Below are 57,671 nucleotides of genomic sequence, written 5' to 3'. Positions count from 1 at the left end.
TAAAACGAAGGAAGATCTGTGCCTCCGCCACCAAGCGTAATTCGATAAGGGGTACGCGTAATAATCATTTCAGGTATTCCTTTTCCACTGTAACAGTATTGAGCTTAAAGAGAAAAACCACTCTTGAGGGCATCGGTGTAGAACATCTTAACCGTACTAAGAGAAACCTCTGTCAGATCGCGCCCAAACAGTTTGGCTTTGGCCAGAACATCCGGCGTAACCGTGATAATGTGGCAGCCCATCATCTCCGCCTGTACAATATTGAGCGCCTCGCGGGGACTGGCCCAAAGCAACTCGGCCTTAGGTAACGGCCGAATCACCTCGAGGCATTCCTGCATCAGCGGGACGGGATCCATTCCGGTGTCGGCAATGCGTCCCGCAAATACCGACACAAAGCAGGAAGACGAAGGCGAAAGCACTTCGGCCACCTGTTTGACCTGCTGCACTGTCGTGATCGCGGTAACATTCAATTGAAGACCACGCCGTGACAATTCCCCGATCAGGGGAGCCGCCGAAACGCCACTGGTATTGGTGATGGGAATTTTCACATGAACATTGGGTGCCAAAGCCGCTAATTTCAGGGCCTGCACCTGCATCTCGGCAAAATCGTCGGAGAAAACCTCAAACGAAACCGGCAGATCACGGACAATCTTAAGCACTTCTTCAGCAAAGGCCAGATAATTGGTTATACCTGCTCGTGACATTAATGTTGGATTCGTCGTAAATCCTTTGACCAACCCTTCCTCATAAGCGGCGCTGATGGAATCAAGATCGGCCCCATCAGCAAATATTTTAATTTTCATTTCGCGTAGAGACACAGGATGACCTTTCGATAGAGGGTTAATTTTTATTTGACACCGACTCCCACTTTGTTCCGGACGCTTTCAATGAGGGATGCGACACAATCATATGCCCCACAAGGGAATGCATAGATTCGGTATGCGGAGTGATTCGGTCAGGGGAAACAACAGGAATGAGAACCACCGCATCGGCATTCTTTGCGGTATACCCCCCATCGCGACCGACGATGCCAACCACTTTTGCCCTTACTTCTTTGGCATAATCAATCGCCCTCACCAGGTTCGGGCTAATATTCCTAATGGCATCCCCTCCCCCAACGGAAAGCACAAAAATGACGTCATGATTACTCAAATGACTAACTCTCAGCCATCCCGAAAACACACTTTCCCAGCCTTCGTCGTTGGTACGAGCCGTCAACTCCGAAACATTATCTGTGGGGCAATACGCCTCCATCCCTGTCAGTTTCCGCAAATCGTTGACTAAGTGAGAACCGGAAGCCGCACTTCCCCCCACGCCGAGGACAAAGACCCGCCCCCCATCCCGCCGCGCCTCCGCCATAACAGTGACTATCTTCTCAACAGCATCAACTGATAATGAATGAAGAATTTCGACACTTTCCCTTAAGTACGTTTCAGCAAAATCATTCACATTCATTTCCTCCTTTGCTAGCCCTTGTGTAAATTTAGTTATTTTATCAGGCCTTCTCTGCCTTGACAAGAAGCTGGTTCAGACAGTCGCCATAAGCCGCCACCATCTGGTTCGCGATCTCAGTCCAACCTGGCCGGGATGCCATCATCTGCTTAGCGGCGGTGGACATAGCGCGCCTCAAGTCAGGCTCGACCAACACATGTTCGACGGCCTCAGCGATCGCCGACTCGTCCAGCGGCACTACCAAACCCACACCAGCCTTCTTCATCTCCGGGAAACAACATCCTTCCGTGATAACAACGGGACAACCACACGCAAGGGCTTCGAGCAGAGCCATGCTTGATCCCTCGTGGAGACTAGGCTGACAGTAACACTCGGCACCACACATTGCGGCCATTTTCTCAGTTCCATACAAAGGGCCCGGGATATAAACCCGGTCAGCCAGACCCGCCGTGGCAATGATACTGGCGAAACGAACTTTTTCCCCGCCATCCGGGCCAGCCACCACGAGATCGACATCGGGAATATGCCGGGCAATCCTAGTGAACGCCCTCCCTAGGTACACCAACCCTTTTTGCGAATGGAGCCGTCCCAGGAATAAAATGTACCGCCGGTTACCGACCTTCGGGTGCTTTCGACGAAATTCAGAGGGATCGGTCGGCCCCGAAATAGTCTCAGGAAACGTATTAAGAATCAATCGGATGCGGAATGTGCTATCCATGTTATGAAGAAATATTACCTCTTCTTCGTTGATGGCATGCACGAACCCTGCCTCCCGGAGCATTCGCCGCAATCCACAAATCATGAGAATTTTTTTACACCACGCATAGCGATTCATCTGGGAGGGATATAACATGGAATGTGGGCTGATAACATAGGTGGCCCCGCAACGCCTAGCCAGCCATGATGCCAGAAACAGTAGCGGATCCCATACGCCATGCAAGTGAACGACTGCGCCCGAGGTGATTAGTCTCGAAACACTCGCCCACCCGCTTCTCGGGAAAAGATGCTCGCCCAAATGAGTGGTGCCCGCATTAACAAGCGTGAGTTGCTGAAATCCCGGCATTCGGGAATAAAACTTCAAAACCTCAGATTCTCGATCTGAGTTATAATTACCGCACACATACACTTCATGCCCAGCCTGCGCCTGCTCAGAAGCAAGGCGAACAGACATGATCGAAGGCCCGCCATAGCGAGGGTCCAAACCATGTATAACATGTACAATTTTCATAAGGTTAAACGCGCCACTATTCAGCGCTATGTCTGTTTTTCACGACAACATCGACATTGATCTGGCTGTCCCGATTGCTGGTCCCACATCTCCGAGCCCGGCGCACGAATACAACCAGCGTGGCAAGAAGCAACCCAAGAGTTACTCCAGATATCGTCAAGCCGAGCCAAAGAGTTCGCGGGGAGAACTTGACCGTAATGACGCCGCTTCCGGCTTCCCGGATCACGATCCCTTTGAATGGGCCAAAGGCGTGAATAACCGGGTAACGGCCCCCATCAGCCTGCCAACCAGGGTAGTAACTTTCAGAAACGAATATTACGCCGGGAGCGGTCGTTTGATACGAAATCCGGTACTCATCGGAACTCACCGGAGTGAAATGGATTTGGGCACTGGCCTGAAGAGGCGGCGTGGATGTTGAGATCCTGTACTTCGCGCACTCGTCCTCAAGTATGCCCAGCGTGGAACGATAATCCAGTCGCCCCGAATCAAGGTCCGTACACAGCGCCTTGGCATCACTATAGGCACGGATATCATGATAGAATTTAGCACGTGGCAACGAGTTGGTGTACTGGGACAGACTTACCTGCCGTGTCCGGGAATCGGAATTGGCTATCACCCCAACGTTTTGAATATCCAAAAGCGCCCGCTGGTTGGTTATGGTGTGAAAAACGGTAAACCCCTTAAGATTGAACAGGATATAGCCCTCCAATGCTTCATAGCCGGGATGCATGTAGCCCATATTTCTCGGAAACACTACTTCTTCATTAATTTTCCCATCTCTTAACTGGGCAAACCTGAATGGCCCCTGTTGCTGACGGAGCTTTTGCATCTGGGAGATCAGTCCGTTTTTATCGGCGTAATAATCAGCTGGATCAGTTTTTCCGCTCTGCACTCGATGAAACGCCAGATACAGATCAGAAAACGCCAATAATGCCACGCCCGCTGATAGTAACAACACTTTCCAGTTGGATGACGAAAACCATGTATTTAAATCTGTTTGCTTCCTGATTTTCGTCCTTGTGCGCAGCCACATTAGCAGCAAAGCGGCTCCTAAAAAGAACGCAAAACACTGGCTCGTCTGCCCCAATGCATGCTTCATCAACCGCTCATCTTTCAGTTCAGGAAAAACCGTTGATCCTAAAATTAAAACCCAAAGAAATAATGCACAATACCCCGCGCCTAACATAAAACAGGGTCTCTTCAGGTTTAACTCTTCTTTTCCCTTGAGCAGCATGTCCATCAGCCCCGCAGCAAGGACCGCAGCACATAACTCGAACAGACACCCTACCCTCGGCGGAGATCGGAACATCGAGAATCCGGGAGCTATATAATAAAATAAATCATAAAGTTTTCCGTATCGCCCTGTCATCAACAGTAAAACAACAGGGATTGCTGTCATAAAAAACAAGAATTCACGTTTTTCACGGAAGAACTTGCGGAAATTAAACAGTGCCACCGCCATCGCTATGAGCGCGATCTGACCGGCATAAAACCCAAAATCCCAATACATCCAGTACCCGGCGTTCCATTTCCCAAACTCTATCGTATCCCGATTGAAACCCCAGAACGGAACCCCGGAACCATCGCCATTGCTCGCTCCGAAGAAGTCAGGGACCACCCCAAGTATCAGGCGACTCCACGGCATGGACATATCGGCGATGACATCGAAGCCAAGCTCCTGCCTGTAACTTAATGACCAATTCTCTGCGACGGGGACAAACTGGGCAGCCCCCAGCATCGCCGCGAGGAGAAAGAGAAGCGCCGCCAACAAAAATTGCCTGATGATACCAGGAGATAACCGCCCCATGCGCCATCCCGGTACAGCTATCTCTTTCTGGATATAGATAAATACCCAGTACGCCAGAACAAAGTAACTGTCATACATTATCACTTGCGGAAAGCCTGCGAAGAATGAAATTAAAGTAGCTACGATAAAACCTGCGTAATTCCCCCAACGGCACGGGCAGTCCACAATGCGTTTCGCAAACAAACATTGCAAGGGCAACCAGAGGAATGCGGTAATCACATTGGCATGGATGACATGAAGGGAAAAGAACCCTGAAAACACAAACACCACCATCCCTGTGAGGGACGCAACCGGATGAATGCGATGTTCCCTCAGTAACAGCCAGATGAAGATACCCGCCACCACATAATGGATTACCAGGTAAAACTGATATTGAAGGACTGTGACCTGCCCGCCCGGCGAAACTATCGCCAGCACCCACAACGGAGGATAAAATGCCGTTAAATTGAGATTCGTGTAAAACGGCACACCATTCTGCATGCCAGAAATCCACAAAGGGAAACGCCACTCATGAAAGGCAGCCGCAAGATAGTTGGCACTCGGATAGGAGTAAAATAGCAAATCTTCCCAGAGAAAACCGCTTCCTGTCAGAAGTGGAGCGTAAAAGATACCAACTAACGAAATAAAAACTGCACAGACAATAAGCGAACTTTTCAATTTTCCGGACTTATACATATTGATCTTTCCCCGTGCAGAATAATGCAGAATTCACAACCAATCATGAATTACGGAATATGCGTCAACGCCTGTTCTTTTTCCTGCTTGAACGATTCGTCTCAGGAATCTCGGCTGACTGGATGGCCACACTCCGCACCACACTCGAGTCAAATACACCTTGCGGGCGCACAACGGCCCACATCACAATTAACATGAAAGCTATAATTGACGGGCATTTGTTAACGAAAAGCAACGAGTGGAACAGCCCCCCGCTAGTCATTATCGGCAGCAACAGGCTCATCGTCAGAATCGCCCCAGCAACCGCACCCCAACGGGCAAACAGAACGAAGTTGCACAAGAAGCCCCCCAGAATGACAGCTATCGGCCCAGCAAGCATAACCAGCTTATAATCATTACTTGAACTCGGAAAAACCATCATAACTGGAACCGAAACACAATATACCAAGAGTACATTCACTCCAGTTAATCCACGCCGCCACAGCACGATAAATGCCGTTGCCCATAAAACCAGGGCACCCCATGATATTACAGTCTTGGATAGTGACAATGAATACCCCAAGGGGCGCAATACTGTGTCCGCGAACGAATACGAGGAATGATCCCCCCACCACCCGCCGGGGTTAGCATTGAACTGCAATATTCCCCGTATAAATATTTCCGCATTTCCCAATCCCATTATCATTAAAAAGAAAACATTTGTAAGGCACAGCTGCACTATGCATTTCCACCCATATCGCCACAGCAAAATGCTACAAAACAGAACTGGCGTCACCTTTAGATGTATGGCCATCGATAAGAGGATTACCTGCGTCCATATCCAGTCAGGTTTATTGATCAATACATACAAAAACAGAGTCACCAAACAGATGGCGATCGCATCAGAATTCCCTCTTTCCACGCTAAAAAGATACCCATAGCTGGCAACATTCACAAGGGATACCAGGCCAAATACAGCAACCATCAAAAACTCGACCATCCCATTCCCCGCCATCCCTGTCACACCCTCACCACCCAAATGGCGCAGGATGCCGCGCGCAAACATTCTGCACGCAAGCCACACGGCCAGAAGATTCGCCAGAAATAGTACCCCAGCATGAATACTGTACGCTGACGGGTAGGGTAACAATGTGTATGGAGCATAGAGTGCAAAGACAAATGGAGGGTAAGCCGTCACACCCCTTGGACCGATGAAATAATTCTTTAGCGTTTGTGATACATTTTCAGGCAGTCGATTGGCATTGTACCCTTGAGTCAGAATCCTGGAATAGCTATAGGTAATCCAAAAATCATGCCCCGCAACAATCCCCATCGGAAATGTTGGTCCGAGATAGAATTTAGGAGCATCCTTGTCGGGGATCACTCGAGCATTGATATTACTCCACACCACAACGGCACACATGCCGACACAAAGAATAACCAGCCCCAGCATAGCCCTATTATAAATTGTCGACATCGGCCCCCTAATCTTACCTAACATATCTCCCGCAGGTTTCATGATCACCTTCCGAAAAGCCTTCTGAATAGCAGTTTTATCAAGGTTATGTAAAACGATAAGATAAATAATGGAACATTTCTCTTCGTCTGCCCAAACATCCGCTTTTTGAACAGAAAAGGCACCTCTTTGATGCGAAGGCGACCCGCGTGAACGCGAGCCATCACCATTAATTCCTCAACGATATCAAAATGCCGACACCGCAGCGTCAATGGTTTAATCAATTCTCCGCGATATAGTTTGAAACTGTTTGATACATCGCGACAATCAAGCCCGAGGGTTATGGCGTAAACCATGTTTAATATTCGGCTCATTAGAATGAGAGACCAGGGATTTTCCGTATCCCCACCACCAACATAACGGCTAGCCACCACGACATCATTATCTTTAGCATATACCCACAAATTGGGGATAAACTCCGGGGCATGCGACCCGTCCGCATCCATAAACAGGATATATTCGCCAGTGGACTGGGCTATACCCGTGCGAATCGCATCGCCGTAGTGCTCCCCACCCACTCGCGAGATGAGCCGTACTGGCCACGCCTTGCACACATCTGGCGTCTCATCTTTGGATGGGTCTGTATCTACTATCAAAATCTCATAGCGGATGCTCATCCCGTTCAAGACGCTCGTAAGCCTTGGTAACAGCAATCGCAAATTCTCCGCTTCTCGATATGCCGGAAGAATAACACTTAGTTCAACCTGATTTGTCATGATCCTCCAGCCAAGTTACCATCCGCCTAATCCCCGTCTTCCAATCAACTTCAGGACGCCAATCCAAACATGATGTTACTTTGCGAAGATCCGCAATAAACATTCTTTGATCACTTTCCCGTACAGGAATATGCTGAAGATTCAGCGCAATTTTCAGCTCATCGTTCAGAAAACTCAGAAGCTCCAGGATCGATAGACTGTTTGCAGCACCCCCACCAATATTAAAGGCCTGCCCTTTGCATTGACCAATCCGTTCCGCCGCCTTGAGATACAAATTAACCATATCATCGGCATGCAGGACATCCCGTACCTGCTTGCCGTTCCCCGAAACTGTAAAGGGTTGAAGGTCCCCCTTTTTCTGTTTCAACGCCTGGGAACAAAACCAGCCAATCCAGCCCTGGTCAAATGTAGAGAATTGCCGGCCCCCATACATAGAGGAGTGCCTGAATACAACCGTATTCAAATTAAACATCCGGTGATAGTCCAACATGTACTGGTCAGCAGCCCCCTTCGAACAACCGTACGGTGAATGAAAATCCAATGGCATGGATTCAGGAATCCCTTCGGGAAAAGCATCCAGATTATACCTGACATCTGTTTCAGAACAGGCTAAAGACTCCAAGTCACCATAGACCTTATTGGTTGAGGAATAGATCACGGTGGTGCTTGGCACATGACGCCGAACCGCCTCAAGTACATTCAGCGTGCCCCCTGCATTAATCTCAAAATCCAAGCGGGGATTCTGGAGCGAGGTTGTCATCGCAACTTGTCCCGCCAAGTGAAAGACAACATCCGGCTTCTGAGCCAAAACGACACCTTCAACATCATTTGCGGAACGTATATCGCCATGCACAAAGTCAAACGTTCCCAATGAGCGCAACCAGTCCAAGTTCTGAGCGGAGCCATGCCTATAGAGATTATCGAAAATAACCACTTTGCCACCAGACCTGATCAACCGAGCCGCAATGTTAGACCCCAAAAAACCACACCCTCCGGTTATCAAGTACGCTGTCATATCAACTTCCGATCTTCGTCAATTGTTCGCTGAAGAGCATCAGGCAAGGCCACCTTTGGCGACCACCCCAAGGCACTCACCTTTGAAATATCGGCTTTCACAGACATAACCTCATTAGGGCGGTAAGGTAACGCCCCAAAGTCTAATTTCGTCTTGTTATTTCCCGAGATATCACGCATCAGTAGTAAGAAATCTTTTACCGATACTGACACACCGCGCCCCACCTCAAAGGCTTCATACCCCTTGGCCAACGGGTCCCGGTTATTAACATAGTTCACTACATGTTCAAAAGCTGACACCACATCATCAATAAACACAAAATCACGACACTGTTCGCCAGGCGTGAGTGGAATGCGATCGACTCCCTTAATCAACTCACGGACCACACAGGACACAAACTTGGACGGATCATCGCCGGGGCCAAAAAAATGTTCCAATGCCACATTTACAGCTAACAGCTCAGTCCCATAAACTTGCAGCCAGTCATTAAACTGTTTTTTTGACAGTGAATAATCTGAAATCCCTTTATCCAGCATGGTGTCCGTGTTAATAAAAGCTTTTACGCCATGCTCAACAGACGCCTCGAGTAGTGTCAACGGGAGAACCAGATTGGCATCAACAATACTCGATCTCGATTCATGGTGCCGTCCATAATTGGTGGCGCAGTGGATTACCAAATTCACATGATCATTTTCAAAAGCCGTTCTTGGCGGGACGCGATCCACATCGTAACAGGTGATGCGATCCACAATATCAGCTATAGGATGGATATCCGAAAAACTTCGTTTTAGCGCCGATAACTTGATCGTCGGATCCATCACGAAGCGGCGGGCAAGCCTACTCCCCAGATAGCCCGTAAGGCCTGTCATCAATATGTGTTTCATACACCAACCCTACAATCATTCGAAATTACCAGTATTTCCTCAATGAGGAGGCCCTTATTAAGCGCATGACAAACCCCTGCATAAGTTTCCGCCATAGGCCTTATCTTATTTTTTCATGACGATTCGAAACGCCTTTCGACAGATTCATGGAGCGCATGTTGCCAGCGCGATCATCAAGGGGACAACAAGAGCTTTGATATCCACCGGTTCCTTTCTCCAGAACAATCGCAGACAGGTCAGGTAGAGCAGATGGCGGAGCCCATTAAAGATTTCGAATGGTGGAATTTTTGAAGCTCCCGCTCTGCGATCTGAAAAATTGATCGGAACTTCACTCATCCGGGCCCCCATACGGGAAAGACGGAAGACAATTTCCATAAAAAAACTGTATCCATTAGACTTGATTGCCCCGTAATCTACGCAGCGCAGAAAATCCACCCGGAACACCCTGAATGATGTCGTCATCTCATGCAGGGGAATGCCCAACAGACGCCTAGCCCACCAATTTGCACAGATACTCACTACACGCCGATATCCGGAGTAATTACAAGTTCCGCCATCCATGTACCTCGACCCAGTCACAAAATCAACATTTTCAATGGCTTGTAATAAACGAGGAATGTCTTCCGGATTATGAGAAAAATCCGCATCCATCGTGACAAGCGCTTCATAGTCCAACTGCACAGCATACTTCATAGCATACTCATGAGCACTCCCTAGTCCCATTTTCCCGGATCTATGAATGACTTTAAGGCGGGGATTTTTGGCAACTAATTCATCCAGCAAGCGTCCTGTACCATCAGGTGAATTATCATCCACCACCAGCATGTCATACCCTGGATCCAAACCAAGGATATATGTGCACAACGGGACGATATTTTCACTTTCGTTATAGGTCGCTGTAAAAATAAGCGTTTTATTCACCATCCATGCTCCATTTTTTCCACGCCACTTGCTCAAGAACTACCCCAATGGAAGGCACTTTCGCGCCCATCACTCTTCTATACATGAATATTTACGAATCTGCATGTCCATCATGGCGCGTGCGGCAATTTCACCTTTTTTATGAATTGTCATATACCATAAAACAGTTGCATCAATTGTCTGTTTAAAATTCCAGCGACTCTCCCATTGCAACAGATGGAACGCCTTATCCGCCGACAGATTGAGCATGCCCGCTTCATGGAGAGCCCCCGGCTCCGACCGATCCTCCCACCGGCCCGGCCAGAGTTTCACCACTTCCCCTACCAGTTCACCAACGGACCGGTTTGAGGCAAGTGAGGGACCGAAGTTGAAGGCGGAAGAGTAAGACGTGAGTTGTGAGATGTGAGACGTGAGGGGTGAGCCGGAAGGAGGAAGAAATGCGACGTGAGATGTGAGATGTAAAATACAAGAGGTGAGGGCGTCGTGGAGCTTCATGCCCAGTAACAAATACCCGCTTAGGGGTTCAAGGACGTGCTGCCAAGGGCGGGTGGCATGGGGGTTTCGCACGGAAATGACTTCGCCTTTTGCCAAAGCCCGCATGCAGTCGGGCACGATGCGATCCAGCGCCCAGTCCCCGCCTCCAATGACATTTCCGGCTCGAGCCGACGCAACTGCCACTAACCCCTTCGCGCTCTTTGCGAGCTTCTGTTCAAATATCTCCTGAATTTTTGAAGGGTTGAAAAAAGATTGCCGATATGACTGGATCACCAGTTCAGCGCAGGCCTTACTTGAACTGTAGGGATCATACCCACCAAGCGGATCGCTCTCGCGATACGCATGGAGCCACTCCTTGTTCTCATATACCTTGTCAGTCGTAATCATGACTGCCGCACAGGGCCAATCGGCATCCCGCAACGCATCCAACACATGCGCCGTCCCCATCACATTGGTTTCATAAGTCTCGACCGGTTGCGCATAAGAGAGTCGCACCAATGGTTGGGCCGCCAGGTGGAATATTAAATCAGGCCGCACCTCATGAATGACCTTGCGGACCAATGCGCGGTCTCTAATGTCCCCAATCCGGTGATCGCAGCGACCGGCCAATCCCAATTGGTCAAATAACGCAGGCTCGGTAGACGGAGGCAGCGCAAACCCAGTCACCTTGGCCCCCATCATGAGAAGCCATTCAGTCAGCCAAGAGCCTTTGAAGCCGGTATGGCCTGTTATGAGCACTCTCTTATCTTTGTAGAAGCCGTTTAGATTCATGTGAGATGTGAGGTGTAAGATGTTAAGTGTAAGATTTAAAGACGGGACCGCAGGTTTCGCATTAGACCAGCTAATTTGGCTGCTACTGATTCCATAATGAGTTCCATTTTATCCCTCTCCATGTTGGTAATGTAGCCTAATTTCATGGCAATCTCAAGCTGGGTATCCAGCTCAGACAGGGATCCATTGGCAATCTTGAGGAACTGAATGAATTCTTTCGTGGCACCCCGCCCGGCGCCTTCCGCAATATTCGATGGCACTGAAACAGCCGCGCGACGCATCTGACTCGTCAATCCATAGTCTTCTGTCTTCGGGAAACATGCGGTGAGGCGGTAAATACAGACAGACAACTCTACCGACTCTTTCCAAACATCTAACGATTTATGCCCTCTCTGCATCTCGTCAATCCCTGCATCTTACGTTTCACGCCTCACATCTCACCCTTTACGTCTCACCAAAAGGGTAGAGAGTCCTGCTGTTTTTCAAGGCTTCAGAGCGAAACATGTCAGAAGTCCGCCCGAGATCAACCCAATCAATTCGGTATAATGTTCGAATCGACTCTAACTTATCCGCAATGGCATAAAAGGCGGAAAGCCCAAGCGGAGTATCGCCGTCGACCCCAATGTCAAAATCAGAGCGATCTTTTGCAGTCCCGGCGGCACGTGAGCCAAACAACACCACGCGATGACCGCGCAACAGATCGGCGGAGCTTACCAACACCCCACGTATGTCATTTAACACTTCTGAAGCCCGATCACTCATGTCGATAGGTTACCTTCATGCTATGGCGCCGTCAATAAGACGGTCAGGCAAAATTCGATTCAAATCAAGGTGGCGTTCGACGTCCCCGGCGAACGCATTCGTTTTCCTGCTGTCCAGCGTCGCATTCGCAGCCGCCAGGGACGGCGGCTGCCACCTTTTCCTGTCGCGGCGCATATCGCCCCTTACATCTCACACCTCACGTCTCACGCCTTACGTCTTACCTCTCACGCCACCGGCAGGGGGCCGGACGCAACCAGCCTTTTCTTTGAGGAATCAACCATGAAATTCAAGCCTTCAAGGGTTCGGGCACCGAGAAGTATCAGGTCTCCAGGTTCCGCAAAAACTACTTCGTCAATTGTGAACGCAGCGCCAACGCGCAAAACGGCAAAACCCACATTTCGAGTGATGAGTTGGCCGTTGGCCATGACAAATTGGATATCTTTTTTCTCTCGCACCACGCCAATTTTCTCTAATTTAACAGAGGGTATCCATGTGTATTCACTGCCTGTATCCACTAACATCTTCGGCACAATCACTGATTGATCTCGATGAACGTGGTTCTCAATTTTGCACCTTATATGAAATGTTCCCATAATCATCTCCCCCTTGATCCCTGCATTGTCATTCATTGATGATCCGTAATCCGATACCCGAGATCCGAGGTCCGTAGTCCGAGATCAATAATCCGTCAATTCGATCTTTCAGACAACGGATTACGGACCTCGGATCTCGGGTATCGGACTACGGGCTACTCGTCTCTCAGTTTAAACTTCTCTTTCGCCTGCATCACTCTGCCTAACATCTGACCAACCCTTGTACATTTCTCAACAAGCGATTTGTGATCTGCAAGCGATAGATAACCGCTGTCCTTGGCAAAATCAAGCCAAGTGTCAGTTTCGCTGTTTTCGGCATCGCAATCTGTCAGCTTACTGACAAAATTAGCCTCATACCGCCGTTTTGCCCATGCCTCCCGCAGGCAAGCACACACCGAACGGGAAGATCGACGAATCTGGTCTGTCAGCGAATACTTCTCTTCCGCAGGAAAGGTCTTGCTCACCCTGAAAATATCCATCGCCAATTCATAACTAACTTTATAAACATCCAAATCCTTGGCTGATCGTATTTCCATTCCAGCACCTTTCTTTATGTATCCAAAGCCCGTAGTCCGAGAGCCGTAGTCCGAGGTCGGAGGTCCGTAGTCCGGAATCCGAGGTCCGAGAAACAAGACCTTCGGACCTCGGATTCCGGACTACGGACCTCGGATCTCGGACCGCGGACTTCGGAACTCGGACTACGGATCTCGGGCCTCGCCTTACTCGCTACCAGCTCTTCCAGGGCGCATTCCCCTCCTGCCACAAAGACTCAAGCAGACGTACATCCCTCAGAGTATCCATGCATTGCCAGAAGCCGTCATGGCGATAGGCATTCAACTGCCCTTCACTGGCCAATCGCTCCATGGGGTCACGCTCCCACAAGGTGGCATCGCCCTCGATATAGTCCAGGACCTTGGGCTCCAACACAAAAAACCCGCCATTGATCCACCCTTCCCCCACCTGCGGCTTCTCCTCAAAGCGGGTGACTAAATCCCCATCAAAAACCATGCTGCCGAATCGGGCAGGCGGGCGTACTGCGGTCAACGTAGCCAATTTCCCACTCTTGCGGTGCATCTCAATGACTTTCCCGATATCCAGGTTCGTCACCCCATCCCCATAGGTCGCCAGAAAGGGCTCATTCCCAATGAATTTTGCCGCCTGCTTAAGACGGCCACCGGTTTGAGTCTGAAGCCCCGTATCCAACAGGTGAACAGTCCAATCATCATCAGTATCCCCCTGGTGCACCTCTATATGACCGCGGTGCATTTCCACCGTCAGGCTGCGGGAGTGATAGCGATAATTGACGAAGAAATCCTTGATCACTTCGCCTTTATACCCCAGGGCCAGCACAAATTCCTTGATGCCGTGTGCGGCATAAATTTTCATGATGTGCCACAATACCGGGATTCCACCAATTTCAATCATTGGCTTCGGCTTCAGCGTCGTCTCCTCCGACAACCGCGTCCCCAACCCTCCGCAAAGAATTACTGCTTTCATGTCCTTCTCCCTTGCACGTCTTTCATCTTCCTCACTCCCACGCGTCAATCCTGATATTATCTACCGACACCCCGCGTTGCACCAATTCCTCACGTAATGCGGCGATCATCACCGGCGGACCAGCCAAGTAATATACTGTCGAGACATCGAAACAGCAACCGTCGATCACCCCCGGCGCCGACAGAGCGGCGCCCTCCATTTTGAAATTCGATGGAGGGCGCCGCTCTGTCGGCGCCGCGTCAATACAATGGTTCACCACGTCCAATCTCACCCTTCCAAGCAAAATCTCAGGCCCAGTCCCTTCGGTCGCCGTCTCGGAGAAATAATTAGCCTGTAAGGATACCGTCTCCCGCCGCTTTTGCTCAATGAGCTCCAGAGCCAAAAGTAATTCGCGCCGTCGGGCCCCGTACAATAAACGCACTCGTTGTGAATGATCCGGCTTGAGCCCATTAATAAACGCCTGAAACGCGGTAATCCCAGTCCCCCCGGCAATCAGCACCACATCCCGCGTCCCATCCACCACAAAATCACCGTAGGGCATTTTAACCCAGACCTGTTTCCCTGGCACACACTCACGCTCCATGCGGATCGTATAGGCCCCCTTGACCGAATAGCACACCACAAGCCGATCACGTTCTTGGGGAGATGAAGCTATAGAGAAAACCCTGGATTCGGGCCAGAACCCGGAGGGGTCGTAGTCGTCCAAAGCCAGATGCAGAAATTGTCCGGGACGGAAGGTCGGCACAGGGCGTTCAGGCTTGAGCACAAGCGTATAGACACGATCCCCGTGATCAGTAACCCGGTCCACCAAACATCGGATTTTGCGGGCCATACTCATAATTCAGAGGACAGATGATGGATGACTGATGACAGTAGGGAGGGGAATGCAGAGGACAGAGGACGGAGGACGGACGACAGCAGGGAGAAGAAAAGAGAGGGCAGATGGCGGAGGGCTGCGAGGCTTAATAAATAACAGGCCTTGTTCATGATGTTAATATCGCTTACAGAAAGTTTCGGGGATTGCCATTATTTTTCCAAGCATTGCGCCGATTGATAAACATTGAGCGATTAGCTCTGCATGTTTTTCAGAGCTAATGTAGCCGCACACCAAAGCCGTTTGGAGCCAATGTTCTGTCTCCGCTAATTCTCCGTCGGCATCAGTCAATTTACTTACAAAATGAGCTTGATAGCGCCTTTTTTGCCAGGATTCAGCTATGTTGGCCCCGATTGAACGCGACGAACGACGAACCTGATCTGTCAGGGAATAGCGCTCTTCGGCCGGAAAACCTCTTGAGATAGAAAAAACGGCTTGCTGCATGGCAAAAGACTGCTGATAAACCTTTAGATCTCTAAAACTGCTTATTTTTTCGCTCATGTTCTGCCCTCCGTCATCTGCCTTCTGTTTTCTGTCCTCCGTCCTCCGTCATCTGCCTTCTGTCCTCATCGGCTGCCCATAAACTCTTCAAACATCGCCGCCATATAGGTCAAGTGCACGTCAGTCAGCCCCGGATAGATGCCAACAAAAAAGGTATTGGTTGTGATCAAGTCGGTATTCTTCAAGTCGCCCACGATCCGACAGGGGATGCCGTCAAACGCCGGATGCCGCAGCAAATTCCCGCTAAACAGGTTACGCGTTTCGATCTTCTTGCTTTCAAGATGTTGCGTCAACTCATTGCGAGTGAATCCCGCCTCAGGCCGCACGGTAATTGGGAAAGCAAACCAGGAGGGATCCGAGTTCGGAGTTGCCTTGGGAAGCAGTAACCGATCTTCATATCGTTTCAGCAAGGTCGACAACGTGACAAAGTTGGCCTTCCGGCGGGCCACAAAATCATCCAGCTTCCCGAGCTGGGCACAGCCAATGGCCGCCTGCATATCAGTGACCTTCAAATTGTACCCGATATGACTGTACACATATTTGTGATCATATCCGGATGGCAATGAGCCGAATTGCTGACTGAACCGCTTTCCGCAGGTGTTGTTCTCGCCCCCTGAACAGTAGCAGTCGCGGCCCCAGTCCCGGAACGAACAGGCGATGCGCGCCAGCTCATCATCATTCGTCACCACACAGCCGCCTTCGCCCATCGTGATGTGATGCGCCGGATAAAAGGAGTGGGAGGCGATATGACCAAATGAACCCGTCCACTGTCCCCGGTAGAGGGAGCCCAGCGCATCACAGTTATCCTCGATCACCCAGAGGTCATGTTTTTTCGCCAGTGCCAGCACGACATCGAGATCAAAGGGGATTCCCAAGGTATGGGCCATCATGATGGCGCGGGTCTTGGGCCCGATCGCCTGCTCAATCCGCTCCGGGATCGCCGTATAATCACCCAGATTAACGTCAATAAAGACCGGAATAAGTTGATTCTGAAGGATCGGCGCCAGCGTCGTGGGAAACCCGGCCGCGACCGTAATCACCTCATCGCCCGGTTTGAGCCGCCGATCCCCCAGCTTGGGAGAGGTCAGGGTAGTCAGGGCAATTAAATTGGCCGAGGACCCCGAGTTGACCAGCAAGGCATTGGATACACCGAGTTTCTCTGCGAAATTTGCCTCGAACTCTTCAGAATACCGGCCGGCCGTAAGAAAGAAATCGAGACTGGAGTCAACCAGGCGGCACATCTCGTCACTATCAAACACACGTCCGGCATAGTGAACCAGATCCTGCCCCGGCGTGAAGGCCGCTTTTTTTTGAAACTTCTCGGCATGATAGGATTCTACTAATTTAAGGATCTCTGCCCGTAATTCGTTTGCGTTTGCCATGGTCATTCTTTCCACAAATTTAGACTTTCGCATAACCCCCTCTCCCTTTAGGGGAGAGGGTTGGGGTGAGGGTATTCATATCCCGGACAATACCCCTCACCCTTGCCCTCTCCCCCAAGGGGCGAGGGAAAAAACAATACACAACCTCTTTATTTTTCCGCCTTGCGTCCCCCCGCAAACAACAGACACCCCAACAGCGCGCTCACTCCGGCCACCCCGAGCACCGCCACCACCTGCAAAGGCGTTTCATGCCACCGCATCACCCCCAGGAGATAGCCTACCGCACATATAAACAGTGGAATCATGAGTCTAAACCGCCGTTGGGCCAGTTCGAAGCTCAGCAACACCATGACCAGGGTCAACGGGGTTAGCGCCAGCACCATCCCCCTAAGAATTTCGATCTGTCCGGGTTGCGCCTCTTTCACCAACACCTTGAGTATCACTCCCGGGAAAACCATGAAAACCAATCCCATGGATGCTGCAATCAGGCCCGTCACCACCATGGCCTTGTAGAGGGTGCGTCGGGTCGCTCCAGATGATTCCCCGGCTGAAGTCACCTTGGGGAACATCGCAGAGCAAACCGGACCCGGCAGGAAAAAGACCATTCTCGCCACCATAGCCGCTTTCGAAAAAATACCCGCCTCTTCCGGCGAAAAATAATACTTAACCAGAAGCAAGTCAGCGCCGGACAAGACCCCATAGGCTGCAAATGCCGCCATGTAGCCGCCTATGTAAGCATAAATCCCCGCCGGCCGCTCCAGAGAGACTCTGCCCCGTCCCAGTAAAACGCCACATATCACGAGGGAAAGTAGCACAGACACCACAATCCCCAACGCATGGGCGGTCAATCCTCCCACTGCCCCCAACCCAAGAAGCGCCAGGGAAAACCCCGCGATCAACCTCAACACGGCCGCCCCATTGCCTATCAGGGCACCCCACTTAAAGGCCTGCATCCCCATCAATACACCACCGGGAATGGCCCCCAATAGCCCCACCACAGCGGCACCAATCGCCAGATAGATCGGTACGGGAGAATCAATCTTAAAGGCCGCCATCAACTCCTGCCTCGCCAATAGGGCGACCATGACCAGGAGCATCAGAGGAATCAACAAATCCCGCGCCAAGGCCGCCATCATGGACTTGATTTTCTCCCGCTCATCCCGGGAAATAAATATCGCCGTAAAATGGGTGACCCCGGCGCCCAGGGCGCCAAGGGGCACTCCGAACATCATGAGCGCGCCGAGAATGGCGGACAACACGCCATATTCCGCGTTCCCCAACATCCGTGCCATGACCACCTGAAAGGAAAGGTTGCAGATATTCCCGAACTGGGCGCCAACAAAAATAACCAGGCTATGCGTGAGCAAATGGTCGCGAACGACACCCACCGGATGAATCCACGGACCCAACACCTGATCGTAGAAATCGACCACCCATCTGAAGGGCGAATAGATCAAGCGCAGGCGGACCAGCGCCAGCATCATCTCCTGCGAGGCACTCCCTACCTGAACCTTGGACCCTTCCACATCATGCCAGGTGGTGGGAATCTCCTTGATCTTGAAGCCACCCCGCCGGAGCTGGAATAGCAAATCGACATCAAAAGCCCATTGCGTAATGCCCAGATGGGGCAAGATCGCATGAATGGCCTCGCGCCGCATCAATTTAGCCCCGCATTGGGTATCGGTCAGCCGCAGGCCGAAGAGTGTGCGGGTCATCATATTGAAAATGCGCGAGGCCACACGCCGGTCCAGGGGTTGTCGGGGACTGACCTGCGACCCTTTAGCCCAGCGGGAGGCAATGATGCCGCCGGCCCCGCCAATATTATCCATCAGGGCCTGAAAGGCCTCCGGTGGCGTGGCGCCATCCGCATCAACAAACCCGATAAAATCACCCTGCGCCTGGCGGAATCCCAGCATCACGGCCCCGCCCTTGCCAATCCGTCCCGGCTCAACCATCACCCGGACGCATGGAAACCGGACCGCATACCCCGCGACCACTTCATCGGTCTTGTCCGTGGAGCCATTCACAACGACCAGAAATTCCACATCCTGATGATAGCGGGAGGTAAAGAAGGGCAAATAGGCCTCCAGCATGGATCCTATCCGACGCTCCTCATTATGGGCGGGAATAACTATCGAAAGCCGCATGGGCGGTATGATGACAGAATAGAGGCAGGGTAAACAACCCGAAAAAGAGAAGATTTACCACGGAGACTCGGAGGGTTAAGGGAGAGAATAACCGGCAAAAAGAAAATGTTGCGGCATTTTATGCGCCGGGAGTACCCGCCCCATAAAATGCCGCAACGGTTTCCTGGAGAAAACGGAAGGAAGAAGGTTTTAAACCCAACCGGAGTGGCTCCGTCTTCCTCCCAGAGAAGCGTTACGCGATTTTACAAAATGGTGTACCCGCCATTTTATAAAATCGCGTAACATTTTCTTCCTCTCTCTCCTCCCCCTCCGCGCCTCCGTGGTAATCTTCTCTGGGGGTTCTTCATTGACTTATCACTCCCTGCTTTAGTATCTAAAAAACATGCGTTTTCCATTATCTCTCCAGAAAGCAGGTTGATTTATGTCTCGGCCATTCTCCTATACCCTCGTGGATAAACTCCTCTTCTACTTCTCCTATTTCTTCTATAAACTGATCCTTCCCCTTGAAATGCGGAATTCCCGGTTGAGCTTCTGGTTTTATGAAATGCGTTATACGGCGGCCAAATTCGTCCGATACGAATCGAGCGAACCCTGGCACGGTCCGAATGACCTCCTGAAAACACGCTTTGGCACCTTCCGCGTACGACTCCATACCTCCGATGCCGCCCACCTTTCGCCCGCCTTTGAACGCCGCGACCAGAACCATCTAATGGCCCTCATTCAAACCCTCAGCCAGGATCATAAAAAAGTGCTCTTTCTCGATGTAGGTGGGGATATTGGCGTCTATTCCGTCGTGGTAGGAAACCGTTTCACCCGGGATCAGGTCGCTATCCACTGCTTTGAGCCGCTGGAAGCCAGTTGCAAATTCATCAAGGACAATCTTGCTTTGAATGCCCTTTCCGACCGCGTGGTGGTTCATCAGGTGGCCCTCGGTGACAGCGATAATGACCATGTAGTCATCCGCCTGAACGCCAAAGCGCCGGGCTCCAGCTCACTCGTGGATCCCCAGTGTGCGGAATCTTTTGAAATGCAGGCCGTGCAAAAACAGCTCGATCATATTTTCATCAACGACCTCATTCAGCCATTCGGCGCCGTGATCATGAAAATCGACGTGGAGGGCATGGAAGAAGCTGTGTTAAAAGGGGCTCAGGCCTTCTTAAAAGCAGGCATCCCGGTCTATGCCATGATCGAAGACTTCATCCAACCCGAAATTACAACGTATCTGGAATCCACCGGCTGGTCCTTTTTAGCCAAGAAGACCTCGTATAACAGCTGGTGGAAATACGGCTGACAGAGTGTAGGAAGATTCAGGTATCCAGAATTCAGGAGCCAGAATCCAGAATATTTGAATACTCAAAGCAGTCGCATCCGCTCAAGGTGGCGTTCGACGTCCTCGGCGAACGATTTCCCGTGAAAGGCTTCTTGTGAACCTCCAGCCATAGGAAATTCAGGGATTTTACCACGGAGACTCGGAGGGTTGAGGGAGAGTAAGACTGGGAGGGGGTAAGAAAATGTTGCGGGGATTCCAGTTTCGGAGTACCGAATCAGGAATTCCCGCAACACCTTCCCTGGAGAAAACGGGAAGAAATAAGGGTTTAAACTGTGCGAAGCGCAACGGGGGCATGGGTCTCCGTCTTCCTCCCGGAGAAGCGTTACGCGATTTTACAAAATGGTGTACCCGCCATTTTATAAAATCGCGTAACATTTTCTTCCTCTCCACGGATTTCTCTCGCTCCTACCCCTCCGCGTCTCCGTGGTAAATCTTCTCTTCTCCCCAGCCTCAGCCCAGGCGCTGCTTCAGGCCTGCCAGCTCCTGCTTCAGGGCCGCAGGAAGATGGGTGCCGAATTTGTCGTAATTCGTATTGATGTCGGCAATCTCGTTCTTCCAGCCCTCGGGGTCCACGGCCAGCAACTGTTTGATCTCTTCAGGCGTGATCTTCAGCCCGGAGACATCAAGTCCATCTTCCGTCGGCAGATACCCGATCGGGGTCTTGACCGCCTTGCCCGTCCCGTCAATACGCTCGCAGATCCACTTGAGCACGCGGCTGTTGTCACCATAACCCGGCCACAACCACTTGCCTTCAGGACTCTTACGGAACCAGTTGACAAAGAACACCTTGGGCAGTTTCTCGCGCTGGGTCTTCTTGGCCATGTCCAGCCAGTGGGCGAAATAGTCACCCATATTATAACCGCAGAAGGGCAGCATGGCGAACGGGTCACGCCGCAACACACCCGCCTTGCCGAGCGCCGCCGCCGTGGTCTCCGAGCCCGTGGAGGAACCCATGAACACGCCGTGCTCCCAGGTGAAAGCCTCATTGACCAGAGGAATGGTCGAGGGACGACGTCCACCGAACAGGAACGCCGAGATCGGCACACCGGCCGGATTCTGCCAGTCGGCATCCACCACCGGGCACTGCTCCGCAGGCGCGGTGAAACGGGCATTCGGATGCGCCGCCTTGCGACCGCACTCCGGGGTCCACTCCTTGCCTTCCCAGTCAATCGCCTTGGCGGGCGCCGGGATGCCCATATCTTCCCACCAGATGTCACCCTCCGGGGTCAACGCCACATTGGTGAAAATCGTGTTCTTCTGGATCGTCTTCATCGCATTGGGATTCGACTGATTCGAGGTGCCCGGCGCCACGCCGAAGAAACCGGATTCCGGGTTCATGGCAAACAGGCGGCCATCCTCACCCACGCGAATCCAGGCGATATCGTCACCCAGACACTTGACCGACCAGCCCGGCAGGCTCGGCTGCATCATGGCCAGATTGGTCTTGCCACAGGCGCTCGGGAAGGCCGCGCTGATGTAATACTTCTTACCGGCAGGCGAAGTGAGTGCCAGAATCACCATATGCTCGGCCATCCAGCCCTCTTTGCGGGCAATCGAGGAGGCAATACGGAGCGCCAGACACTTCTTCCCCAACAAGGCATTGCCACCGTAGCCCGACCCATAGGACATGATCGACTGCTCTTCAGGGAAGTGCACAATGTATTTCTTGGCGGGATCCGGCTCACAAGGCCAGAAATCATCCTTTTGACCGGGTTTCAACGGTGCGCCAACCGAGTGCATGCACTCAATGAAACTACCCGTCGCACCCAACTTATCCAACACGGCCGACCCCATCCGGGTCATGATGCGCATATTGACCACGACATAGGGGGAATCCGAGAGCTCGATCCCGATTTTGGCAATCGGCGAATCCAGAGGGCCCATAGAGAACGGGATCACATAGAGGGTTCGCCCCTGCATGCAGCCGGCATACAACCCCGTCATCAGTTTCTTCATCTCCGCGGGATCCGCCCAGTTATTCGTCGGACCGGCGTCCTCCTTGGACTTGGAGCAGATATAGGTACGGTCTTCCACGCGGGCCACATCGCTGGCATGGGAACGGGCCAGGAAACAGCCAGGCCGCAATTTCGGATTGAGCGGGGTAAAGGTCCCGGCCTTCACCATTTCCTGGCAAAGCCGGTCATACTCAGCCTGCGAGCCGTCGCACCAATAGATATTGGCGGCCTTGGTCAGCGAGGCCATTTCGTTCACCCAGTTAATCAGCTTTTGGTTCGCAGTCGGTATCTTAGACATATCGGCTCCTTGGTTTTCTGTTTCACGCCTCTCTCTCCATGAAAGAGGATCAGGGTGAAGGCGCTTTCTAGTATCCCCTCACCGCCCCTGAATTTGGGCGCGCAGTCTAGTGACCTTGCCATGGAAAGACAAGTCAAATTAGCCGAGCAGACGCATCTAAAACATAGGGGCCCAAAAGAGGATTTACCACGGAGACTCGGAGGGTTGAGGGAGAGAGAAATCCGTGGAGAGGAAGAAAATGTTACGCGATTTTATAAAATGGTGGGGTACACCATTTTATAAAATCGCGTAACGCTTCTCCGGGAGGAATACGGAACCACTCCGGTTGAGCTTCGCACGGTTTAAAACCATATTTCTCCCCGTTTTCTCTAGGGAATGCGTTGCGGGAATTCCTGATTCGGTCCCCCGAAACAGGAATTCCCGCAACATTTTATTACCCATCCCAGTCTTACTCTCCCTCAACCCTCCGCGCCTCCGTGGTAAAGAATTAGCGGAATGCTATCAGCAATTCCCTGATGCAGAATCAGGAATCCCCCGATTGTTTTAATTCAAAGAAAAGGGGATTGTAGCAACCATGAAGACCAAGAAAATTTTAGGCGCGTCTGTTGCAACCCTGCTACTTCTCGCCATCCGGACCTTGGAGGCGGCGCCAACCTTCGGCGGCACTCAGTCCATTAGCATTGTTGACTCTTTCCGGGGCGCCCACCCAGTATTGATGGGTCTCTTCAACATCGGGGGCATCATTCTCCTGGTCGGAATCTGCGCTTCAGCCTGTTGCATGCTCAAAAGAGATTCATCGGGCCAATAGGCGGAAACCAAGGAGGCCAGAATGCCTCCCGGATCCCTTCCTGGCCCCCGAACCCACCCTGCCCGTACCCCGTTTATTCAACCTGAATATCCAACTCGCCCTTCTTGACGCCTAACTTGATCGCCTGTCCCCCCTTGATGCGATCCCCTACCACCAACCGGGCAATGGGTGTCTCCACAAGCGTCTGGATCAACCGCTTCAACGGACGCGCCCCATAAACCGGGCTATACCCCTCTCGCGCCAGTAACTCCCTCGCGCCATCGGCCACCTTGAGCTCCATCCGCTGTTCCCCAAGCCGGGCCCGCAATTCACCCATCTGGAGATCCACAATCCGACTGATCTCCTCCAACGTTAACGGCTTGAATAGCACGACATCATCCAGCCGGTTGAGGAATTCAGGGCGGAAACTCTGCCGCAACTCCTCCATTACCTCGCGCCGGGCCGACTCCTTGATCTGGCCGTCCGCCCCGATCCCTTCCAGCAAAATAGGCGACCCGATATTGCTGGTCATGATGATAATCGTGTTTTTAAAGTTCACCGTCCGCCCATGGGAGTCCGTCAGGCGGCCATCATCCAGAATCTGCAGCAATATATTAAAGACGTCGTGATGCGCCTTCTCAATTTCATCCAGCAGAATCACCGAATAGGGCTTGCGCCTCACGGCCTCGGTCAGCTGTCCGCCTTCCTCATACCCCACATAGCCAGGAGGAGCCCCCATCAGCCGTGAGACGGTATGCTTCTCCATGTATTCCGTCATGTCGATCCGGATCAGATGGTCCTCCGAGTCAAACAGGGCCGTAGCCAGCACTTTGGCCAGTTCGGTTTTCCCCACGCCGGTAGGACCTAGGAAAAGGAACGCCCCCACCGGACGCTTGGGATTCTTGATCCCCGCCCTCGCCCTTAGCACCGCATCGGCCACCACCTGAACCGCCTCATCCTGCCCGATGACATTCTCATGCAACACGTCGCCCAGCTTCAGCAACTTTTCCCGGTCGCCCTGCAACAGTTTCGTCAGGGGCACGCCTGACCACCGCGATACTACCTCGGCAATCTCCTCCTCGGTGACTTCTTCCCGTAACATGGACCGGTTCCCCTCGATCCCGGCCGCGGTCTTCTGAAGCGCCGCCAGTTTCTTTTCAAGGGCGGGAATCACGCCATGCCGCAATTTGGCCAGCCGGTCGAGGTCATATTTGCGTTCCGCCTCTTCGCTCTCACGCCGCGCCTTTTCCAGCTCTTCACGGACGGACTGAACCCCGGCAATCGCGCTTTTCTCATTCGTCCACTGCGCCCGCATGGTGTCGGACGCGGCCTTGAGATCAGCCAGTTCCTTGCGCAGCCCTTTCAGGCGCTCCTTGCTGCCCTCATCTTTTTCCTTCCTGAGCGCGGTTTCCTCGATTTCCAGCCGCATCACCTTGCGGGTGATCTCATCCAACTCCGCCGGCATGGAATCAATCTCCGTGCGGATGGAAGCGCAGGCCTCATCCATCAGGTCAATCGCCTTGTCTGGCAAAAAACGGTCGCTGATGTAGCGATCCGAAAGGACGGCGGAGGCCACGAGCGCCGCATCCTTGATCTGGACCCCGTGATGCACCTCAAACCGTTCTTTCAAGCCCCGCAGAATGGAAAGGGTATCCTCCACCGAGGGCGCCTCCACCAGTACCGGCTGAAAGCGGCGCTCCAGCGCGGCATCTTTCTCGATGTATTTCCGGTATTCATCCAGCGTGGTGGCGCCGATGCAATGTAACTCCCCGCGCGCCAGCATGGGCTTGAGCATGTTCCCGGCATCCGACGATCCTTCTGTTTTCCCTGCCCCCACAATGGTGTGCACCTCATCAATGAACAGGATGATCCGGCCTTCCGCGGCCTTGATCTCCGTCAGCACGGCCTTGAGCCGCTCCTCGAACTCGCCCCGATATTTTGCCCCCGCCATCAGCGCCGTCATATCCAGGGCAAAGATCGTGCGATTCTTAAGGCCCTCGGGCACATCACCCCTCAAAATCCGGTGGGCCAACCCCTCCACAATGGCGGTTTTACCGACACCGGGTTCGCCGATCAGGACCGGATTATTTTTGGTCTTCCGCGAAAGAATCCGGATGACACTGCGGATTTCCATGTCCCGCCCGATGACGGGATCCAACTTACCCTGCCGCGCCATCTCCACCAGGTCAACCCCGTATTTCTGCAAGGCTTCATAAGCCCCTTCCGGCGTGGTACTGGTCACCCGCTGATTGCCACGTACGGCGGTCAGCGCCTCCAGGAAGCGGGCGCGGTCCACCCCCAGCTCCGCCAGGATTTTGCCGGAGGGCGTCCTGTTGCCCTCCTCCAAAAAGGCCAGCAACAGATGCTCCACCGAAATGAACTCATCTTTCAACCGCTTCGCCTCATCACCCGCCTTGACCAGCAATTGATTCAGCCGCTGGGTCACATAGACCTTGCCGGCCTCCGTCGCCGCCCCCTTGACCTTAGGCAACCGGTCCAACGCCTCTTCCAGCCGGGCCCGCAATTCGGCAGGGCGCACCCCCAGTCGTTCCATTAACTTCGGCGCCAGACCGTCCTCCTGCTCCAGGAGACTTAACAGCAGATGCTCTCCATCCAACTCCTGGTGGCTGTACCGCACGGCCTTTTCCTGCGCCGCCTGCATCGCTTCCTGCGCCTTTTGCGTCAATTTGCTCAAATCAAACATAGGTCATGTCCTCTCGCTAGGGTTATCGACCTATATAAGTAGCACTAGCTGTACCAGACTATTTAAAAAAACATCATTTCACACAACATGTTTATCAATAATAAGATACGCGCTTTATACAGTAACGAATAAATTGCAAATAGAGACATAATGACGCACTTACCTGATAAGCAGCGCCATTATGTCTAGCACCCCTCACCTCAATCCTCTCCCTCAAGGGGAGAGGAAGCAGAAGAAGAGTTGATCTGTGATCGATTCCCTCGCCCCTTGAGGGAGAGGGTTAGGGTGAGGGGATTATGGCCCGCTATCAGGCGTCCAGCGACTTGTCGGATTTTGATGAGGTAATCGTTTTGAGAAGAGCCTTGAAGGCCTTTTCATCGCGGATATTCCGCAGGTCACGATCCCGACTCATCCAGTCATGATCCTGATACCCGAGTTCCACCGCCCGCCGCAAGGTCGAAAGCGATTCCTCGCGCTGGTTCAGCAAGGCCAGACTACAACCCAGATTGTACCAGATGGAGGCCTCTTCAGGCTGAAGGGTGACCAGGATCCGATCGATCCTCAACCCATCTTCATAGCGGCCGGCCCGGGTATAGATATCACCCAGCGCCAGAAGCACATCTTCATCTTCGGGCAAACGAGCGGCCACCTTCTCGAGGAAGTACATTTCCACGAGATCAGCCTCTTCAATTTCCTTCATCTCGTCTTTCATGTCTAAATCCTATCAAATCAACTGAGTTCGGTCCCGAAATTTTGACAGAATTCACAAAATGTTCAAAATGGGAGATGTGCTCTAACTTGTTTAAAATAATTTTGTTTATTTTGTTTATTCTGTCGCAGATTCTTCATGTGGTCTTGGCACCCAGTGCTTTTCTGATGTAGTCGGAGGTGCTGAACCCTTCGACCAGCTCCGTACAGACCAGGCGCCCGCCCCAGCTCTCGACCAGCTCACGTTCGGCCCGCACCCGCTCGGGTTCATAGGAGCCGCCTTTCACATGAATCTGCGGCCGCAACCGCCGGATCTCATCAAGCGGATTGTCACCCGCGAAAATGACAATCGCATCCACACAGGCCATCGCCTGAAGGGCGGCTGCCCGGAATCGTTGAGGGAAAATAGGGCGAGTGGCCCCTTTATAACGGGCCACCGACACATCGCTGTTGATTAACACCGTCAATGAGTCCCCCAACGCACGAGCCTGCTCCAGAAACCGCACATGCCCGATGTGCAGGATGTCAAAACACCCGTTTACGGTAACGGACACAGGTGCCACCGGTGATCCCGCCGCCGGGACGTCCCACCCTGCCGGAAGTGTGACCGGCGTCCGGTTTTCCGCAATTGCCGCAATGATCTCCTCTGTAAAACACCCTTCCTGGGCCGCCACCTCGACCACGCGTTCCGCCGAGGAGACAAGCGCCTCCGCATAGGCCTCAGAGGCCTTCTGCCGGTCGGCGGTCACCCAGATAAACGGCTTCAATCCGTCAAAGAATGATTTGGATTCCTGCACGGTCACGCTGGTAACCGCCGTCACCTGACGCAGGCAGGACACCATCTCCACACGGGTCTCAAGGATATTTTGCGGCCGGCCCGGCGAGCTATGTGCCGCGACCACCTCATCGGGTTCCACCACCACAATGACTCGCGCCGCCAGCAAACCGGCCTGCCGCAGGACATGCAGGTTCCCCGGCTGAAAGATATCAAAGGTCCCCGTTACGACCGCCACCGTTTCCATTGACTGCCCCCGCCAGGCTATCAATGCATCTGGGGATTTAACTTTGCCAGTATTAGCTTTCAGGGGGCTGCAATCCATGATGATCATTGTTTTCCCGCAAACCAATTCATTTAACATCGATTCACAGGATATACAGGATAAGATTAGGATGCCAAAGGGGTTTTAGGATTTTCTGATTCTTGAATTATCCTGTTCATCCTGTATATCGATGTTCATTTTCTTCTGTGAACAACTCAGCATCGTGACAACCCAACAACTACTTCTTCGCAGGCGGCACAGACCGCCCCAGCCGCTTCAGCACCTCTTGCAAATCCGACCATGCTTCCTTTTTCATCACGGGATTTCGCAGCAGATACGAGGGATGATAGGTCGGCATTAAATCAATCCCCTCAAAACTCAGCCATTTCCCGCGCAGCTGGCTGATCCCCGTCAGATTAAGCAGGCCGAGTACAGCCGTCGCCCCGAGCGCCACAATCACCTTCGGCTGAACCTCCGCAATCTGCCGCTTCAGGAAGGGAAGGCAGATGGCCATCTCTTCAGGTGTCGGCGGCCGGTTATCGGGGGGCCGGCACTTCAGGATATTGGCAATGAATACCTCTTCCCGCCGGAAGCCCATCGCCGTAATCATTTTGGTCACCAGCTGTCCGGCGCGCCCCACAAAGGCCAACCCCTGCTCATCTTCATCGGCCCCAGGGGCTTCTCCAATGAACATGAGTTCCGGCCGTTTGGCGTTGCCCTGTCCCGGCACGGTCTGGATCCGGGTTTGATGCAACGCACATTTCTTACAGCCGGCGATCTCCAAGGCAATTCGAGCCATTTCGTTTTCCATTCTGGCCGGAGCCGGTATCACGGGTTTAACCAATATGCCCGCAGGCGGCGGGGCAGGAGTTTTGGTAGGGCGAGGCGTCTCGCCGAGCCGTCCCAGACTCACCGACGCCAAACTGACCTCAATCTGAGTGATGCCATCCGCCTTCAGGCCATTCAGGTAAGCTGACGTCTGACTGAGAATTTCCGCCAGTTCCTGTCGGGGGTCAGGGCACACAGGGGGTTATCCCTTCCGGGGCAAATCAGACGGCTGCCCCTCTTTATCCAAAACCGGACGAGGCGAAACCTGCCGCATATAGAGCGGGCCGAAGGTAATATAGCCCAACACCATCAAAATCATGAATACCGCCGCCGGCACCGCAATTTTCTGGGGGCCAAACAGCACACACACCATGATCACCATGGGAATGAACAACACGGGATGCTTGGTCGGTTTGGGATACCGTACATTGGAGACCTGCAGACTGATGAAAATCAGCACCCCCACCAGGAAGAGACCCGCCACCCAGCCGGAGTTCAGGGAATACTTCTCAAACGGCTCGCTCTGGCTGATAAACACGATCATCGCCACCCACCCGGCACAGGCCGTAATCGGCAGCCCGGTATAGCCCCCCTGACCCCGGTCAGGATCATGGGCCTTGAAGCGGGCCAACCGCACCACGCCGGAGAGCACCACCACGGCCGTCATGGCCACCCGCCAGAAAATCCGCGCCGAATCCTGGGGAACCGACCCCGTCAGCATCACCACATAAATCAACACCGCCGGAGCGATGCCAAAGGCGGTCATATCCACATAGGTGTCGAGTTCCGCCCCGATTTCCGTACACCCCTTGAGCTTGCGAGCCACATTGCCATCAATCCCGTCCAGGATCATGGCCAGCATGATTAGCAGCGCCGACCACCGGTGCATCGCGCCCGCCCTCTCCATCGTTTCGTTCATGCTCTCGACGGTGACCAGAATACTGAAAAACCCACAGAGCATCGCCATCAATGTGATGGTAATCGGTATCAATTGACGCCAGGTAATCACTTGCTTCATAAGGATCCTTATTGTTTCAACCGGGCCACGACCGTCTCACCTGCACGGACCTTATCGCCCTTCTTGACCACCACATCCACATCGTCGCGAGGGAAATACATATCCAGCCGTGAGCCGAACTTCATCATCCCGATGGGCTCACCTTTCTTGACGACCTGACCGGGGGCCACCCAATAGACCACCCGCCGTGCCACCGGGCCCACGATCTGCTTCACCAGACAGGTGGTTTTGGCATTCCGGATGACAATCGAACTGTGTTGATTCAACTCGGAGGACTTCTCCTCGAAGGTGAAAAACCGCGCGCCCGGATAATACTGGGCATGCTCAATGGTCCCTTCCATCGGGGAGCGGTTCACATGGACATCGATCAGACTCAGGAAAATACTGATCCGGACCGCCTTGGTTTTGAGGAATTCCGGCTCGTCCACCTCCACCACCGCCATCACCTTACCCTCGGCTCCGGCCATGATGTCCCGCGGCTCAGGCGAAGGAATGCGCACCGGATCCCGGAAGAATACCAGCAAATAGCCCACCAGAATAACCGTAACTATCCCGCTGAATACAAACGCTTTACGCCACGACACCCGCGTCAGACGCAACAGGCCGCACAGCAATCCCCCCAGCACCAACACCGCAATGACAAACGGAATAATCTCTAGTCTAAACGCCATAGTTAAACTCCTTTTCAGCCGTTAATATTGACCGAGAAAGAGGTATAAAGTCAATCTCACAGAATATCCCGAAAAAAGAACGGGACCCCCGTTCCGGAGTCCCGTTCTACACATCAGCTGTTCCGCGAACTTAGACCAGGCCCTGGTCAATCATCGCATCGGCCACCTTGACGAAACCGGCAATATTGGCACCCAGCACATAGTTCCCAGCGTCCCCATATTCCTCCGACGCCGCATAGGCGTTGGCATGGATCGACTTCATGATGCCATTCAGTTTCTGGTCCACTTCCTCACGTGACCAGGACAACCGCATCGAATTCTGGGACATTTCCAGACCTGAGGTCGCCACCCCACCGGCATTGGCCGCCTTGCCCGGCCCGTACATGACCTTGGCCTTCAGGAAGACTTCCACGCCATCCGGGTCGGTCGGCATATTGGCCCCTTCGGCCACCAGCTTGCAGCCGTTCTTCAGAAGCGTCTTCGCATCCTCCCCTGAGATTTCGTTCTGCGTCGCCGACGGGAAGGCGCAGTCGCACTTGATGCTCCAGGGCCGCTCGCCATCCTTGTACTGGCAGCCGAACTTGTCCGCATAGTCCTTGATTCGGCCCCGCTTGACGTTCTTCAACTCCATGATGAAGGCCAGCTTCTCAGCGGTGATGCCCGTGGGATCAAAAATCGTACCATTGGAGTCGGACACCGACACGCACTTGCCACCCAGCTGGTTGACCTTCTCGATGGTGTACTGCGCCACGTTGCCGGAACCGGAAACGGCACAGACTTTACCCTTCATCGAGTCGCCGCGTTTCGCCAGCATCTCCTGGGCGAAATAGACCGCGCCATACCCGGTCGCCTCGGGACGGACCAGCGAGCCACCCCACTTGAGCCCCTTGCCCGTCAACACGCCGACGAACTCATTCTTAATGCGCTTGTACTGACCGAACATGAACCCGATTTCACGCCCGCCTACCCCGATATCGCCGGCCGGAACATCCGTATCTCCACCCACATGACGATACAACTCAGTGATAAACGACTGACAGAACCGCATCACCTCGTTATCGGATTTGCCCTTGGGATCAAAATCCGTGCCACCCTTACCGCCGCCCATGGGGAGCGTCGTCAGCGAGTTCTTGAAGATCTGCTCGAACCCGAGAAACTTGATGATGCCCAGGTTGACCGAGGGATGGAAGCGCAGGCCGCCCTTATAGGGACCAATCGCGCTGTTGAACTGCACACGGAACCCGCGGTTGACCATGAATCGGCCCTTGTCATCCTGCCAGGGTACCCGGAACATGATCACCCGCTCCGGCTCCACAATACGCTCGAGAATCGCATGATCCTGATACTTCTTGTGCCGTTCCACCACCGGGGCAACGGATTCCATCACCTCAGTAACGGCCTGGATGAATTCCAGCTGCTCTGAATTCTTACGCTTCGTCTGCTCCAACACGCTTTCCACATACTTGTTCATTTACGCTCTCCTCTAGGTTTATACGGCACTTGATTGCCGTAATATAGGTCTTGCGAAAACTTGTAGCAAAGCTAATAGTGCCATATATCAGACAATTCAAGCGGCCCTTTTGCCGTATTATTTCCAAAGCGAACTTATTCACGAGTGATGCGATGACGAAAAAAGAAAAGACCGGCCTAGCCATCCTGAAGATCTTGAACGATAATGTGAACCCGATCGGGGCGGCAAAAATACGGGGCGCCCTGTTATCAGCGGGAATGGATGTCCAGCCCCGGACCATCCGGTTCCATCTGCTGGCACTTGACCGGACGGGACTCACCACCCAGGTGAGCCGTCGCACCGGGCGGCTGATCACCGACAAGGGGAGAGAGGAACTGGCGCATGCCAATATTGTGGACAAGGTGGGAGTGGTCGCCTCCCGCGTGGATAACCTTGTCTACCGGATGTCATTCCGCCCCTCCTTGAATTCAGGAACGGTGGTGATCAACATTTCACTGATTCAACCGGAACACCTCTCGCGCGCCCTGAACGAGATGAAGCTGGTCTTCCGCCACAATCTCGCCATCAGTCCCAGGATCATGATCGCCCGGCCCGGTGAAGCCATTGCCGGCACCATTGCCCCAAAAAACTATATTTCGATCGGCACGGTGTGCAGCGTCACCATGAGTGGGGCCCTCCTCCACGAAGGGATTCCCGTCAAAGCCCGGTTCAGCGGATTACTGGAGATCCGGAACCGGATCCCGATCCGGTTCGTGGAACTGATTGAATACAGCGGCACCACCCTCGATCCGCTGGAGATTTTCATTCAGGCTAATATGACCCGGGTCAGGGATGTGATCCTGACCGGCAATGGCATCCTCTGCGCCGGGTTCCGGGAAATCCCGACAGCGGCGCTGGATGACGCACGGGCTATCGCCCGCAAGATGCGGCTGATGGGACTGGGCGGGATCGTGGAATTAGGGCCGCCTAACCAGCCGGTACTCGGGGTGCCCGTCTCGGAAGGGCATGCCGGCCTCATCGTCTACGGCGGCCTGAATCCCATCGCCCTGCTGCGCGAATCGGGACTCCCCGTCATCATCAAATCCATGGCCGGGCTTGAGAACTATGCGTCGCTCAGGACCATCGAGGAATATCAGCGGAAAAAAGAACCATAAACGGCCCTTACTTGATGAGGCGGTCCAATCCCTCAAACGGATTCACGATAGGGGAGGGCTTCAAGTGGGACTCGGCCGCCGGGCCATCGCCCATGGACCGCAAACTGTCGGGGGCATGCTCATCATCATGACAATAAATGCAAAGTAACTCCCAGTTACTGCCATTGGGCGGATTGTTGTCGTGATTAAAATCCTTGTGATGCACCGTCAACTCGCGCATCCGCTTGCCCTCAAATTCCCGGCCACAGCGGCCGCAGACATGCGGAAACAACTTCAAGGCCCGCATCCGGTAGCCTGCCTGACGGGCTTCCATCTCCCGCCGCAACTCATTGTGTAATTGATTTTGCCGCTCGGTTTTCATCAGCCCCCGCCCCCTTCCCGGGCACGCAGGACGCGGGCAGGCAGTCCAACCGCAACCACTTTGGCCGGCAGACTCTCGGTCACCACCGCGCCCGCCCCCACAATCGTGCCTTCCCCGATGTTGCACCCATCCTGCACAATCACCCCGGCCCCGATCCAGGCCTCAGGCCCGATAAAGATCCCTTTGGCCGTCCGCTTCTGATCCATCACCGAGGTATCCGACCTCGAGAAATCATGCCCGCCTCCCACAATATAGCTATAGGCTGCAATCAACACCTTCCGCCCGATCTCCACCCGGTCTGAAGAGGCAATATCACAGTTAAAGCCGATATTCACATCGTCACCCAGCACGATATCCCCATTCTTGCAGTGCAGAATCGTATTGCGCCCGATAAACACCCCCGAACCGATCACAATGCCGGTATTGGCGTCCCCTTTGGCATCCAGCAGACAATTGTCATCAATCACCACATTGTCGCCGATGATAATTTTCTTGGGGTGCCGTAGGACAATATTGGCCCCGAACACGACATTCCGCCCGCATTTTTTAAGCAGGCGCGGATACAGCGCCTTGCGCAGGACCAACCCCAGCGCCCCGGGAATCGTGGAGCATAACAGGATGATGACTTCATACTTCATCAACGTCAACCAGCTCCCCCGCCCGATCACCAGCGCCAGGTACTTCTGCATCGGGGAGAGATTGCTCCGCACCAACTGCTGCTGGATATCCAAAATTTCATGTGGTTCTGACATAGCCGGAATAATGGCAACCTGCCCCCCCGCCGTCAAGAGTCGATGCCCGCCCCCTTCATTTGCGCATTGATTATTAACTATAGCTATACTATAGACGTTTCATCAAAACTATCTCACACTTCCTGCAGGGCCTCGCCTGGGCCTCTTGCTGGCCTAACGCCTTCCAGTCCGCCCGGGAGGGCCAGCCTATCCCCCTCCTGCTGGGCGCCTTCTGCGCCCTGATGCCGGACACCCTGGATCACTGGATTTCCCCGTATCTCAAAAAACCCGACATCCACATCGTCCCCGACCCCGGATCACCGGCACCCCACATGATTGCCGAAGCCCTTGCCCTCGCGGTATCACAATCACATCGCCTCGGCAGGAAGCTCCTTCTGGAATGTTATCCCATCCCTATCGGGCCCGGCCAATGGATCCCCTATACCCTCCATTTTGACAGCACCGGCCGGCAACTCTCCGTCAGGCTGGCCGGTCCCTCCCCCAGTAACGCTATCCATCCCGCTCCCGCCCGTCTGGCGACCGACCCCACCACCACCGTGGCTATTCATAGCCAGCCCGTCACCTTACAAACCGAACCGCTGGCGGACGGACGGGTCTTAATCACCGTCACGCCCTGGCAGCAAGCGTGGTCCCACAGTCTCATGATCGGACTCGCCCTGGGCGCCCTGGCGGCGGGACTCTGGGGCTGGCCGGCCGGAGCCATTGCCAGCGGGGCCTATGCCTGGCATGTCTTCACCGAGCAATGGGGCTTTACGGGTTCAGCCCTGTTCTGGCCCTTCCATCGCAAACGCCGGCCAGGCTTTCAATGGATACCGCCCCGGCACCAGCGGATGGCGGAGGTAGCCCTGTTGTGGCTTGCCCTCCTTCTGATCGCCGGGAATATCATGCGAACCGCTACCCCCGCAATCGAAGGGCCCTCGCTTCTGCAATTACTCCTGTTCGGGGGCGCCATTCCGCTTGCCATAGTGGCCCGCTTCCGCTTGAATCCGTGAAATGAGCATATTAACCGGAAAAACTAAGATCACGTTCAAGCCATCTGAAATTCCTGTGATGGATGTCATGCAGGGGGCGTCGCGCTGGGAAACCAAGGTGCATAAACACGGACTGGTGGCCCTGGTCGACGTCATGCCCCGGCTGGTCCCTGAAGGCAAAACCGCCGACTCCGCCATTGTGCAGGCCGCCCGGGTCTCCTATGGCGAGGGCACCAACAAGATCACGGAGGACCGCTCCCTGATCCGCTACCTCTTGCGCCATCAACATACCAGCCCCTTTGAAATGGTGGAGTTCAAGTTCCACCATGTCATGCCGATTTTCGTGGCCCGGCAGTGGATCCGGCACCGGACGGCCAGCCTGAACGAATACAGCGCCCGCTACTCGATCGTAAAGGACCGCTTCTACCGGCCCGTCATGAGCAGTCTCCGGCAACAGAGCAAGACGAACAAGCAGGGCGGCACGGAACCGCTTGACGACCTGACCGCCGCGGAATTCTCCCAGTATCTGGACGCCACGGAAACGCACTTCAAGGACTATCAGCAGCTTCTGGATAAGGGCGTGGCCCGCGAACTGGCCCGCATCGGGCTCCCCCAGAACCTCTACACGGAATGGTACTGGAAAATCGACCTGCACAATCTGCTCCATTTTCTCAAATTGAGGATGGACGTCCATGCTCAATTGGAGATCCGGGAATACGCCAAAGTCATGTTCGACATGATCAAGCCGATTGTGCCCATGACCATCGAGGCCTTCGAAGATTATCAGTTGGGCGCCGTCACCTTGACCCGTCTGGAAGTCGAAGCCATGCGATCCGGTGCCCCGCTCGTCAGTGATAACAAGCGCGAACAAGCCGAGTGGGAAGAGAAACGCCGCACACTGGGCCTCAAAGCCGAATAAGACCCCATCGTCTTACCCGAAACTCATGTACTGGCCCTTGGGACCGGTGAGCGTGTCATCCCATTTCTTCGGCTTTGAGGCGCCGATCGTCTTGATTTTCTTGGATGACATCAGGGCGGCCTTGCCATCACGCCCGGCCACCGGCAATGAGGTCGTGTCAAATTCCTGCTGCCGAATCGCCGTCGTCTCGGGCACATCGTACTGCACATAGAGGGTCGGCACCTCCTGGTCCGAAAAAAACAGGATATGCGCCCCCCTGGGAATACAGCGGTATTCACGGTTGGTCACCAGGGTGCTGGCGAACCGCTTGATCCGCGCGAACCCGTCTTCGTTATACACCACCGTCAGGATCCGGTCCCGGTCAAGGATGGCACTGTGAATCAGTCCGGCATCCACAAACAACTTGTCGGGCGGCGGCACCGCCTTATACCGGCCATCCTTCCACACCAGCAACAGCTTATCCAGCGAGGAGCACTCGAATAACGGGGTGCCCGCGATTTTATAGCCCAGATAACCCTTGGCCTTATCCAGATTGATGGTCAATTCAGAAGCCGTGAGCTCACGGACCTCCACCGCCTGAAAACGCTTCATCTGGGTCAGGCGCGGGAAGCTGGCCCCGTATTTCTTCTGGAGCTGCCTCAAATACCGCACGGCATAGCCGATCAGGTTGGCCATATTCTCCCGTGACTCAGCGAGCGCTACGCGCAACGCCTCCATCTCCTGCTGATTCTTCGACACATCAAACAACGAAATGCGCCGGATCGGTATGCCCAGCAGCAACTCGATATCGGCATGGGTGAGATCACGCTGAAGCTGTGAAAGGAACGGCTCCAGCCCGGCCCGCACCACCTGCTCAACCTCTTCGTGGCTCTCACAGCTCTCGATGGGCGTGTAGAGCCGGTTCTGGACAAAAACCTGGACCAGCGTCTTGCGGTGCAACTCCTCGGTCAGCTGTTTCTGCTGAACCTTCAGCCGCCGCTTGAGCAACTCCAACAGCCGGTCGGTATTATACTGGAGGACCTGCTCCACATCCATTTCGGTCGGCCGGCCGGCCCGGATGACCATGATGCGGCTGGCCACCTGGACCTCGCACTGGGTGAACGCATAGAGGGTCGCCACGGCCCGCGTTGCATCCTCCTCAGGCTGCAATTGGATCTCCACCTCTACCGCGCCCGCCGTGTAATCGCTGATACTCCGGAGCTTGACCTTCCCCTTGCGCGCCGCCTCTTCAATGGAGGCAATCAGGGAATCGGTGTTGGTCCCGAATGGCACCGAGCGCACCACCAGGGTCTGGGCGTCACGGATCTCGATCGTCGCCCTGACACGGACATAGCCCCTGCCCTTGTCATAACCGGACACATCCATCACGCCGCCTTGCAGGAAATCGGGATAGACCTCAAAGGGCCGCTTCTGGAGGATCGCCACCTGGGCCTCAAGCAGTTCATTGAAGTTATGCGTCAGGATACGGGTGGACAACCCGACCGCGATCCCCTCCGCCCCCAGCAGGAGTAATAACGGGATGCGCGCCGGCAGGGTCACGGGCTCTTCCTTGCGGCCATCATAGGAGGGCACGTAGTCGGTCAAATCCGTATCAAACAGTTCCTCGCGAGCCAGCGGGGTCAGCCGGCATTCAATATAGCGGGAGGCCGCCGCCGGATCGCCGGTAAAGACATTCCCGAAATTCCCCTGCCCCTCAATTAAATACTGCTTGTTCGTCAGCGTCACCAAGGCATCGGCAATCGAGGCATCCCCATGGGGATGAAACTGCATGGTATAGCCGACGATATTGGCGACCTTGATAAACTTTCCGTCATCATTCTCATTCAGCGAATGAAGGATCCGGCGCTGAACCGGCTTCAGCCCGTCCTCAATGTCCGGAATGGCCCGATCGCGGATGACATAGGAGGCATAGGTCAGGAAGTTGTCGTTCACCAACCGTTTGAGAGGACCGTCATCCACTGCGGCAATATCCCGGATCACGACACGGCTCGGCAGGCCATGCCCGCCAACCGCTTCGCCCGGGGTCACCGGGGTCGACAGTTCATCTCCACTAAATAATTCCGGCTGCTCACTCATCTATGTTCTGTCCGTCCTCTGCCCTCTGCTCACTGCCTACTGCCCTCTGCTCACTGCCTACTGCCCACTTCCTACTCCGCCTCCATCACCAGGTTATCCATGATGTACTGCCGCCGTTCCGGTGTATTACGCCCCATGTAGAAACTCAGGATGGCAGGAATGCTGTGCCGGTTTTCCACCAGCACCGGCGTCAACCGCATATCGGGCCCGATAAACTGCTTGAACTCCCCGGGCGAGATCTCGCCCAACCCTTTGAACCGGGTCACCTCAGCCCCCCGCCCGATCTCTTTCACCATCGCATCGCGTTCCTGCTCGGAGTAGCAATAGACCGTTCGCTTGGCATTCCGCACACGGAACAGCGGCGTCTCCAGGATGTAGACATGGCCCCCATTCACAATCGGCTCGAAGAATCGCAGGAAAAAGGTCAGCAGCAGGTTACGGATATGCAGCCCGTCCACATCGGCATCGGTCGCCAGAATCACCTTGTTGTACCGGATCCGCTCGGGGGATTCCTCGACATCCAGACTGCGCATGAGGTTATAGAGTTCCTCGTTCTTGTACATCACGTCGCGGTTGAGTTCACAGGTGTTGAGCGGCTTACCGCGCAAGGTGAAGACCGCCTGGCTGGAGACATCCCGGCAACTCGTGATCGAGCCGGCGGCCGATTGACCCTCGGTGATGAACAACATCGTCCCTTCGCCCGTCCCGTCACCCTTGTCGAAATGGATCTTGCAGTCCTTCAACTGGGGGACGCGGATGGAGGTGGCCCGGGACCGCTCGCGCGCCATCTTCTTGATGGACTGCAACTCCTTGCGCAGTTTGACCGTCTCCTCAATCTTCAGGATCGCCTTTTCGGCGGCCTTCGGGTCACGGTGCAGCAGATCCACCACCACATCCCGCACCTGCTGCACCAGTTCACTCCGGATTTCCGTGTTGCCGAGTTTGTTCTTCGTCTGCGACTCGAAGACCGGATCCTTCAGCCGGATGGCCATGGACCCCGCCATCCCCTCACGGACATCATCCCCCTCGAATTTCCCCTTGGAATATTCATTGAAAGCCTTGACCAGCCCTTCGCGGAAGGCGCTCAAATGCGTCCCGCCATCGCTGGTGTATTGCCCGTTCACAAAGGACAGGAAGACTTCTTCAAACCGGTTGGTATGGGTGAAGGCCAACTCCAGGGTCTTGGAGCGGTAATGCAGGATGGGATAGAGCGCCTCATCGCCCACCTCATCCTCGACCAGATCCCGGAGCCCTTCCTTGGAGACAAATACGGCCCCGTTCAGCTCGATCTTCAAGCCGGCATTCAGATAGGTATAGAGCTGGGTCCGCCGCTTCAGATGCTCCGGCAGGAAAACGACTTTCCCGAAGATCTCCGGATCCGGCTCGAACACCACCAGCGTTCCATCGGGCTCATCCGTCTTCCCCTTGGATTCATTGATCAGCTTCCCGCGCTTGAACTCCGCCGCCGAGAACTCCCCGCCGCGATGACTGCAGACCCGGAAGGCCACCGACAGCGCGTTGACCGCCTTGGTACCCACGCCATTCAGGCCCACACTGAACTGGAAGACATCGTCGTTGTATTTGGCGCCGGTATTGATCCGCGACACGCATTCCACCACCTTGCCCAGGGGAATGCCGCGGCCGTAATCCCGGACGGTCACCCGCGTGCCCTCGACCGCCACCACGACGCGAGTCCCGAAGCCCATGATGAACTCGTCAATCGCATTGTCCATCACCTCCTTGACCAGCACATAGATGCCGTCATCGTAATGGGTCCCATCCCCCACGCGCCCGATATACATCCCGGTCCGCTTGCGGATATGCTCCAACGACGAGAGCGTCTTGATCTTGCTCTCATCATAGTTATGTTTCTTTGCAACGCTCATAAGGTGGAAGGCCGCGCATTGTACCGATTTCAGGGAGGAAAGCAAAAAAGAACGGGGAAGGCTCAGAAAGCCAGAATAATGCCCTTTGAGCGGCATCCTCACAAGGTGGCGTTCGCCGTCCCTGGCGAACGCATGGGAACTAGGCGGCGGAACGCGGGGTCACCATGCGCAGATTGGCGACCTTGAGCACCTTCTCGTTGCTCACGAGGTTGATGGCGGCCTCGAGATGGGTGAGGACTTCCGGCGGTATGCCGTTAACCTTCGCTGCCTTCTTTTGCAGACCACGCAGGGCGGTAAGGATTCCCGTCAGCTGATCCTGCGCAGGTTTCTCCGCCTCCCTATACGCCCGTAACTCCTTCTGGCGCAGGGTCCCCGCCAGGGCCGTCTTCTGCAGGCCTTCGAGTGCGGTTCGCTTCGAGGGCTCAAGATCCTTGCCGCGCAACGCGTTTTCGATCCACATCAGATCGCCGATGTCGGAAAGGTCGGGAATAGAGCCTTTCACGTTCTTCCCCAACCACTCCGGATGGCACTGGCTGACCCAGTCGTAGATGTGGAGGTAATTATAGAGGGAAGACCGGCCAAGATCGAGTCGCTGGTGCGCGTAATCTTCCATGTCCTTGTGTTTGAGCGCGGCGTAGAGGCTACGATCCCTCACATCCGCGAGTTGCCTGGCGATGAACAGGTACATGAGTTGCGCCCGCTTCAGGTTGCCCTTCAACACGAACGTCACCTCCAGTGCTTCCTGCGCGAGATTCACCGGCTTCCCAGACTTCGTCACTCCCGTTCCCTTGCTTGCCATATCGCCTCCTTATCATTTGCCCTTCTTTTACGCCATATTGCCGCACTTTTTCTAGGAAATTCGGGAATCCAGTCCAGTTGACTGGATTGACACTAGCGAGGCAGACACACTTAGATCAACTATTCAGGGCGGTAGGTATACTCAGGGTTTTCTACTGGGCTTCCCGTAAATTGCCGTACCCTCTGCCACTCGACGCACACCTTTTGAGGCACTCGCAGCATTATATTCATTTACAGGCAATCGGATATTTCGCCTTTTCCCCTTGCCCCCCACAGTCTGGCGTGCAACCAGCCATTTTGAGAGGGAGGCTTGACTTTCCCCGGATTTTGCACCCCGCAAAAGCCCTTCAACGCTTATATCCTCATCCAAATCGGGCCAATGGAGCCCTGATCCACGCCCAATCAAGCGCCACCGCTGAAGCTCCGCCCGGGTTCCATGTAATAACCGCGGATACCACGCCAACGGCACGCTTAATACACGACCATCAGAAAGATCCACGATCAGGCTTTCGTCATCTACTACGACTTTTTCCGCAGTCAGGCCCGGCATCTCAAGCGTTGAAGTATTCATTCCATTTCTCCATCAGAAGCGATTCATGTATAGCAACCAGGCGACATAATTTCGTTATTTCATGCCCGCTGAATCCCCCACTACGCTCTAAACGGACAGGATTAATCCAAAACTTTGACACACAATTCTCCCGCTCAATATGGACATGAGGAGGCTCCCCATGATCGCTTGCGTAAAAGAAAAACCGATATGGTCCAATAATTAGTACAGTCGGCATTGCAGTCTAACCTATATTTAAATCTTACTGAATTATGCGGCTTGCCTTAATCGGCGTCAATGAAAGTTTTTTACCTTAGTCCTTGCAGATATCCTGACCCTATTCCGCCCCCCCAGGGTCTCTCGTTTTGGCTTATTTCGGCTCTCCGGATGCGACGGAGCGCAGCCCTCCATTGTGAAAACACCTGATATTTTCATGATTTCAATTCTTAATGGAGGGTTTCGCTCTGTCGAAACCAGTGCCAAAAGGGCCAAAACAAAAGACCCTGATTCCGCCCCCACACCTGCGGGCTTTAACCTTGAGACTGATTCAAGCCCCTGATAGTCTGACCGCGATTTGACAAGGAGATAAGGATAACAAAGCCACAGTATACCGATGCAACAAGAGGTCGACTAAGAACAGGTAAACAGTCCGTTCTAAATATTTAAGCGTTGAAAATGAAGAAAAATTTAAACGATGAATTTGTGCCGGCTCGAAAGCACGCGAGCATTACAACAGGGGAAGTCATCCGCATGCTCCGTGAACTGAAGGGGTGGACTCAGGAAGAGCTTGCTAAAAGATCAGGGGTACACGCCAAAAATATCAGTACGCTTGAAAATGACCGGATTGACATCGGGAAAAAGCGGGCGGAACAGTTGGCTAAAGCCTTTGGCGTTCATCCTGCCATCATTATGTTTCCTGAATATGAATCCGCCCTGATTGGAAAAGCCGCATAGAGACTCATCATCATATGCCCTCCTTTTACGCCATATTGCCGCACTTTTTTTAGGAAATTCGGGAATCCAGTCCAGTTGACTGGATTGACAATGGCGAGACAGCCCCACCCCCATCGGCTATTCAGGGACTATCCCTTGCCACCGATACCCTTTGAGATCACATCCAAGGTGGCGTTCGCCGTCCCTGGCGAACGCATGGGCGATTGATGGGCATCCTATCGGCCTTCAGCCGCCGGGGACGTCGGCTGCCACCATGGAAAATTCTAGGCTTTGCTCTTGGGCATCTTCGGCTTCCGGGAAACCGCTTTCCTGCTAACTGCCTTTTTCTTTTTTGGCTTGAGCACCGCCTTCACCTGCCTCTTAACGGGCGGACTGGGCGCCAGCGGCGCCTCCGGCTCTCCCACCATTTCGATGCCGAACACATTGCCGACTTCCTCGCTGTCGAGCACCGCCTCCGTGTCGGCCCCCTTACCCGTGGTCAGCGCTTGAACCGCCCCTGACTGGCTGACCAATTCCTTGTGATCCACATGCCGCAACAGGAACAGCAACTCGGGTTTCTCGTCCAGCCGAGCGCCCACCCCATATAGCACCGCGGCCACATGCTTGCACATCTCCGCCCAATCAGGACAGGAACAGTCCAGGTCGATTTCCGAAGGCGCCGGGAAAAGCCCACCGGCCTTATTCGTCATCACGCCCATCACCCGCTCGGACAGCTTGCCCGACAGCAGTTCCATCAGGGAGCCAATGGAACCGGCGCACTCCTGACGCAAACGGCCCCACTGCTTCTTTGCCACCGGCTTGATGCCGATCTTGATCTTGTATAACGAACTGCCGCTCACCAGGGCCTCAATCTGGCCGCGCTGGATATCGAGATGCAACACGGACCCATTCCGGACATAGGAGCGCCCACGCGGCAATCGATTTGAATAGTCACTGTAGGATTCAAGGTTCTCACACCACGCCTTTCCCCAGAAGGTCCGGGCGATGGTTTTGCTGTTCAGCTGAACCGGCTGATGAGCTCCCCCCTTTTTCAACAGCTTCGCGGCCGCCTTGGCCGCCTTTTCCTTCCGCACTGCCACCGGCACATAAGGCGGATACATATCATAGCGGCTATAACTGGTTCGTCCCCATCGGCTCATTTTTAACTCCTTTTCCTAAAAAACTGTTTTACGGATTTCTCTCATTTCCTCAATTAGTTGAAGTCTTCTCTTCCCGCGCGATCAATATCGAGCGAGACAAATTTTATCAGTTCGTCGTTGCTCATTTCAGTCAACCTGACCTCACCGCCCTCCCCATCCACCACGTCGCGCGCCAGCGCGGCTTTTTCTTCAAGCATGGCGTCGATCTTTTCCTCGAACGTGCCCCGGCACACGAATTTATGTACCAGCACGTTCCGCTTCTGGCCAATCCGAAAGGCGCGGTCGGTGGCCTGATTCTCAACGGCCGGGTTCCACCAACGGTCAAAATGAATGACGTGCGAGGCCGCCGTCAGGTTCAACCCCGTCCCGCCGGCCTTGGTGGTCAGGACAAAAAAGGGCGGCCCCTCCTCGGCCTGAAAGGTCTCGACCAACCGACGCCGGTCTTTGACGGGCACCGCCCCGTGGAGAATCAGGCCCGGTCGCCTGAATACCTCGGCCAGACACGCCGCCAACGGCTGCGTCATCTCCTGGAATTGAGTAAACACCAGCACCTTTTCCTGCCGCAGCGCAATCTCGGAGACCAGTTCACGCAAACGCAGGAATTTACCGCTCTCGTCGTGAGCGTACGTCTGATCGCGCAGCCAATGCGACGGGTGATTACAAATCTGCTTGAACCGCATGATGTAGCCCAGCACCAGACCGCGGCGGGCGATCCCGTCGACTTCCTCGAGCTTCGCCTTCATTTCCCGCACCGATTGCTCGTAGAGGGCCGCCTGTTTTCGTGACAACGGGCAATAGGCCTTGACCTCCGTCTTGTCCGGGAGATCCGCAATAATCCGCTTGTCGGTCTTGAGCCGGCGCAGGATATAGGGGCGCACCAAGGTCCGTAAGGCACCCAGCCCCCCGCTACTTCCGGAACTCGCCTTGAGGTAGTCACTAAACCGCTTGGCGGAGCCCAAAAGGCCCGGATTGAGATAATCAAAAAGAGACCACAGGTCTCCCAACCGATTTTCGACAGGGGTTCCGGTGAGGGCAATCCGATGCGAGGCGCGGAGCTCTTTCACCGCCTTGGTCTGGCGTGCGGCCGGATTCTTGACCGCCTGCGCCTCATCCAGCACCGCCAGATCCCACTCCTGTTGGCGCAACTCCTCCCAGCGCGCCACCATCCCATAGGTCGTCACCACCAGATCGCAACCCTTAATCGCCGACGCCACATCCTTCTGAACCCGCCGCCACTCATCGGGAGGCATATCCGAGGGGTGGAGAATGCGTGCGTTGAGGGACGGCGCAAACCGTTTGATTTCAGCCTGCCAATTCGCCATGAGCGAAGCTGGCGCCACCAGGATACTGGATTTCGCGGAGTTGGGACGCCCCTCATGTTTCCGGGCTGCCAGCAAGCCCAGAACCTGGATCGTTTTACCCAATCCCATATCATCGGCTAGGCAGGCTCCCAAGCCCAGCGTGTTCATAAACTTCAGCCATTCCACCCCGGTCTGCTGATAGGGCCGCAGGACATGTTCCAACCCGTGCGGGATTTTCGCGTGTCCCAGACGCGTGGGATCACGAAGGTTGGCCAAGGTCTCATCCAGCCAGGCTCCCGCCTGTAGCCCCAGCCAAGGCTGGGACTCGGGCGCCTCATCCTGACCGGAGGCCGCCCCGCCCTCAACGCCCGATAGCATCCGCAAGGCATCGCCAAAGGAGACGCCGCCCGCCGCTACCTTCTCGGCCTTTTTCCATTGCGCCAACGTTTCACTCAACTTCTCTGCGTCAGCCTCCACCCACCGGCCCCGGATCATCACCAGCCCACTGGAGGCCTCCATCAGGGCTTTCCATTCTTCCGGGGTCAGGGGATCGCCCCCTAGCGTCGCCTCCACACTGAAATCCAACAGGGCATCCCGCCCGAGGCCACCCTTGCGCTTTTCCCCAACCCGGACACTCACCACGGGCCGGGCCGGTCGGTTGCCGCCCCACCGGTCCGGCATACGGACCACTACCCCGTTTTCTTCAAAAAGCGGAATCTCTTTAAGAAACTGAAACGCCTGCTCCGGATGCCAGGCCAGTGGCTTGAAAAGGCTTCCACTCTCCACCAGATTCTTCACCCACTTGCTTTTCTCGGCAGAGCGATAGACGGGCGTCAACAGCTTCAACAGCGCATCCTGATTGCCTTGATCGGCCTGTTCGCGGAGTGCCTGCCCAAGGGGCCGATGCTGAATCTGCCCCCCTGCCGAAACCCCACTGGAATACGTTGCTAGAAACGCGAACGGGAATACGGCGTTCTTGGGGTTTTCAGCCAGGTGAAAACAGACCCGCCCTACCATCCGCCAGAGGGGGCTCAGCCCCTTTAAATAGGCTTCCACGCCCCCGGCACGACGCCCCGCCTCAAGCCGCGTTCCCTCATCCAGAACCAGCCAGAGCGCCTTGAGCACCTCTACCGACAGATATTCGCCTCCTACCATTGGTGGAGCTTGATCCACTAACGCCGTCAACTCAGACTCAGATGGAAGCGCCGTCAACCGGTCTAACCCCTCTGTTTCCGGCCTGTGGCAGAACCGGGTGAGATAGAGTCGGGCGAACTTCCGCCAGAAGGCGGGAACCGCAGGCAACTGCGTCTCCAATTCACGGGAGGCCAGATGCAGAAGTCCAGCGGTTACCCCGCCGGAAAATGCAGACGCCACACGATCCGCAGCCACCTCGACCGGCCATAGGTCCCCATCATGGATACTCCACGTGAGGTGGCCGTGTGGATTCAGCGCAAGGGTCGGATACTCAGGCGGTGCAGTCATGGCCCCTCAGAACTTCGGCTTTTTCCGGTGTTCGGCCAGCAGGGTCTGCAACACCTCAAAGCGGCGGGCATCGATTTCGCCGGACGCGAGGGCGGCCCGGAAGGCACAATTGGGCTCGCGGTTATGCTGGCAGTCCCGGAACCGGCACTGGCCCTGGAGCGGCCGCAACTCCCGGAACCCGTCCTCAATCTGTTCACGCGTCAGGTGCGTGAGGCCAAACGCCTGCAGGCCGGGACTGTCGATCAGCGCCCCCCCGCCCGGCAGGTCATACCAGCGGGCATGGGTCGTGGTGTGTTTGCCGCTGTTAAGCGCTTCGGACACGATGCCCGTCTTGCCCCCCGCCTCGGGCACCAGGGCATTCAGCAGCGTCGTCTTGCCCATCCCCGACTGACCGACCAGGATCGAAATATGACCGGATAAATGACTGCTTAACGTGTTAAGCAGCCCATCTTGAGCGCTGACCTCCAGTACCGGATGGCCCAGCCGCGCAAAAGGGGCAAGCAACTCACGGCCACGTGGAAGGTGGGTGACGAGATCGCACTTGTTCAGCACGATCAGACCGGTCAGGTTCTGGGATTCCACCGCACACAGGCAACGCATCAGGAGTTCGTCACTGAACCCCGGTTCCGTCGCCGCCACAATCACCACCTGCGTGACGTTGGCCGCAATCAGTTTCTCCTTAAAAAGATCCGCCCGGTACAGGAGACTGCGCCGGGGACAGAGGACATTGATGACGCCCTGGGTATCACTCGAAGCCTCCACCTCCACTTCGTCCCCGCAGGCATACAGGCTCTTCTTGCCGCGCGGGGAACACATCAGGAGGCGGCTGGCGCCCGGTCCGGTTTCGTCGATCCGGACCTCATACTGGCGCCCGTAGGCCGCCACGATGCGCCCTTTGAGCGCGGAACTGGTTTGAGACATCATGTACGTGCATTATAGTCTGGCGGGTTTCCCAACGCCAGAGGTATTCCCTGTCACCCCGATTAGCCCCGTCTTGATTTAAAGCAACATCAGGATTTTAGACAAAATTTACAGAATGTTCAAAATGGAGAAAGATTCCTGGTTTCGACCTATAAAAATATTTTGTGTATTTTGTTCATTCTGTCAAATTCCTGAGGGCTTAAGGCAGAAATTTACCGCGTTTCAACTTCTCCGGCAGATAGGTATCCAGTACGTAGTTCAACCCGTGCTTGGCAAAGGCCTGCTGTTCCACACGTACCCCCATCTTCAGCATCTGGTTGAGCGTATCCTGCCACTCCTTGTGGTGCTTGATGAAGGGATCGTTCTTCAGGGCATCCTTCGCCCGCTTGATATCCACTTCTTCCAGCGGATGAGTGGCATCCTGCAAACCGAAGTCCAGGATGTCCTGCGGGGTGACCCCCAGGTAATGCGCCTGGGGCACACAGAAGAACTTGTTGATGTGGGCGGCCTGCCCGGACCCCACCTTCAGGGTCCGGTAGATGTTGCAATACCCATAGGGGTCCCCGTCGGTAAACACCAACACCGGCAGCTTGCGGTCGTCAGCCAGGCGCCGGATAAACCGCCGGCAGGCCCGGGTGGGCACGCCGCTCATGGAAATGAGCACACACTTGGCCGTTTCATAATAGCGGTGATGCACCAGACGCTGAAAGAGGGAGGAGGTTTCAATCACCAAAATGAACTTGGCATCGGACTCGAATTTCAGATGCTCCACCCGCGACGGAATGCTCCAGGCCCCGGAGCCCAGTTTGGCGCAGTTGATCTTCACCACTTCGCCGGTGACGGGATTCTGGTCAATCACGATCAACGGCCCCGTCACATCACCGCCCCGCTCCTCGGGAATGTAGCCGATCTGCTCACGATTGACCCCGAGCATGGCTTCCATGTCATCCAACAGCGTATCACTCTCGGGCTGGGCCTCAAACCGGCATTCACCCCAGCTCTTGCTGTTGTAGTAGATCTCACGTTTCCCGGCGATGTCGTTCTTGTCGAGCAGGTCTTTCTTGGTCGTAGCCAGCAGCCGCATGGTCTGGGCAAAGGCCTTGACGGTATTGTAGCTGAGGGTGCGCGTCGCCGTCTTGCCCCGGATCTCGAAGTAGCCCGCTTTCGGGTCATACTTGACGTTGGCCAGCGACCGGATGGGAAACTTCATCGAGGGCTTCTTCATTTTTTTGATGATGTCATTGTAGACATCACGGCCAACGGAAAGGATTTTGTCGGCTACGCCCTGGCGGGAAATCATGAGCGCCGCCTCACCTGTCCCTGTGGTTTTTTTGGTTGTCTTCTTTGCCATAATTGCCTCGTCAGGTTTCCAAATGGGAACGTTCCAACATGGTCTGCAGGGTCTTGACCACCCGCGCCTCATCCTTGTCCGGCAGATCGAGAATATCCTTCAATCCCAGGGCCAGATGCGGAATGTACTTCACAATGTAGGAGCGCTTCCGTTCGGCCTCATGCTCCCGGTTGCGCCGGCTGAGATGCACCGAAAGGCGCCGCCCGCATTCCTGCATGCAGAACGTAATCTCGCGGATGATTTCAGGATAATGGGCGATGGCCTCCTTGCTCTCGCTCGTGAAGGGCACCCATACACTGGCAATATGCACCATCATCACGGCCGGGCCGATAGGCAGTGAGCCGCGGGGTTGAGGCAACCCGTAACTTTTCCAGTTCACGGCCGTAATGGCCTTGGTAATGGCGCAAGCGCCACCCATGTACAGCAGGGGCACCCGGTTGGCAAACCGGAGCAGCCGCACGGGATCATCGGCGCTGAGCCCCTCGTTCTCCCCCGGCTTGGCAAAGGCCATGCCCACTTCCACCTGAAAGGGATTTCCCCGGTACACCGTGGGATCGCGGGTGACGGCAGTGATAAATTCCGCCTGGATCTCCTTGGCCAGCCCCCCCTTGATCAACTCCTCGCCAATCGGTGACAGGCAGTCCGTCGGCGGGCGCATCAGTTTCGTCTCATTCACCGCCTTGAACAGGGTCTCCACCTCCCGGTTGGCGATCCGGCGCGGATTGGCTTTGGGGTCCAACCCGGCCCGCGTACAGATGTCCAGCGCCGTCTGACTGCTGACCCGCGAAAAATCCTCGGACAGCGCACTGCGGAGGGTATGCGATTCGGTGTCGCGCAACATCTGCATCAGCATCCCCAGCTCAACGCCATGGGGATGCGGCTTGATCTCGACGGGGGGCGTGGGCAATTTATCCGCCAGTCTCAGCCATGAAATCCACTGCCCCTCGACCAGCGGGGCCGCCGTCTCCTCGCCGGCTTCCCCCTCCTTATTCATCAGGTTGATGCGGTAATGCAGTTGGAGATGCGGATTGGAGATCAGGCACTGCCGCAGAAACTCATCCACCGAAAGTTTGCCCCTGAAATATTGCGCCTCCATCTCAATCATCACGGAGGTCCCATGCTGATGGGCTTCCATCCCCGCCGGGGCGCCTTCGGCCCCCGCACGCGGGAAGGCGGGCAGCCAGTCCAGCTCGACATCCTTGAGAATCGAGGGGGTGTTTTTCCGGGTATCAATCTGGACCTCAATGTGATGGGCCTGCTTGGCCCGCGGCAGTTTGGAGAGGATCCGGGTTGCTTTTCCCGTCGTCAACTGCCCGTACATTCCCGCCGCGCTGATCCCGATGCCCTGCTGGCCGCGGGACATCCGCAACCGGTGGAATTTGGAACCATACAACAGCTTGGCGAAGATCCGGGGCACTTGCTGCCGCATGACTCCCGGCCCGTTATCCGTTACCTCCATCCGGAACCGCTTTCCACCGGACTGGGTGATTTCGACACTGATTTCCGGCAGGATGCCCGCCTCTTCACAGGCGTCCAACGAATTATCGACCGCTTCCTTGACGGCGGTCAGCAACGCCTTGCGCGGACTGTCAAACCCGAGCAGGTGCCGGTTCTTCAGGAAAAATTCAGATACTGAAATCTCGCGCTGTTGACGCGACATGGTTTCAGCCGTTGCCTTGGGTGCAGGAGTCTTTGCCATCGGAATGCCTCCAAAATACGATCAACTCACGTTCGCCCGAGTTCGCGACTGCGCCGGGCGGCCGCCTGAATGGTGCCCTCAAGGGTGTGCGCGGTCACCGGATTTTCCAATATCTCACGCCCCGCCGCCGTGGTCCCCTTGGCGGAGGTCACGGCCGTGGCGAGATCAGAAGGGGTCATCTGCTTCTGCAATAGTAACTGCGCCGTCCCGGCCATGGTCTGGGCCGCGAGAATCAAGGCCTGCTCCCGGGGCAGGCCCTCCTTGACCGCGCCATCCACGAGACGGTCCAGCAGATAGGCAAAGAAGGCCGGACCTGAGCCGCTCAGCGCCGTCACGGCATCAAAAAGGGATTCAGGAACATCCAGCGCCCGGCCGCAGCAGCCCAACAGGTTGGCCACTAGCGCGCCATCCTCTGCGGTGGCACGACTTCCCCGGGTAAACACATTCATGCCGGCCCCGACCAGACAGGCGATGTTCGGCATCACCCGCACCACCCGCCCGGCGGGCAGCAGCGACTCCATATACAGGGTGGTTTTACCGGCGGCAATGGAGACCAGCAAATGTTTTCCCGTAACGATGGTGACCAGGTCGCTCAACACCTCGCCCAGTTGTTGCGGCTTCACCGCCAACACACAGACCGGTGCCAATGTCACCACCTCGGCATTGGAGGTCGTCGTTCTGACTCCGTATTCACGGCCCAGAAAGGTCAGTCGGTCGCCGCTGATATCCGAAATCACGATTTCTCCCGGACTGGCGAACCGGTTCGCAATCAAGCCGGCGAGCATGGCCTCCGCCATTTTACCCGCCCCGATAAATCCGATTTTATACATAGATCCTCTCTCCCGGCCTCTGTCGCTCACCGTTATGAAAGGTTTTGACAGAGCAAAACCCTCCACCTTTCCGGCATACATATTCTCCCTCAATGGAGGGTTTTGCTCTGTCAAAACCTCTGTCCGTCAAAGTAGTGCCACCCTTTGTAAATAGCCTGCACCGCGATGTCATAAGGCTTCAAAATCAGGCCTCTCCCCGGAAAGTGGATAAAGGTGGCCACGACCAGCAGGGTCGTATACAGAATCAGTGCTAGCAAAATCGTGGTTCCCATCACTCCGCTTATTCCACGTGAACGAGGTCGTGTCGACGAGGGAACCTCGGACGCTTCCCAATCCGCAGGGAGCTGATCATTGAGCTCCCCCCGTTCATACGCCCTCAACACCTCCATCACCCCGTCCAGATTCCGTTCTGAGGCAATATGTCCATGGGTCCGGTGGACCGTCTCCACCACTTCAGGGGCCGCATTGGCCGGGCAGGCGGTGAAACACGGCGGATCGATTTCCATCATACTGATGTCGTTATGGCCATCACCGACCACCAGAATCTGGGCGTTGGCGATCCCCAGATGCCGGGCCAGTTCCGTTACGGCCAGTCCCTTGGTAAACGGGATCACGCGCACACTGATCTCCCCGGCCGACTGAAACATCTGGAGATACCGGTAGGGTTTGACTTCTGCGCGGAGCACCTCGGCCCCGAATGAGGCAGCACTGTCGTCATCAAACCGGAAAGTCAACCGTTGCCGGTTGGACACCATCACCCGGGCAAACGGATTCTGGGACAGGACGGCCTTCCGGATTTTCGGCAGCGCCCGCCGGACAATGAGTTCATCCCGCCACTCAAGCCAGAGGATCCGCAGGTTCCAGATCCAATGCGGCAGAAACCCCCATTTTTTGCATTCAAAGATATAGGCATGATTGACGATCACGAAATCCGGCGAGATGCCAAAGATGCGCATGGGCCTGAAAATATGCTTATAGCCGCTCAGACTGCGTCCCGTGCAGACCACCCAGATGACCCCATAGCTCGTGCGGAGCTCGGCAATCCGGTTACGTAACGAGCGGTATTGGTCAAACTCCCGGCGATGCCCCATCAGGGTGCCATCGGCATCGGTGACGAACATCCGGATCTGCCGGAGCATATTGACTGAAGGGCTCATACGACTAAAAAAAACGGGCCGGCCTGCTCTTCAGCGTGCCGGCCCGTCACTCAAGACCTTGCTCTTAAACGACTCATTTCTTTGCCGCGGCGGATTCCTTGATCAGGTTCAAGGCGATCACTTCGCGCTGGATCTGATTGGTGCCTTCGTAGATCTGCGTGATCTTCGCGTCACGCATCATCTTCTCAACGGGATATTCCTTCATGTAGCCGTATCCACCCAGGATCTGCACGGCATCGGTGGTCACCTTCATTGCGGTATCGGACGCAAACAGCTTGCACATGGCCGAGACCTTGCTGATGTCCTTGGCGCCGCTGTCAATGTAGCGGGCGGCGGCATAAATCAGGGCGCGGGCAGCTTCCACCTGCGTGGCCATATCCGCCAGCATGAACTGAACCCCCTGGAATGAGCCGATCGGCTTGCCGAACTGACGGCGTTGACGGCTGTAGGCGACCGCTTCATCCAGCGCGCCGGCAGCAATACCGAGCGCCTGGGCGGCAACACCGGGACGGGAGCTGTCCAGCGTCTTCATGGCCACAATGAAGCCCATGCCTTCTTTGCCCAACAGGTTCGCCTTGGGAATGCGGCAATCCTGGAACACCAGTTCGCGGGTCGCGCTCGCGCGAATCCCCATCTTGTTCTCCTTCTTACCGAAGGTGAAACCGGGGGTGCCTTTCTCCACGATAAACGCCGAGGCCCCACGGGCGCCCTTGGCCTTGTTGGTCATCGCCACCACGGTATAGATTTCAGCTTCACCGCCGTTGGTGATCCACTGCTTGGTGCCGTTCAGCACATAGTGGTCGCCATCCAGCACCGCGGTGGTGGTGATGCCGCCGGCATCCGAGCCGGCGTTCGCCTCGGTCAAGCCGAAGGCCGCCAGTGATTTGCCTGACGCAATACGGGGCAGATAGGCCTTCTTCTGGTCAGGGGTACCGAACAGGATGATCGGGAAGGTGCCAAGCGCCGTCGCGGCCAATGCCAAGGCAATGCCGGAACACACCTTGGAGAGCTCTTCCACCGTCACGGCCAGATCCATGATCCCGCCGCCCATGCCGCCGTATTCCTCGCTGATATAGACCCCGCACAGGTCCGCATCGGCAAACACCTTTACGATTTCATGAGGAAATTCATTGGCTTCATCATAATGTTCGCGAATCGGCTTGATCTTTTCCTGAGCCACTTGCCGACAAAGGTCCCGAATCATCACCTGCGCTTCAGTTAAACCATAATCCATGTTATTCGCTCCCAATAAGTTACAGTCAATCGTTACCAGCGTTTGCCAGCACAAACATGCGGGACTATAGAAAACAGCAGGGAAAGGAGCAAGGAAATCCTTTGCCACACTGCGGTCAGGCGCCCATCACAGATTTGAATGCCAACGTGTAGCGCGATGACCAAGCGGGGTGTCCGGCCACGTCGATGCAGAGAGCAAAGGTTTCTCCCGTCCAGTCCGGGACCGTGCCGGTGATTTCCGGACCGGGGCAGTGGGTGTTCGCGGCGGTGCCGGGGCACGACCAGGGTCCCAGGGCGAGGGTCTGACCGCCCGCCTCCAGCCTGACGCTGAACTTGAGCGGCAGTATGGCCTGCGGGGAATCATTGAGGAGGAACAGCGTGGCGGAAAATTTTTCGCCGCGGACCCAATCGAAGCGGGGAATGCGGGCGCTGGCCATCACCGGCCGGTTTGCGGCCGCAACGGCATGGTAGGCGGGCTTGGGCTCATTCGGCCAGGTAATCAGGGAATTGTTGGCGGCGGCCGGCCAGGGTTCATTGAAAACCCAGCAGGCGAGCGCACTGCAGACGGGCTTTTGCCGACGCCCTTCCTCATAAATCGCCTTATAGCCTTCCGCTTGAAGGAGTTGAAGGCGGTCCACTAGTTGCTTCAAGCTGTGCGAGGGGCCGAAAAAGTGATCACTCACCTCAGGATAAAGCCACGCATGGGATGTGCTTGTGGGCCAAGCCCCGAACGCATGGTGGGCGATCCAGGAGGGGGTGGGTCCCACCGGCCAGAGTTCATTGGCAGGCAGGCATTTTTCCAAACTGGCCACGTCGGCCGGGCCCGGCACACCAAACTCCATGTAAGCCGTGGCCTCGCTGGCGGGATAGAGATCAAACACCGTCTGGGCTTCGGGGTGCATGCCCATCCGGAACTGGTAGTTGCCATGGCGAATGCCTTGCATAGGGGAGGTATGCAGGTAGGGGCGGCTGGGGTCTAGATCGTAACAATTGCGATCCAATAACCGCAGGGCAAGGTCCTGCATGGTCATCCCGGACCACCCATTGAACAACTCGTTACCACCACACCACATGGCGATGCAGGCATGACGGCGCCGACGAAGGAGAATCGCACGCGACTCCTGATCCAGCACACGGAGGTAGGCCGGAGTCCCGTCATAGCGGTTACAGGCCAGCGGAAACTCCTGCCACACCATGATTCCCAGCGCGTCGCATTGCTCGAAAAAGGCGGTCTTGTTCACAATCGCCCCACCCCAGGAGCGGAGCAGATTGAGGTTGGCTCCAGCAAAGAGCGCCAATTGCTCGCGGGTGCGTTCCGCCGTGAGCGTCCCGGGGAAAATTTCCGGACACACCCAGTTGGCGCCACGGGCAAAGATAGCACGTCCGTTGACTTCAAAGGTGATCGGCACCGGGGGTTGGGTGGCCGGATACCCGGTACGCCCAAACTGGCCTGGAGCCATGATGAGACGGATCCGGCGCAAACCGACATTTTGGGTGCAGACCTGCAACACACGACCGGCCTCGTCCAACGTCTCCACCGTACTGGTGTATAGAGCCGGAGTCCCCTCGGTGTTCGGCCACCAGAGGGCGGGGTTGTCCACGTGGATCGCCAATGTATCCGGCGCGCCCTCACGGGTGGCGACCGCCTGCCTTTCAGGGTTGAGCAGGGTCCAGCGGACGTGCCGGGCGGAGCCGTCTGTCACGAGGCGCAGGTCAGCGGATGAAAAATCCGAAGCAAGCTCATAGGTGACCTCAACCTGGTCGATCCAGGCCGTCGCGCTGCGGACTTCAAGATAAGTGTCCTCCCAGATGCCCAGCGGAATCAGGCGGGGATGAAAATCCCACCCATAGGCGACCGCCGGTTTGCAGGACTGCCGTGCTTCTTTCCGCCCCCGGTCGGAGTCCTCCTCGGCCGGCACAAGAATCTTCGGGGCCGGGGCGACCTTGATTTCGATGAGCGCCCCCTCCTGTGCGCCGGTGAGGTCAACGGTGAAGGGCGAAAACATCCCTTCCTGCGCATGGACGATCTCTCCGGCCACCCGCACGGTGCAGGCATAATCCACCCCGCCGCAGACCAGAACGAGGCGTTGTGCCGCAGTAAGCGCCGGCCGCTTGAGCCTTGCCTGATAAATCCAGTGAACGTCTTCCATCCAGCCGTAGGCCAGGAAATTCTCCGCTTTCCAATACGGGGGCCAGCCTTCCGCCGCAGCCCAGTCGAGTTGTACAGCCCCGGGTACGGTGGCAGGAACAAACCGCGCAGGAATTTGGTCAGGATCGGACGTCCAGCCGACTTGCCAGTTTAAAAGCATCTGAAAAGGTTCAGGATGCTTCATAAATCAGTATATTATTTTCGCGTCTTTCGCGTGTTTCGTAGTTGAACTACCTTTTCAGGCTCACTCTAAAACTGCGGACCCGACGCCGTCAAGCGCGTTAGTATCGATAAGACTGAGTGCGCAAAGCGGGAATGTTGTTTCGCCTCCGGCGGTAGAAATAATTCTTTTCTTTGCGTTCTTCGCGACTTCTGTTCAAATTCTCTTATCAAGCGCATGAGTTCGAACGATTCCACGCAAGAGGTTGTCAGCACGTTATGAATGAAAAAACCATATCGATTACGCCGGTCTTCACCGGCCGCATGATTTCGGTGGAAACCCTCCAGGTTGAACTTGAACCCGGCCATCGCGCCTACCGGGAAATCGTCCGCCATCCCGGCGCCATTGCCGCCGTCGCCCGGGTGCCTGATGGCCGGTTTGTCTTTGTGAGGCAGTTCCGCAAACCCATTGAGCGGGAGGTCCTGGAAGTGATTGCCGGCCGGAAGGAACTTCAGGAACGCCCCGAGGATTGTGCCGCGCGCGAGATCAAGGAGGAAACCGGGCATGACGTAATCGCGCTCCACTCCCTGGGCGGCCTCTACCCCTCCCCGGGTTATGTGGATGAATTGATCCACCTGTTCTTTGCGGAACTTTCGGAAACCGCCGAAATCCCGAATGGCGACCTGGATGAACGGATCACGGTGGAATACCTGACCCGGGAGGAATTTGAGGCCATGGTGGACGGCGGCCTGATCGATGATGCCAAAACCCTCGCCGCCTGGCTCCTCTTTACCCGCCGGCATACCCATCCCCCGGCCGCCCGGTCGTTTGAGTGAGGCGTCTGGCCGCCATGCGTTGATAATGATCTCCATTTTTATATAATTTTTACATCTTTCCGCCGCTATTTGATTAACACTCTATCAGCGCATTGCTTCAGCATAGGGTGATGCAACCACATCATCTTATTGAACTTGCCGTGTTCTTCAGTTTACTGGTCGGATTGGCGCCGTTGCTCGGGCAGTACCTGGCACGGGTCCTGGCGGGGGAGTCCACATTCCTTTCCAAGCTCCTGATGCCCCTTGAAAAAATGATCTACCGGCTTGGGGGGGTCCATCCGGATGAGGACATGTCCTGGAAACAGTATTTCCGGACAGTATTGGTTTTCAACCTGATCGGCCTTCTCTCGCTCTTGATCCTGATGATGACTCAGGCCTGGCTCCCTTTGAATCCCATGAAAATGGGTAATGTACCCTGGGATCTGGCCTTGAACACCGCCATCAGCTTCATCACCAACACGAACTGGCAGGCCTACTCGGGCGAAGCCACTCTGAGCTATTTGACTCAGATGGCCGGCCTTACCGTGCATAACTTTTTGAGCGCAGCCACCGGCATTGCCATATTGCTGGCACTCACTCGCGGCTTACGCCGTGCCTCCGCACAGTCGCTCGGCAATTTCTGGGTGGATCTGACCCGCAGCACCCTTTACGTTCTTCTTCCCATCGCCCTTTGCATAGCCGTCGTCCTAGTCAGCCAAGGAGTCCCCCAAACCCTGTCCCGGTATGCCGAGGCTCAAACCCTGGAAGGCTCCCGACAAGTCATTCCGCTCGGCCCGGCCGCCTCCCAGATTGCCATCAAACAACTCGGCACCAATGGCGGCGGTTTTTTCGGGCAGAACAGCGCCCATCCGCTCGAGAATCCCACTCCGCTGGCAAATTTCATCGAGGTCTACGGTCTTCTGATCGTGTCCGCATCCCTGGTCTTCACCTTCGGGCTGATGATCGGCGACAAACGTCATGCCTGGTG

General features: G+C 55.1%; 52 protein-coding genes (2 of these 52 cut by a window edge). 8 read left to right on the top strand and 44 right to left on the bottom strand.

Annotated elements, in window-relative coordinates:
* From WCS52_08285 to WCS52_08190, 20 genes are all read right to left on the bottom strand, one after another.
* Positions 1–68 carry the start of a galactokinase gene (locus WCS52_08285; GenBank protein MEI6167179.1) on the bottom strand. The gene continues 973 nt to the left of window position 1, outside the view, so the window shows 68 of its 1,041 coding nt (coding positions 1–68); the start codon lies at positions 66–68; the stop codon falls past the left edge of the window.
* Positions 69–104: 36 nt separating this feature from the next.
* Positions 105–818 carry a transaldolase gene (locus WCS52_08280; GenBank protein MEI6167178.1) on the bottom strand — a complete coding sequence of 238 codons (714 nt, stop codon included), beginning with the start codon at positions 816–818 and terminating at the stop codon, positions 105–107.
* 22 nt (positions 819–840) lie between these two features.
* On the bottom strand, positions 841–1,455 hold the full coding sequence (locus WCS52_08275) for an SIS domain-containing protein (GenBank protein MEI6167177.1): 615 nt from the start codon (positions 1,453–1,455) through the stop codon (positions 841–843).
* A gap of 40 nt (positions 1,456–1,495) precedes the next feature.
* Positions 1,496–2,680 carry a glycosyltransferase gene (locus WCS52_08270; protein MEI6167176.1) on the bottom strand — a complete coding sequence of 395 codons (1,185 nt, stop codon included), beginning with the start codon at positions 2,678–2,680 and terminating at the stop codon, positions 1,496–1,498.
* Positions 2,681–2,696: 16 nt separating this feature from the next.
* Complete coding sequence (locus tag WCS52_08265; GenBank protein MEI6167175.1) at positions 2,697–5,162, bottom strand: hypothetical protein; 2,466 nt, start codon at positions 5,160–5,162, stop codon at positions 2,697–2,699.
* Positions 5,163–5,226: 64 nt separating this feature from the next.
* Positions 5,227–6,660: a glycosyltransferase family 87 protein gene (locus tag WCS52_08260; protein ID MEI6167174.1), complete on the bottom strand. Its 1,434-nt coding sequence runs from the start codon at positions 6,658–6,660 to the stop codon at positions 5,227–5,229.
* A 2-nt stretch (positions 6,661–6,662) separates the two neighbouring features.
* On the bottom strand, positions 6,663–7,373 hold the full coding sequence (locus tag WCS52_08255) for a glycosyltransferase (GenBank protein ID MEI6167173.1): 711 nt from the start codon (positions 7,371–7,373) through the stop codon (positions 6,663–6,665).
* Positions 7,357–8,388, bottom strand: coding sequence for a GDP-mannose 4,6-dehydratase (locus tag WCS52_08250; GenBank protein ID MEI6167172.1), 1,032 nt, complete (start codon positions 8,386–8,388; stop codon positions 7,357–7,359). The genes WCS52_08255 and WCS52_08250 overlap by 17 nt, the downstream gene beginning before the upstream one ends.
* Positions 8,385–9,272: an NAD(P)-dependent oxidoreductase gene (locus tag WCS52_08245; GenBank protein ID MEI6167171.1), complete on the bottom strand. Its 888-nt coding sequence runs from the start codon at positions 9,270–9,272 to the stop codon at positions 8,385–8,387. The genes WCS52_08250 and WCS52_08245 overlap by 4 nt, the downstream gene beginning before the upstream one ends.
* Positions 9,273–9,416: 144 nt before the next feature.
* The gene (locus tag WCS52_08240) at positions 9,417–10,196 is read right to left on the bottom strand and encodes a polyprenol monophosphomannose synthase (protein MEI6167170.1); all 780 of its coding nucleotides are present in this window, start codon (positions 10,194–10,196) and stop codon (positions 9,417–9,419) included.
* 66 nt (positions 10,197–10,262) lie between these two features.
* On the bottom strand, positions 10,263–11,459 hold the full coding sequence (gene rfbG / locus WCS52_08235; protein MEI6167169.1) for a CDP-glucose 4,6-dehydratase: 1,197 nt from the start codon (positions 11,457–11,459) through the stop codon (positions 10,263–10,265).
* A gap of 35 nt (positions 11,460–11,494) precedes the next feature.
* Complete coding sequence (locus WCS52_08230; protein ID MEI6167168.1) at positions 11,495–11,857, bottom strand: four helix bundle protein; 363 nt, start codon at positions 11,855–11,857, stop codon at positions 11,495–11,497.
* Between the two features lie 46 nt (positions 11,858–11,903).
* The gene (locus WCS52_08225; GenBank protein MEI6167167.1) at positions 11,904–12,221 is read right to left on the bottom strand and encodes a nucleotidyltransferase domain-containing protein; all 318 of its coding nucleotides are present in this window, start codon (positions 12,219–12,221) and stop codon (positions 11,904–11,906) included.
* A gap of 224 nt (positions 12,222–12,445) precedes the next feature.
* Positions 12,446–12,850 carry a retroviral-like aspartic protease family protein gene (locus WCS52_08220; GenBank protein MEI6167166.1) on the bottom strand — a complete coding sequence of 135 codons (405 nt, stop codon included), beginning with the start codon at positions 12,848–12,850 and terminating at the stop codon, positions 12,446–12,448.
* Between the two features lie 119 nt (positions 12,851–12,969).
* Complete coding sequence (locus WCS52_08215; protein ID MEI6167165.1) at positions 12,970–13,350, bottom strand: four helix bundle protein; 381 nt, start codon at positions 13,348–13,350, stop codon at positions 12,970–12,972.
* A gap of 190 nt (positions 13,351–13,540) precedes the next feature.
* On the bottom strand, positions 13,541–14,311 hold the full coding sequence (gene rfbF / locus WCS52_08210; protein ID MEI6167164.1) for a glucose-1-phosphate cytidylyltransferase: 771 nt from the start codon (positions 14,309–14,311) through the stop codon (positions 13,541–13,543).
* 31 nt (positions 14,312–14,342) lie between these two features.
* A complete protein-coding gene (locus WCS52_08205; GenBank protein ID MEI6167163.1) occupies positions 14,343–15,143 on the bottom strand; it encodes an FAD-dependent oxidoreductase in 801 nt (266 codons plus the stop codon).
* Positions 15,144–15,302: 159 nt separating this feature from the next.
* Entirely contained in the window at positions 15,303–15,686 is a 384-nt protein-coding gene (locus tag WCS52_08200; protein ID MEI6167162.1) for a four helix bundle protein, read from the bottom strand.
* A gap of 65 nt (positions 15,687–15,751) precedes the next feature.
* On the bottom strand, positions 15,752–17,068 hold the full coding sequence (rfbH, locus tag WCS52_08195) for a lipopolysaccharide biosynthesis protein RfbH (protein MEI6167161.1): 1,317 nt from the start codon (positions 17,066–17,068) through the stop codon (positions 15,752–15,754).
* 149 nt (positions 17,069–17,217) lie between these two features.
* On the bottom strand, positions 17,218–19,215 hold the full coding sequence (locus tag WCS52_08190) for a glycosyltransferase (protein ID MEI6167160.1): 1,998 nt from the start codon (positions 19,213–19,215) through the stop codon (positions 17,218–17,220).
* 421 nt (positions 19,216–19,636) lie between these two features.
* On the opposite strand from WCS52_08190, the gene WCS52_08185 reads away from it, so the two are divergent.
* The gene (locus WCS52_08185) at positions 19,637–20,506 is read left to right on the top strand and encodes an FkbM family methyltransferase (GenBank protein ID MEI6167159.1); all 870 of its coding nucleotides are present in this window, start codon (positions 19,637–19,639) and stop codon (positions 20,504–20,506) included.
* Positions 20,507–20,995: 489 nt separating this feature from the next.
* Here WCS52_08185 and WCS52_08180 read toward each other — a convergent pair whose 3' ends face one another.
* Entirely contained in the window at positions 20,996–22,798 is a 1,803-nt protein-coding gene (locus WCS52_08180; protein MEI6167158.1) for a phosphoenolpyruvate carboxykinase (GTP), read from the bottom strand.
* Positions 22,799–23,372: 574 nt separating this feature from the next.
* Between WCS52_08180 and WCS52_08175 the strand changes: the two genes are divergently transcribed.
* Positions 23,373–23,606, top strand: coding sequence for a hypothetical protein (locus WCS52_08175; GenBank protein ID MEI6167157.1), 234 nt, complete (start codon positions 23,373–23,375; stop codon positions 23,604–23,606).
* 73 nt (positions 23,607–23,679) lie between these two features.
* On the opposite strand, the gene clpB is transcribed toward WCS52_08175, so the two are convergent.
* The 7 genes from clpB to gdhA all read right to left on the bottom strand — a co-directional run bounded on the left by clpB (position 23,680) and on the right by gdhA (position 32,025).
* Positions 23,680–26,289: an ATP-dependent chaperone ClpB gene (gene clpB, locus WCS52_08170; protein MEI6167156.1), complete on the bottom strand. Its 2,610-nt coding sequence runs from the start codon at positions 26,287–26,289 to the stop codon at positions 23,680–23,682.
* A 307-nt stretch (positions 26,290–26,596) separates the two neighbouring features.
* A complete protein-coding gene (locus WCS52_08165; GenBank protein ID MEI6167155.1) occupies positions 26,597–27,001 on the bottom strand; it encodes a hypothetical protein in 405 nt (134 codons plus the stop codon).
* Between the two features lie 133 nt (positions 27,002–27,134).
* A complete protein-coding gene (locus WCS52_08160; GenBank protein MEI6167154.1) occupies positions 27,135–28,019 on the bottom strand; it encodes an adenylyltransferase/cytidyltransferase family protein in 885 nt (294 codons plus the stop codon).
* A 256-nt stretch (positions 28,020–28,275) separates the two neighbouring features.
* Positions 28,276–29,061, bottom strand: a complete 786-nt coding sequence (locus WCS52_08155) for a uracil-DNA glycosylase (GenBank protein ID MEI6167153.1) — start codon at positions 29,059–29,061, stop codon at positions 28,276–28,278.
* A gap of 6 nt (positions 29,062–29,067) precedes the next feature.
* A complete protein-coding gene (locus WCS52_08150) occupies positions 29,068–29,883 on the bottom strand; it encodes a CDP-alcohol phosphatidyltransferase family protein (GenBank protein ID MEI6167152.1) in 816 nt (271 codons plus the stop codon).
* Positions 29,884–29,891: 8 nt separating this feature from the next.
* Positions 29,892–30,554, bottom strand: coding sequence for a phosphatidylserine decarboxylase (locus WCS52_08145; GenBank protein ID MEI6167151.1), 663 nt, complete (start codon positions 30,552–30,554; stop codon positions 29,892–29,894).
* 130 nt (positions 30,555–30,684) lie between these two features.
* Positions 30,685–32,025 carry an NADP-specific glutamate dehydrogenase gene (gene gdhA, locus WCS52_08140; protein ID MEI6167150.1) on the bottom strand — a complete coding sequence of 447 codons (1,341 nt, stop codon included), beginning with the start codon at positions 32,023–32,025 and terminating at the stop codon, positions 30,685–30,687.
* A gap of 152 nt (positions 32,026–32,177) precedes the next feature.
* Here gdhA and WCS52_08135 point away from each other — a divergent pair, with 152 nt between their 5' ends.
* On the top strand, positions 32,178–33,179 hold the full coding sequence (locus WCS52_08135; GenBank protein MEI6167149.1) for an NrpR regulatory domain-containing protein: 1,002 nt from the start codon (positions 32,178–32,180) through the stop codon (positions 33,177–33,179).
* 7 nt (positions 33,180–33,186) lie between these two features.
* Here WCS52_08135 and WCS52_08130 read toward each other — a convergent pair whose 3' ends face one another.
* Together WCS52_08130 and WCS52_08125 are read right to left on the bottom strand one after the other, a co-directional pair.
* Entirely contained in the window at positions 33,187–33,540 is a 354-nt protein-coding gene (locus WCS52_08130) for a YajD family HNH nuclease (GenBank protein MEI6167148.1), read from the bottom strand.
* Positions 33,540–34,292 carry an acyltransferase gene (locus tag WCS52_08125; GenBank protein MEI6167147.1) on the bottom strand — a complete coding sequence of 251 codons (753 nt, stop codon included), beginning with the start codon at positions 34,290–34,292 and terminating at the stop codon, positions 33,540–33,542. Before WCS52_08125 ends, WCS52_08130 begins: the two co-directional genes overlap by 1 nt.
* Positions 34,293–34,513: 221 nt before the next feature.
* On the opposite strand from WCS52_08125, the gene WCS52_08120 reads away from it, so the two are divergent.
* Together WCS52_08120 and thyX are read left to right on the top strand one after the other, a co-directional pair.
* The gene (locus WCS52_08120; protein ID MEI6167146.1) at positions 34,514–35,284 is read left to right on the top strand and encodes a hypothetical protein; all 771 of its coding nucleotides are present in this window, start codon (positions 34,514–34,516) and stop codon (positions 35,282–35,284) included.
* A gap of 1 nt (position 35,285) precedes the next feature.
* Positions 35,286–36,182: an FAD-dependent thymidylate synthase gene (thyX, locus tag WCS52_08115; protein MEI6167145.1), complete on the top strand. Its 897-nt coding sequence runs from the start codon at positions 35,286–35,288 to the stop codon at positions 36,180–36,182.
* Positions 36,183–36,194: 12 nt separating this feature from the next.
* Here thyX and WCS52_08110 read toward each other — a convergent pair whose 3' ends face one another.
* The 5 genes from WCS52_08110 to WCS52_08090 form a co-directional block, all read right to left on the bottom strand.
* A complete protein-coding gene (locus WCS52_08110; protein ID MEI6167144.1) occupies positions 36,195–38,258 on the bottom strand; it encodes a DNA topoisomerase IV subunit A in 2,064 nt (687 codons plus the stop codon).
* A 71-nt stretch (positions 38,259–38,329) separates the two neighbouring features.
* Positions 38,330–40,144 (bottom strand): toprim domain-containing protein, encoded by a 1,815-nt coding sequence (locus WCS52_08105; protein MEI6167143.1) that lies wholly within the window; start codon positions 40,142–40,144, stop codon positions 38,330–38,332.
* A 139-nt stretch (positions 40,145–40,283) separates the two neighbouring features.
* The gene (locus WCS52_08100) at positions 40,284–40,943 is read right to left on the bottom strand and encodes a hypothetical protein (GenBank protein ID MEI6167142.1); all 660 of its coding nucleotides are present in this window, start codon (positions 40,941–40,943) and stop codon (positions 40,284–40,286) included.
* A gap of 141 nt (positions 40,944–41,084) precedes the next feature.
* Positions 41,085–41,513, bottom strand: a complete 429-nt coding sequence (locus WCS52_08095) for a DUF2442 domain-containing protein (GenBank protein MEI6167141.1) — start codon at positions 41,511–41,513, stop codon at positions 41,085–41,087.
* A complete protein-coding gene (locus WCS52_08090) occupies positions 41,494–41,730 on the bottom strand; it encodes a DUF4160 domain-containing protein (GenBank protein MEI6167140.1) in 237 nt (78 codons plus the stop codon). The genes WCS52_08095 and WCS52_08090 overlap by 20 nt, the downstream gene beginning before the upstream one ends.
* Positions 41,731–42,167: 437 nt before the next feature.
* On the opposite strand from WCS52_08090, the gene WCS52_08085 reads away from it, so the two are divergent.
* On the top strand, positions 42,168–42,446 hold the full coding sequence (locus WCS52_08085; protein MEI6167139.1) for a helix-turn-helix transcriptional regulator: 279 nt from the start codon (positions 42,168–42,170) through the stop codon (positions 42,444–42,446).
* A gap of 263 nt (positions 42,447–42,709) precedes the next feature.
* Here WCS52_08085 and WCS52_08080 read toward each other — a convergent pair whose 3' ends face one another.
* From WCS52_08080 to WCS52_08040, 9 genes are all read right to left on the bottom strand, one after another.
* Positions 42,710–43,585, bottom strand: coding sequence for an SWIM zinc finger family protein (locus WCS52_08080; protein MEI6167138.1), 876 nt, complete (start codon positions 43,583–43,585; stop codon positions 42,710–42,712).
* A gap of 53 nt (positions 43,586–43,638) precedes the next feature.
* Positions 43,639–46,368, bottom strand: coding sequence for a DEAD/DEAH box helicase (locus WCS52_08075; GenBank protein MEI6167137.1), 2,730 nt, complete (start codon positions 46,366–46,368; stop codon positions 43,639–43,641).
* 6 nt (positions 46,369–46,374) lie between these two features.
* Positions 46,375–47,292 carry a ribosome small subunit-dependent GTPase A gene (rsgA, locus tag WCS52_08070; GenBank protein ID MEI6167136.1) on the bottom strand — a complete coding sequence of 306 codons (918 nt, stop codon included), beginning with the start codon at positions 47,290–47,292 and terminating at the stop codon, positions 46,375–46,377.
* A gap of 196 nt (positions 47,293–47,488) precedes the next feature.
* Positions 47,489–48,589: a DNA topoisomerase IV subunit A gene (locus WCS52_08065; GenBank protein MEI6167135.1), complete on the bottom strand. Its 1,101-nt coding sequence runs from the start codon at positions 48,587–48,589 to the stop codon at positions 47,489–47,491.
* A 61-nt stretch (positions 48,590–48,650) separates the two neighbouring features.
* Positions 48,651–50,339: a DNA topoisomerase VI subunit B gene (locus WCS52_08060; protein MEI6167134.1), complete on the bottom strand. Its 1,689-nt coding sequence runs from the start codon at positions 50,337–50,339 to the stop codon at positions 48,651–48,653.
* A 26-nt stretch (positions 50,340–50,365) separates the two neighbouring features.
* Positions 50,366–51,169 (bottom strand): pyrroline-5-carboxylate reductase, encoded by an 804-nt coding sequence (gene proC, locus WCS52_08055; protein ID MEI6167133.1) that lies wholly within the window; start codon positions 51,167–51,169, stop codon positions 50,366–50,368.
* Between the two features lie 110 nt (positions 51,170–51,279).
* Positions 51,280–52,326 carry an HAD family hydrolase gene (locus WCS52_08050; protein ID MEI6167132.1) on the bottom strand — a complete coding sequence of 349 codons (1,047 nt, stop codon included), beginning with the start codon at positions 52,324–52,326 and terminating at the stop codon, positions 51,280–51,282.
* 73 nt (positions 52,327–52,399) lie between these two features.
* The gene (locus tag WCS52_08045; protein MEI6167131.1) at positions 52,400–53,560 is read right to left on the bottom strand and encodes an acyl-CoA dehydrogenase family protein; all 1,161 of its coding nucleotides are present in this window, start codon (positions 53,558–53,560) and stop codon (positions 52,400–52,402) included.
* 115 nt (positions 53,561–53,675) lie between these two features.
* Positions 53,676–55,892, bottom strand: coding sequence for a hypothetical protein (locus WCS52_08040; protein MEI6167130.1), 2,217 nt, complete (start codon positions 55,890–55,892; stop codon positions 53,676–53,678).
* 254 nt (positions 55,893–56,146) lie between these two features.
* Here WCS52_08040 and WCS52_08035 point away from each other — a divergent pair, with 254 nt between their 5' ends.
* Both WCS52_08035 and kdpA read left to right on the top strand, forming a co-directional pair.
* A complete protein-coding gene (locus tag WCS52_08035) occupies positions 56,147–56,704 on the top strand; it encodes an NUDIX hydrolase (protein MEI6167129.1) in 558 nt (185 codons plus the stop codon).
* 110 nt (positions 56,705–56,814) lie between these two features.
* Positions 56,815–57,671, top strand: the 5' portion of a protein-coding gene (gene kdpA, locus WCS52_08030; GenBank protein ID MEI6167128.1) for a potassium-transporting ATPase subunit KdpA. 838 nt of this gene lie beyond the right edge of the window; only the first 857 of its 1,695 coding nucleotides appear in the window; its start codon is at positions 56,815–56,817; its stop codon lies off the right edge, out of view.

This window comes from bacterium, from assembly GCA_037128595.1.
Taxonomy (GTDB): domain Bacteria; phylum Verrucomicrobiota; class Kiritimatiellia; order CAIKKV01; family CAITUY01; genus JAABPW01.
Note: the sequence above shows the minus strand (reverse complement) of the source record. Positions and strands in the feature narration are given on the sequence as shown.

Bases quoted from the DNA above. Each gene is read 5' to 3' on its own strand.
- WCS52_08120 (MEI6167146.1), top strand. From the start codon at position 34,514: ATGCCGGACACCCTGGATCACTGGATTTCCCCGTATCTCAAAAAACCC.
- WCS52_08085 (MEI6167139.1), top strand. From the start codon at position 42,168: ATGAAGAAAAATTTAAACGATGAATTTGTGCCGGCTCGAAAGCACGCG.
- WCS52_08215 (MEI6167165.1), bottom strand. From the start codon at position 13,350: ATGGAAATACGATCAGCCAAGGATTTGGATGTTTATAAAGTTAGTTAT.
- WCS52_08255 (MEI6167173.1), bottom strand. From the start codon at position 7,373: ATGACAAATCAGGTTGAACTAAGTGTTATTCTTCCGGCATATCGAGAA.
- WCS52_08265 (MEI6167175.1), bottom strand. From the start codon at position 5,162: ATGTATAAGTCCGGAAAATTGAAAAGTTCGCTTATTGTCTGTGCAGTT.
- WCS52_08145 (MEI6167151.1), bottom strand. From the start codon at position 30,554: ATGGCGTTTAGACTAGAGATTATTCCGTTTGTCATTGCGGTGTTGGTG.
- WCS52_08260 (MEI6167174.1), bottom strand. From the start codon at position 6,660: ATGAAACCTGCGGGAGATATGTTAGGTAAGATTAGGGGGCCGATGTCG.
- thyX (MEI6167145.1), top strand. From the start codon at position 35,286: ATGAGCATATTAACCGGAAAAACTAAGATCACGTTCAAGCCATCTGAA.
- WCS52_08275 (MEI6167177.1), bottom strand. From the start codon at position 1,455: ATGAATGTGAATGATTTTGCTGAAACGTACTTAAGGGAAAGTGTCGAA.
- WCS52_08035 (MEI6167129.1), top strand. From the start codon at position 56,147: ATGAATGAAAAAACCATATCGATTACGCCGGTCTTCACCGGCCGCATG.
- rfbH (MEI6167161.1), bottom strand. From the start codon at position 17,068: ATGGCAAACGCAAACGAATTACGGGCAGAGATCCTTAAATTAGTAGAA.
- gdhA (MEI6167150.1), bottom strand. From the start codon at position 32,025: ATGAACAAGTATGTGGAAAGCGTGTTGGAGCAGACGAAGCGTAAGAAT.
- WCS52_08175 (MEI6167157.1), top strand. From the start codon at position 23,373: ATGAAGACCAAGAAAATTTTAGGCGCGTCTGTTGCAACCCTGCTACTT.
- WCS52_08270 (MEI6167176.1), bottom strand. From the start codon at position 2,680: ATGAAAATTGTACATGTTATACATGGTTTGGACCCTCGCTATGGCGGG.
- rfbG (MEI6167169.1), bottom strand. From the start codon at position 11,459: ATGAATCTAAACGGCTTCTACAAAGATAAGAGAGTGCTCATAACAGGC.
- WCS52_08200 (MEI6167162.1), bottom strand. From the start codon at position 15,686: ATGAGCGAAAAAATAAGCAGTTTTAGAGATCTAAAGGTTTATCAGCAG.
- WCS52_08135 (MEI6167149.1), top strand. From the start codon at position 32,178: ATGACGAAAAAAGAAAAGACCGGCCTAGCCATCCTGAAGATCTTGAAC.
- WCS52_08050 (MEI6167132.1), bottom strand. From the start codon at position 52,326: ATGAGCCCTTCAGTCAATATGCTCCGGCAGATCCGGATGTTCGTCACC.
- WCS52_08075 (MEI6167137.1), bottom strand. From the start codon at position 46,368: ATGACTGCACCGCCTGAGTATCCGACCCTTGCGCTGAATCCACACGGC.
- WCS52_08220 (MEI6167166.1), bottom strand. From the start codon at position 12,850: ATGAATGACAATGCAGGGATCAAGGGGGAGATGATTATGGGAACATTT.
- WCS52_08065 (MEI6167135.1), bottom strand. From the start codon at position 48,589: ATGATTTCCCGCCAGGGCGTAGCCGACAAAATCCTTTCCGTTGGCCGT.
- WCS52_08190 (MEI6167160.1), bottom strand. From the start codon at position 19,215: ATGCGGCTTTCGATAGTTATTCCCGCCCATAATGAGGAGCGTCGGATA.
- WCS52_08240 (MEI6167170.1), bottom strand. From the start codon at position 10,196: ATGGTGAATAAAACGCTTATTTTTACAGCGACCTATAACGAAAGTGAA.
- WCS52_08110 (MEI6167144.1), bottom strand. From the start codon at position 38,258: ATGAGTGAGCAGCCGGAATTATTTAGTGGAGATGAACTGTCGACCCCG.
- WCS52_08100 (MEI6167142.1), bottom strand. From the start codon at position 40,943: ATGGCAAGCAAGGGAACGGGAGTGACGAAGTCTGGGAAGCCGGTGAAT.
- WCS52_08125 (MEI6167147.1), bottom strand. From the start codon at position 34,292: ATGTCAGAACCACATGAAATTTTGGATATCCAGCAGCAGTTGGTGCGG.
- WCS52_08130 (MEI6167148.1), bottom strand. From the start codon at position 33,540: ATGAAAACCGAGCGGCAAAATCAATTACACAATGAGTTGCGGCGGGAG.
- WCS52_08090 (MEI6167140.1), bottom strand. From the start codon at position 41,730: ATGCCGACTGTACTAATTATTGGACCATATCGGTTTTTCTTTTACGCA.
- WCS52_08105 (MEI6167143.1), bottom strand. From the start codon at position 40,144: ATGAGCGTTGCAAAGAAACATAACTATGATGAGAGCAAGATCAAGACG.
- WCS52_08160 (MEI6167154.1), bottom strand. From the start codon at position 28,019: ATGGAAACGGTGGCGGTCGTAACGGGGACCTTTGATATCTTTCAGCCG.
- WCS52_08185 (MEI6167159.1), top strand. From the start codon at position 19,637: ATGTCTCGGCCATTCTCCTATACCCTCGTGGATAAACTCCTCTTCTAC.
- rsgA (MEI6167136.1), bottom strand. From the start codon at position 47,292: ATGATGTCTCAAACCAGTTCCGCGCTCAAAGGGCGCATCGTGGCGGCC.
- WCS52_08245 (MEI6167171.1), bottom strand. From the start codon at position 9,272: ATGAAACACATATTGATGACAGGCCTTACGGGCTATCTGGGGAGTAGG.
- proC (MEI6167133.1), bottom strand. From the start codon at position 51,169: ATGTATAAAATCGGATTTATCGGGGCGGGTAAAATGGCGGAGGCCATG.
- WCS52_08165 (MEI6167155.1), bottom strand. From the start codon at position 27,001: ATGAAAGACGAGATGAAGGAAATTGAAGAGGCTGATCTCGTGGAAATG.
- WCS52_08060 (MEI6167134.1), bottom strand. From the start codon at position 50,339: ATGGCAAAGACTCCTGCACCCAAGGCAACGGCTGAAACCATGTCGCGT.
- WCS52_08205 (MEI6167163.1), bottom strand. From the start codon at position 15,143: ATGGCCCGCAAAATCCGATGTTTGGTGGACCGGGTTACTGATCACGGG.
- WCS52_08225 (MEI6167167.1), bottom strand. From the start codon at position 12,221: ATGAGTGATCGGGCTTCAGAAGTGTTAAATGACATACGTGGGGTGTTG.
- WCS52_08150 (MEI6167152.1), bottom strand. From the start codon at position 29,883: ATGAAGCAAGTGATTACCTGGCGTCAATTGATACCGATTACCATCACA.
- WCS52_08080 (MEI6167138.1), bottom strand. From the start codon at position 43,585: ATGAGCCGATGGGGACGAACCAGTTATAGCCGCTATGATATGTATCCG.
- WCS52_08045 (MEI6167131.1), bottom strand. From the start codon at position 53,560: ATGGATTATGGTTTAACTGAAGCGCAGGTGATGATTCGGGACCTTTGT.
- WCS52_08230 (MEI6167168.1), bottom strand. From the start codon at position 11,857: ATGCAGAGAGGGCATAAATCGTTAGATGTTTGGAAAGAGTCGGTAGAG.
- WCS52_08250 (MEI6167172.1), bottom strand. From the start codon at position 8,388: ATGACAGCGTACTTGATAACCGGAGGGTGTGGTTTTTTGGGGTCTAAC.
- WCS52_08095 (MEI6167141.1), bottom strand. From the start codon at position 41,513: ATGAATACTTCAACGCTTGAGATGCCGGGCCTGACTGCGGAAAAAGTC.
- rfbF (MEI6167164.1), bottom strand. From the start codon at position 14,311: ATGAAAGCAGTAATTCTTTGCGGAGGGTTGGGGACGCGGTTGTCGGAG.
- WCS52_08040 (MEI6167130.1), bottom strand. From the start codon at position 55,892: ATGAAGCATCCTGAACCTTTTCAGATGCTTTTAAACTGGCAAGTCGGC.
- WCS52_08180 (MEI6167158.1), bottom strand. From the start codon at position 22,798: ATGTCTAAGATACCGACTGCGAACCAAAAGCTGATTAACTGGGTGAAC.
- clpB (MEI6167156.1), bottom strand. From the start codon at position 26,289: ATGTTTGATTTGAGCAAATTGACGCAAAAGGCGCAGGAAGCGATGCAG.